Source organism: Ramlibacter sp., assembly GCF_050250995.1.
Classification (GTDB): Bacteria; Pseudomonadota; Gammaproteobacteria; order Burkholderiales; family Burkholderiaceae_C; genus Ramlibacter.
The window spans coordinates 55,331-110,272 of record NZ_JBFWNP010000002.1; the positions used below are offsets into that span (position 1 = coordinate 55,331).

54 protein-coding genes and 1 pseudogene (2 of these 55 only partly in view) are annotated in these 54,942 nt (G+C 69.3%); 16 read left to right on the forward strand and 39 right to left on the reverse strand.

The genetic code is table 11. The features are described 5' to 3' along the window. On the reverse strand, window positions 1-212 hold the start of the coding sequence (locus AB7E83_RS02110; RefSeq protein WP_428564902.1) for an MFS transporter. 946 nt of this gene lie to the left of the window's left edge; 212 of the gene's 1,158 nt are visible here — the first part of the coding sequence; its start codon is at window positions 210-212; its stop codon lies beyond the left edge, outside the window. 187 nt (window positions 213-399) lie between these two features. On the opposite strand from AB7E83_RS02110, the gene AB7E83_RS02115 reads away from it, so the two are divergent. Next, window positions 400-876 (forward strand): hypothetical protein, encoded by a 477-nt coding sequence (locus tag AB7E83_RS02115; protein WP_428564905.1) that lies wholly within the window; start codon window positions 400-402, stop codon window positions 874-876. Between the two features lie 25 nt (window positions 877-901). Further along, on the forward strand, window positions 902-1,198 hold the full coding sequence (locus tag AB7E83_RS02120) for a 2Fe-2S iron-sulfur cluster-binding protein (RefSeq protein WP_428564908.1): 297 nt from the start codon (window positions 902-904) through the stop codon (window positions 1,196-1,198). A gap of 26 nt (window positions 1,199-1,224) precedes the next feature. On the opposite strand, the gene yghU is transcribed toward AB7E83_RS02120, so the two are convergent. Continuing rightward, window positions 1,225-2,085, reverse strand: coding sequence for a glutathione-dependent disulfide-bond oxidoreductase (gene yghU, locus AB7E83_RS02125; RefSeq protein WP_428564911.1), 861 nt, complete (start codon window positions 2,083-2,085; stop codon window positions 1,225-1,227). Between the two features lie 116 nt (window positions 2,086-2,201). Between yghU and AB7E83_RS02130 the strand changes: the two genes are divergently transcribed. Then, complete coding sequence (locus tag AB7E83_RS02130; protein WP_428564914.1) at window positions 2,202-3,188, forward strand: LLM class flavin-dependent oxidoreductase; 987 nt, start codon at window positions 2,202-2,204, stop codon at window positions 3,186-3,188. A gap of 8 nt (window positions 3,189-3,196) precedes the next feature. On the opposite strand, the gene AB7E83_RS02135 is transcribed toward AB7E83_RS02130, so the two are convergent. The 7 genes from AB7E83_RS02135 to AB7E83_RS02165 all read right to left on the reverse strand — a co-directional run bounded on the left by AB7E83_RS02135 (window position 3,197) and on the right by AB7E83_RS02165 (window position 12,145). After that, the gene (locus tag AB7E83_RS02135) at window positions 3,197-5,326 is read right to left on the reverse strand and encodes a sensor histidine kinase (RefSeq protein ID WP_428564917.1); all 2,130 of its coding nucleotides are present in this window, start codon (window positions 5,324-5,326) and stop codon (window positions 3,197-3,199) included. A gap of 97 nt (window positions 5,327-5,423) precedes the next feature. Then, on the reverse strand, window positions 5,424-6,935 hold the full coding sequence (locus AB7E83_RS02140; protein WP_428564920.1) for a protein adenylyltransferase SelO: 1,512 nt from the start codon (window positions 6,933-6,935) through the stop codon (window positions 5,424-5,426). Window positions 6,936-6,987: 52 nt separating this feature from the next. Then, complete coding sequence (locus AB7E83_RS02145) at window positions 6,988-8,889, reverse strand: GAF and HD-GYP domain-containing protein (RefSeq protein WP_428564923.1); 1,902 nt, start codon at window positions 8,887-8,889, stop codon at window positions 6,988-6,990. Window positions 8,890-9,012: 123 nt separating this feature from the next. Beyond that, a complete protein-coding gene (locus AB7E83_RS02150; RefSeq protein ID WP_428564926.1) occupies window positions 9,013-9,849 on the reverse strand; it encodes a hypothetical protein in 837 nt (278 codons plus the stop codon). 75 nt (window positions 9,850-9,924) lie between these two features. Beyond that, window positions 9,925-10,632: an RES family NAD+ phosphorylase gene (locus AB7E83_RS02155; protein ID WP_428564929.1), complete on the reverse strand. Its 708-nt coding sequence runs from the start codon at window positions 10,630-10,632 to the stop codon at window positions 9,925-9,927. 13 nt (window positions 10,633-10,645) lie between these two features. After that, the gene (locus AB7E83_RS02160; protein ID WP_428564932.1) at window positions 10,646-11,026 is read right to left on the reverse strand and encodes an antitoxin Xre/MbcA/ParS toxin-binding domain-containing protein; all 381 of its coding nucleotides are present in this window, start codon (window positions 11,024-11,026) and stop codon (window positions 10,646-10,648) included. A 54-nt stretch (window positions 11,027-11,080) separates the two neighbouring features. Then, window positions 11,081-12,145 (reverse strand): MBL fold metallo-hydrolase, encoded by a 1,065-nt coding sequence (locus AB7E83_RS02165; RefSeq protein ID WP_428564935.1) that lies wholly within the window; start codon window positions 12,143-12,145, stop codon window positions 11,081-11,083. Between the two features lie 71 nt (window positions 12,146-12,216). On the opposite strand from AB7E83_RS02165, the gene AB7E83_RS02170 reads away from it, so the two are divergent. Beyond that, a complete protein-coding gene (locus AB7E83_RS02170) occupies window positions 12,217-13,257 on the forward strand; it encodes an RNA methyltransferase (RefSeq protein ID WP_428565464.1) in 1,041 nt (346 codons plus the stop codon). On the opposite strand, the gene AB7E83_RS02175 is transcribed toward AB7E83_RS02170, so the two are convergent. The 13 genes from AB7E83_RS02175 to AB7E83_RS02235 all read right to left on the reverse strand — a co-directional run bounded on the left by AB7E83_RS02175 (window position 13,139) and on the right by AB7E83_RS02235 (window position 29,562). Further along, the gene (locus tag AB7E83_RS02175; RefSeq protein WP_428564938.1) at window positions 13,139-14,563 is read right to left on the reverse strand and encodes a DUF3131 domain-containing protein; all 1,425 of its coding nucleotides are present in this window, start codon (window positions 14,561-14,563) and stop codon (window positions 13,139-13,141) included. The two genes, AB7E83_RS02170 and AB7E83_RS02175, sit on opposite strands and share 119 nt — an antisense overlap. Continuing rightward, window positions 14,557-16,002 carry a DUF3131 domain-containing protein gene (locus AB7E83_RS02180; protein WP_428565466.1) on the reverse strand — a complete coding sequence of 482 codons (1,446 nt, stop codon included), beginning with the start codon at window positions 16,000-16,002 and terminating at the stop codon, window positions 14,557-14,559. The genes AB7E83_RS02175 and AB7E83_RS02180 overlap by 7 nt, the downstream gene beginning before the upstream one ends. Further along, window positions 16,002-17,324, reverse strand: coding sequence for a DUF3131 domain-containing protein (locus tag AB7E83_RS02185; RefSeq protein ID WP_428564941.1), 1,323 nt, complete (start codon window positions 17,322-17,324; stop codon window positions 16,002-16,004). The genes AB7E83_RS02180 and AB7E83_RS02185 overlap by 1 nt, the downstream gene beginning before the upstream one ends. A 20-nt stretch (window positions 17,325-17,344) precedes the next feature. Continuing rightward, window positions 17,345-19,165 carry a glycosyltransferase gene (locus AB7E83_RS02190; protein ID WP_428564943.1) on the reverse strand — a complete coding sequence of 607 codons (1,821 nt, stop codon included), beginning with the start codon at window positions 19,163-19,165 and terminating at the stop codon, window positions 17,345-17,347. A 10-nt stretch (window positions 19,166-19,175) separates the two neighbouring features. After that, the gene (locus tag AB7E83_RS02195; RefSeq protein ID WP_428564945.1) at window positions 19,176-19,628 is read right to left on the reverse strand and encodes an ATP-binding protein; all 453 of its coding nucleotides are present in this window, start codon (window positions 19,626-19,628) and stop codon (window positions 19,176-19,178) included. Window positions 19,629-19,632: 4 nt separating this feature from the next. Beyond that, a complete protein-coding gene (locus AB7E83_RS02200) occupies window positions 19,633-19,992 on the reverse strand; it encodes an STAS domain-containing protein (RefSeq protein WP_428564948.1) in 360 nt (119 codons plus the stop codon). A 27-nt stretch (window positions 19,993-20,019) separates the two neighbouring features. Continuing rightward, window positions 20,020-20,997: a hypothetical protein gene (locus AB7E83_RS02205; RefSeq protein ID WP_428564951.1), complete on the reverse strand. Its 978-nt coding sequence runs from the start codon at window positions 20,995-20,997 to the stop codon at window positions 20,020-20,022. Then, window positions 20,994-21,983, reverse strand: a complete 990-nt coding sequence (locus AB7E83_RS02210; protein ID WP_428564954.1) for a glycoside hydrolase family 16 protein — start codon at window positions 21,981-21,983, stop codon at window positions 20,994-20,996. Before AB7E83_RS02210 ends, AB7E83_RS02205 begins: the two co-directional genes overlap by 4 nt. Then, the gene (locus tag AB7E83_RS02215) at window positions 21,980-23,173 is read right to left on the reverse strand and encodes a PP2C family protein-serine/threonine phosphatase (protein WP_428564957.1); all 1,194 of its coding nucleotides are present in this window, start codon (window positions 23,171-23,173) and stop codon (window positions 21,980-21,982) included. Before AB7E83_RS02215 ends, AB7E83_RS02210 begins: the two co-directional genes overlap by 4 nt. A gap of 4 nt (window positions 23,174-23,177) precedes the next feature. After that, window positions 23,178-23,528, reverse strand: a complete 351-nt coding sequence (locus tag AB7E83_RS02220) for an Hpt domain-containing protein (RefSeq protein ID WP_428564960.1) — start codon at window positions 23,526-23,528, stop codon at window positions 23,178-23,180. Window positions 23,529-23,691: 163 nt separating this feature from the next. Beyond that, window positions 23,692-25,077, reverse strand: a complete 1,386-nt coding sequence (locus AB7E83_RS02225; RefSeq protein WP_428564963.1) for an efflux transporter outer membrane subunit — start codon at window positions 25,075-25,077, stop codon at window positions 23,692-23,694. After that, entirely contained in the window at window positions 25,074-28,244 is a 3,171-nt protein-coding gene (locus AB7E83_RS02230) for an efflux RND transporter permease subunit (RefSeq protein WP_428564966.1), read from the reverse strand. The genes AB7E83_RS02225 and AB7E83_RS02230 overlap by 4 nt, the downstream gene beginning before the upstream one ends. Before the next feature lie 10 nt (window positions 28,245-28,254). Continuing rightward, window positions 28,255-29,562 carry an efflux RND transporter periplasmic adaptor subunit gene (locus tag AB7E83_RS02235; RefSeq protein ID WP_428564969.1) on the reverse strand — a complete coding sequence of 436 codons (1,308 nt, stop codon included), beginning with the start codon at window positions 29,560-29,562 and terminating at the stop codon, window positions 28,255-28,257. 80 nt (window positions 29,563-29,642) lie between these two features. Between AB7E83_RS02235 and AB7E83_RS02240 the strand changes: the two genes are divergently transcribed. Then, a complete protein-coding gene (locus AB7E83_RS02240; protein ID WP_428564972.1) occupies window positions 29,643-30,260 on the forward strand; it encodes a TetR family transcriptional regulator in 618 nt (205 codons plus the stop codon). A 100-nt stretch (window positions 30,261-30,360) separates the two neighbouring features. On the opposite strand, the gene AB7E83_RS02245 is transcribed toward AB7E83_RS02240, so the two are convergent. Genes AB7E83_RS02245 through AB7E83_RS02260 form a run of 4 tightly spaced genes read right to left on the reverse strand, consistent with a single transcriptional unit; the run spans window position 30,361 to window position 35,539 of the window. Continuing rightward, window positions 30,361-31,683 carry a PQQ-dependent sugar dehydrogenase gene (locus AB7E83_RS02245; protein WP_428564975.1) on the reverse strand — a complete coding sequence of 441 codons (1,323 nt, stop codon included), beginning with the start codon at window positions 31,681-31,683 and terminating at the stop codon, window positions 30,361-30,363. Between the two features lie 55 nt (window positions 31,684-31,738). Further along, on the reverse strand, window positions 31,739-34,273 hold the full coding sequence (locus tag AB7E83_RS02250) for a cbb3-type cytochrome c oxidase subunit I (protein WP_428564978.1): 2,535 nt from the start codon (window positions 34,271-34,273) through the stop codon (window positions 31,739-31,741). Between the two features lie 8 nt (window positions 34,274-34,281). Next, window positions 34,282-35,193 carry a cytochrome c oxidase subunit II gene (coxB, locus tag AB7E83_RS02255; protein ID WP_428564981.1) on the reverse strand — a complete coding sequence of 304 codons (912 nt, stop codon included), beginning with the start codon at window positions 35,191-35,193 and terminating at the stop codon, window positions 34,282-34,284. A 7-nt stretch (window positions 35,194-35,200) separates the two neighbouring features. Beyond that, on the reverse strand, window positions 35,201-35,539 hold the full coding sequence (locus tag AB7E83_RS02260; protein WP_428564983.1) for a c-type cytochrome: 339 nt from the start codon (window positions 35,537-35,539) through the stop codon (window positions 35,201-35,203). 53 nt (window positions 35,540-35,592) lie between these two features. On the opposite strand from AB7E83_RS02260, the gene AB7E83_RS02265 reads away from it, so the two are divergent. Then, complete coding sequence (locus AB7E83_RS02265) at window positions 35,593-36,456, forward strand: c-type cytochrome (protein ID WP_428564985.1); 864 nt, start codon at window positions 35,593-35,595, stop codon at window positions 36,454-36,456. A 66-nt stretch (window positions 36,457-36,522) separates the two neighbouring features. Beyond that, a complete protein-coding gene (locus AB7E83_RS02270) occupies window positions 36,523-38,970 on the forward strand; it encodes a bluetail domain-containing putative surface protein (protein WP_428564987.1) in 2,448 nt (815 codons plus the stop codon). A gap of 52 nt (window positions 38,971-39,022) precedes the next feature. On the opposite strand, the gene AB7E83_RS02275 is transcribed toward AB7E83_RS02270, so the two are convergent. From AB7E83_RS02275 to orn, 3 genes and pseudogenes are all read right to left on the reverse strand, one after another. Further along, complete coding sequence (locus AB7E83_RS02275) at window positions 39,023-39,769, reverse strand: hypothetical protein (protein WP_428564989.1); 747 nt, start codon at window positions 39,767-39,769, stop codon at window positions 39,023-39,025. Window positions 39,770-40,109: 340 nt separating this feature from the next. Beyond that, window positions 40,110-41,558 (reverse strand): annotated as a pseudogene (locus AB7E83_RS02280) (DEAD/DEAH box helicase); the annotation flags it as partial. A gap of 230 nt (window positions 41,559-41,788) precedes the next feature. Next, a complete protein-coding gene (gene orn, locus AB7E83_RS02285) occupies window positions 41,789-42,349 on the reverse strand; it encodes an oligoribonuclease (protein WP_428564991.1) in 561 nt (186 codons plus the stop codon). 34 nt (window positions 42,350-42,383) lie between these two features. Between orn and AB7E83_RS02290 the strand changes: the two genes are divergently transcribed. Genes AB7E83_RS02290 through trxC form a run of 4 tightly spaced genes read left to right on the forward strand, consistent with a single transcriptional unit; the run spans window position 42,384 to window position 45,296 of the window. Beyond that, on the forward strand, window positions 42,384-43,646 hold the full coding sequence (locus tag AB7E83_RS02290; protein ID WP_428564993.1) for a M48 family metallopeptidase: 1,263 nt from the start codon (window positions 42,384-42,386) through the stop codon (window positions 43,644-43,646). Then, entirely contained in the window at window positions 43,643-43,957 is a 315-nt protein-coding gene (locus AB7E83_RS02295; RefSeq protein WP_428564995.1) for a 4a-hydroxytetrahydrobiopterin dehydratase, read from the forward strand. The genes AB7E83_RS02290 and AB7E83_RS02295 overlap by 4 nt, the downstream gene beginning before the upstream one ends. After that, on the forward strand, window positions 43,954-44,850 hold the full coding sequence (gene rsgA / locus AB7E83_RS02300) for a ribosome small subunit-dependent GTPase A (RefSeq protein ID WP_428564997.1): 897 nt from the start codon (window positions 43,954-43,956) through the stop codon (window positions 44,848-44,850). Before AB7E83_RS02295 ends, rsgA begins: the two co-directional genes overlap by 4 nt. 11 nt (window positions 44,851-44,861) lie before the next feature. Continuing rightward, entirely contained in the window at window positions 44,862-45,296 is a 435-nt protein-coding gene (trxC, locus tag AB7E83_RS02305) for a thioredoxin TrxC (RefSeq protein WP_428564999.1), read from the forward strand. 12 nt (window positions 45,297-45,308) lie between these two features. Here the strand turns inward: trxC and AB7E83_RS02310 are convergent, their stop codons facing one another. The 6 genes from AB7E83_RS02310 to rpsP all read right to left on the reverse strand — a co-directional run bounded on the left by AB7E83_RS02310 (window position 45,309) and on the right by rpsP (window position 49,251). Next, window positions 45,309-46,271 (reverse strand): CobD/CbiB family protein, encoded by a 963-nt coding sequence (locus tag AB7E83_RS02310; RefSeq protein ID WP_428565001.1) that lies wholly within the window; start codon window positions 46,269-46,271, stop codon window positions 45,309-45,311. 52 nt (window positions 46,272-46,323) lie between these two features. After that, on the reverse strand, window positions 46,324-47,061 hold the full coding sequence (locus tag AB7E83_RS02315) for a CoA pyrophosphatase (RefSeq protein WP_428565003.1): 738 nt from the start codon (window positions 47,059-47,061) through the stop codon (window positions 46,324-46,326). Between the two features lie 75 nt (window positions 47,062-47,136). Further along, the gene (gene rplS, locus AB7E83_RS02320; RefSeq protein WP_428565005.1) at window positions 47,137-47,523 is read right to left on the reverse strand and encodes a 50S ribosomal protein L19; all 387 of its coding nucleotides are present in this window, start codon (window positions 47,521-47,523) and stop codon (window positions 47,137-47,139) included. 112 nt (window positions 47,524-47,635) lie between these two features. Further along, window positions 47,636-48,379 (reverse strand): tRNA (guanosine(37)-N1)-methyltransferase TrmD, encoded by a 744-nt coding sequence (trmD, locus tag AB7E83_RS02325; protein ID WP_428565007.1) that lies wholly within the window; start codon window positions 48,377-48,379, stop codon window positions 47,636-47,638. A 16-nt stretch (window positions 48,380-48,395) separates the two neighbouring features. Beyond that, window positions 48,396-48,959, reverse strand: coding sequence for a ribosome maturation factor RimM (gene rimM / locus AB7E83_RS02330; RefSeq protein ID WP_428565009.1), 564 nt, complete (start codon window positions 48,957-48,959; stop codon window positions 48,396-48,398). Between the two features lie 22 nt (window positions 48,960-48,981). After that, complete coding sequence (gene rpsP / locus AB7E83_RS02335; RefSeq protein ID WP_428565011.1) at window positions 48,982-49,251, reverse strand: 30S ribosomal protein S16; 270 nt, start codon at window positions 49,249-49,251, stop codon at window positions 48,982-48,984. 151 nt (window positions 49,252-49,402) lie between these two features. Between rpsP and AB7E83_RS02340 the strand changes: the two genes are divergently transcribed. Beyond that, window positions 49,403-49,933, forward strand: coding sequence for an N-acetyltransferase family protein (locus AB7E83_RS02340; protein WP_428565013.1), 531 nt, complete (start codon window positions 49,403-49,405; stop codon window positions 49,931-49,933). Then, window positions 49,930-50,382 (forward strand): hypothetical protein, encoded by a 453-nt coding sequence (locus AB7E83_RS02345; RefSeq protein WP_428565015.1) that lies wholly within the window; start codon window positions 49,930-49,932, stop codon window positions 50,380-50,382. The genes AB7E83_RS02340 and AB7E83_RS02345 overlap by 4 nt, the downstream gene beginning before the upstream one ends. Window positions 50,383-50,403: 21 nt before the next feature. Here AB7E83_RS02345 and AB7E83_RS02350 read toward each other — a convergent pair whose 3' ends face one another. The 3 genes from AB7E83_RS02350 to AB7E83_RS02360 form a co-directional block, all read right to left on the reverse strand. Then, a complete protein-coding gene (locus AB7E83_RS02350; RefSeq protein WP_428565017.1) occupies window positions 50,404-51,414 on the reverse strand; it encodes an anion permease in 1,011 nt (336 codons plus the stop codon). Then, window positions 51,415-52,062, reverse strand: coding sequence for a DUF47 domain-containing protein (locus tag AB7E83_RS02355; RefSeq protein ID WP_428565019.1), 648 nt, complete (start codon window positions 52,060-52,062; stop codon window positions 51,415-51,417). Window positions 52,063-52,124: 62 nt separating this feature from the next. Further along, window positions 52,125-52,493 carry a DMT family protein gene (locus AB7E83_RS02360; protein WP_428565021.1) on the reverse strand — a complete coding sequence of 123 codons (369 nt, stop codon included), beginning with the start codon at window positions 52,491-52,493 and terminating at the stop codon, window positions 52,125-52,127. On the opposite strand from AB7E83_RS02360, the gene AB7E83_RS02365 reads away from it, so the two are divergent. From AB7E83_RS02365 to AB7E83_RS02375, 3 genes are read left to right on the forward strand one after another with little or no spacing between them, the layout of a single operon-like run. Continuing rightward, on the forward strand, window positions 52,471-53,193 hold the full coding sequence (locus AB7E83_RS02365; protein WP_428565023.1) for an RluA family pseudouridine synthase: 723 nt from the start codon (window positions 52,471-52,473) through the stop codon (window positions 53,191-53,193). The genes AB7E83_RS02360 and AB7E83_RS02365 overlap by 23 nt on opposite strands. Continuing rightward, entirely contained in the window at window positions 53,190-53,813 is a 624-nt protein-coding gene (locus AB7E83_RS02370; RefSeq protein WP_428565025.1) for an intradiol ring-cleavage dioxygenase, read from the forward strand. The genes AB7E83_RS02365 and AB7E83_RS02370 overlap by 4 nt, the downstream gene beginning before the upstream one ends. After that, window positions 53,810-54,571, forward strand: a complete 762-nt coding sequence (locus AB7E83_RS02375; protein ID WP_428565027.1) for an SDR family NAD(P)-dependent oxidoreductase — start codon at window positions 53,810-53,812, stop codon at window positions 54,569-54,571. The genes AB7E83_RS02370 and AB7E83_RS02375 overlap by 4 nt, the downstream gene beginning before the upstream one ends. An 8-nt stretch (window positions 54,572-54,579) precedes the next feature. On the opposite strand, the gene AB7E83_RS02380 is transcribed toward AB7E83_RS02375, so the two are convergent. Next, on the reverse strand, window positions 54,580-54,942 hold the 3' end of the coding sequence (locus AB7E83_RS02380; RefSeq protein ID WP_428565029.1) for a 2OG-Fe dioxygenase family protein. Its footprint extends 372 nt past the window's final position; only the last 363 of its 735 coding nucleotides appear in the window; the start codon falls outside the window, past its right edge; the stop codon is at window positions 54,580-54,582.

Sequence of the window (54,942 nt, forward strand, 5' to 3'; positions counted from 1 at the left end):
CGGCGCTTGCCCCAGCGGTCGCCGAGCGGTCCGAACACGAGCTGCAGCAGACCGAACGCGATGGCGAACGTGTAGACGGTGAGCGCCGCGCGCCCCATGGTGACGTCGAAGTCGCGCGACAACTGCAGCAGCATCGGGTCGCAGATGCGCAGCATGGCCGAGCTGCCGGCGTAGAGGATCGCGAGCGACAGCAGGCTGCGCGCCGGTGGCATCGAGAAATTGTCGCTGGAGGTCAAAGTGCTGAGGCGTGCGCGGCGTCCGGCGCGGCTTGCAACGAAAGTACGTCCATTGTCGCGCGCCGTCCCTGCCGTCGAGGCTCGGGACGCATGAAACGTACCACCATGCGAAACTCCGGCGCGCGCGGCGACTCCAACCGGGATGAAGAAGACAGCACCTGCGATGGCCCTCGCCTCGCTCATCCTCGCCGCCTGCGCCTCGCCCCACGGCGCGGCAGGACTGCCGCCGGGCACGCCGCAGCAGGAAGTCCTGGCACGCATGGGGCCGCCCACGCGAATCGTCCCGCTGCCGGACGGCGGCAAGCGCCTGCAGTATTCGCTGCAGCCCGCCGGCCAGTACGCCTGGATGGTGGACCTCGACGCGAGCGGGCGCCTCGTGGGCACGCGGCAGGCGCTCACCGAGGCCGACTTCCACCGGATCGTGCCCGACCAGTGGACGCGCGCGGACGTCGAGCGCGAGTTCGGCCCGCCCGCGAAGGTCGACGGCGTGGCGAGCTGGAACGGCCCGGTCATGACCTACCGCTGGCGGGACGTCATGAACGCCAACATGTTCTACTACGTCTATCTCGACCCGCAAGGCGTCGTGCGGCGCGCGCACCCGGGCATGGAGTTCCGCGACCGGTTCTTCGACCGTTTCTGACGCCCCCTTCCCGCACTCCCCGACCGTGTCGCGCCATCGCATCGCCATCGAAAACACCGCCGAGCATTTCGATGCGCCCGCCGAACGCACCGTGCTCGACGCCGCGCACGAGGCCTTCGTGCCCCTGGCGAGCTCGTGCCGCACCGGCACGTGCCGCACCTGCATCCGGCGGCTGCGCAGCGGAACCGTGCGCTACGAAGTGCCCTGGCCGGGGCTGTCCCCGGACGAGAAGCAGGAAGGCTTCTTCCTGCCCTGCGTGGCGTTCGCGACCTCGGACCTCGTGATCGGGGGCGACGGCGTGAAGCCGTGGTGGGAAGGGTAGGCTTCGGTCGCGACCGAAGACCGCATTCAACCCATCTTGTCCTGCGTCTTCGTCTCGAAGTCGCTCGCGTCATGCCGCTCGCGCAGCTGGCTCGCCGGCTCGCCCTGCGTGCGGTTCACCATGCGGCCGCGCTTCACGGCCGGCCGCGCGGCGACCTCGTCGGCCCAGCGCACGACGTGCTTGTACGACACGACGTCGAGGAACTCGCCCGCGCCGTACAACACGCCCTTCGCGAGCTGCCCATACCACGGCCAGATCGCCATGTCGGCGATGGTGTAGTCGTCGCCCGCGACGAAGGCCGTATCGGCCAATCGACGGTCGAGCACGTCCATCTGCCGCTTCGCCTCCATCGCATAGCGGTCGATCGCGTATTCGATCTTCTGCGGCGCATAGGCGTAGAAGTGGCCGAAGCCGCCGCCGAGGAAGGGCGCACTGCCCATCTGCCAGAAGAGCCACGACAGGCACTCCGCGCGCGCCGCGCCCGCCTTCGGCAGGAAGGCGTCGAACTTCTCGGCGAGGTACATCAGGATCGCGCCCGACTCGAACACGCGCACGGGCTGCGCGCCGCTGCGGTCCACCAGCGCGGGGATCTTCGAGTTCGGATTGATGCCGACGAAGCCGCTGCCGAACTGTTCGCCCTCGTTGATGCGGATCAGCCAGGCGTCGTACTCCGCGCCCGCATGGCCGAGCGCGAGCAGCTCCTCGAGCATGATCGTGACTTTCACGCCGTTGGGCGTGCCGAGCGAATAGAGCTGCAGCGGATGCTTGCCGACGGGCAGCTCCTTCTCGTGCAACGCGCCGGCGACCGGGCGGTTGATGTTCGCGAAGCGGCCCTCGGTGGCCTTCTTCCAGGTCCAGACGGCGGGCGGCGTGTAAGGTTCGGTCATTCGTGGGGACTCCCGTTCGCCGCGAAACATCGATGCGGCACGCGAGGCAGTATAGGCAGGCCCGCGAATTCGCCGCGCGGCCTTGCCGCAATCCCCTTCGCCCCCATCTGCTGCCGATGCCCATTCCGCTTTCCGTGCTCGACCTCGCGCCCATCGCCGAGGGCAGCGACGCCGCCCGATCGTTTCGAAACTCCCTCTCGCTCGCGCAGCACGCCGAGCGGCTGGGCTTCCGCCGCTTCTGGCTGGCCGAACACCACGGCATGCCGGGTATCGCCAGCGCGGCGACGGCGGTGCTCATCGGGCACATCGCGGGCGGGACGAAGACGATTCGCGTCGGCGCGGGCGGCATCATGCTGCCGAACCATTCGCCGCTCGTGATCGCCGAGCAGTTCGGCACGCTCGAGGCGCTGTATCCCGGCCGCATCGACCTCGGCCTCGGCCGCGCACCGGGGTCCGACCAGGCCACGGCGCGCGCGCTGCGTCGCGATCTCTCGTCCGACCCCGACGCGTTTCCGCAGGACGTCGTCGAGCTCATGGACTTCATGTCCGACGAGCCGCGGCAGTCCGTGCGCGCCGTGCCGGGGCGCGGCGCGAAGGTGCCGGTGTGGATCCTCGGCTCCAGCCATTTCGGCGCGCAGCTCGCCGCGATGCTCGGCCTGCCCTACGCCTTCGCATCGCATTTCGCGCCGACGCAGATGATGCAGGCGATCTCGCTGTACCGCAGCCTCTTCAAGCCGTCCGCGCAACTGGACAAGCCGCACGTGATGCTCGGCTTCAACGTGTTCGCGGCGGACACCGACGAAGAGGCCGCCGTGCTCGCGACGTCGATGCAGCAGGCATTCGTGAACCTGCGCACCGGCCGACCCTCGCAGCTGAAGCCGCCTGTGCCCGGTTACCTCGAAGCCTTGCCGCAGCAGGCGCGCGCGATGCTCGACGAAGTGCTGTCGTGTACCGCGATCGGCTCGCCCGCGACGGTGCGCGAGCAGATGCGCGCGTTCGTCGAGCGCACCGGCGCGGACGAATTGATGATCACCTCGCAGATCTTCGACCACGCGGCGCGGCTGAAGTCGTACGAGATCGCGGCGCAGGCGGGCGGGCTTTAGCCAGGAAATCAGGCGGGCCGCGGCAGGTCGAGCGTGAAGGTCGCGCCGAGGTTGGGGCCCTCGCTGCGGACTTCGAGCGAGCCGCCCATCTCGCGCGCGGCGATGGCACTGCTGTGCAGGCCGAACCCGTGGCCGCCCTCCTTGGTCGTGAAGCCGTGCGAGAAGACGCGGGCCAGGTGCTCGGCGCCGATGCCGCAGCCGCTGTCCGTCACCTCGACGCGCACGCCGTCGAGCCGCTCCCGCACCTCGATCACCAGGCGCCGTTCGGCGGTCCCGCGCATCGCATGGCAGGCGTTCTCCACGAGGTTCACCAGGATCTGCATCACGCGCGCCTTGTCCACGGGGCCGATCGGCACGTCGTCATAGTCGCGATGCACCTTCACGCCGTGGCTCGCGATCGCCGTTTCCTGCATGCGCAATGCATCGTCCGCCAGGTCGCTCAGTCGCGCGGGTTCGAGAAAGCCGCTCTTGCCGGCATACGACTGCTGCATCGCCACGACGTTCTTGATGTGATCGACGCTGTCGCCCAGGCGGCCGAGCTCGTCGAGAAGCGCCTGCCGCTCTTCCTGCAGGTTCGTCGCGAGCTCGCGCACGTACTCCGGCAGCAATCGGCCCTTCTCGTCATGGGCGACGAAGTTCGAGAGGTCCGCATCGTTTTTCTGCAGAAGGGTCGCGACGTCGGCCACGCGCGTGCTGCGCGAGTTCCGCACGCGCTCGCGCAGCACGTGCGCGGACACGTTCACGCTCGTGAGCACGTTGCCGACGTTGTGCAGGACGTTGGTGGCGATCTGCGCCATGCCGGCCTGCCGCGCTTCCGAGACAAGGCGCGCCTGGACCTCCTCGAGCTGCGCCGTCGCGGTCGCGAGGTTGCGGGCCAGCGCCGTCTGCTCCTCCGCATGGCGGACCGCCTGCTCCTTCAGCCGCTTCTCCGTGTTGATGCGGTCGGCCAGCGCGAACGAAAGCACGAGCATCTCGACGGCGGTGCCGATGCGAACCGGCAGCAGCGGGTCGTCCGAGATCGGCGGGAGGATGCCCAACGCGATGCCGATGAACTGCAGCGCGCCGATCATCAGAATGGCCCAGGCGAGGAGCAGCAGCCGTCCGCCCGGATAGCCCCGCACCGCGCTCGTGATGAACACCGCGAGCAGCACGGGGATTCCGCCGACCAGCAAGACGCTGGCAAGAACCAGGAGCGGCAGGTACCACCCCATCGGCACCAGGCAGAAGCACAGGAACCAGCCCCCCACGATCAGACGCAGGACGCGGTCCCAGCGCGGCTGCCGTTGCGGCGTATTCAGGAAGCGGCGCACGAAGAGGAGGAGCATCGCCGGCGAAATGGCCAGCAGCCCGGTCAGGGCCATCGAGTTCCAGCCGGGGCGATCCGGCCAGAGGTATTCGAACGGCAACCCCGCGGCGACGCACTGGGCGAGCGCGAAGGTGGAGACATAGCAGACGTAGTAGAGGTAGGCCGGATCGCGCAGGGCGAAAAACAGGAACAGGTTGTAGATGGCCAGGCCGATCATCAACCCGAGGAAAAGACTGATCTGGCCGAAGGCGGAGATGTCGCTGCGCGCAAGGGCATCGCGCTGCGTCAGGGATGCGGTCAGCACGAGCGCCCGCACGGACTGCAGCCGCACGTACAGCGTGACCGGACGGCCCGGCTCGAGCCGAAGCGCGACGCGGTTGTTCAAGGTGGGCACGTCGCGCTCGGCCAACCGCACCAGGCCCCCCGTGCGCGCGTGCCGCACCGTCGCGCCATCCGCGACGAACACGTCGACGTGGTCGAGCGTGCGCCGGAATTCGAGGAACCAGTCCGCTGGCGCACCGGACTGCGGCCGCAGGGTGATGCGCAGCCACAGGGCCGAATCCGTCACGCCGAAATTCTCACGGGAGACGGGCGCGAAGGCGCCCGCGCGGCCCGAGAGCACGTCCTCGATGCCGAAGCGCCGCTCTCGATCCTCCAACTGCTCGAACTCGGAAAAAAGGGTGTAGCGCTCCTCCGAGCCGAGCTGCATCTCGCCCGCATGCGCTTGCGCTTGCGCTTGCGCGGCGAGCAGCGTGAGCGCCAACGCGAGCAGTCGCATCCAGGCGGCAACGCCGTGCAGCGCGATCTTCGAAGCGAACAGCTGGGGGCGCATTCCGACTCTCCGTCCAGCTCATCCTGCCACAGACGAGCAACCGCGTGCATCCCCCCGATTCCGGCAGGCCGGGATCGGCCCCGGGAAGTCGACACCCTCAGGTGCCGCAGAACGTCCGGTAGTTCGCCGTCACGGCAGCGGCCGCGGGCCGCGCGTAAGCCTCGTTGCCGGCCGACTCCGTGAACGGATCGCGCAGCGCCGCCATCAGGCGCTCGAACGGCCCGAGGTCGTCGCCCGTCGAGGCGGCGGCCAGCGCCTCTTCCACCCGGTGGTTGCGCGCGATGATCCACGGGCTCGCAAGACGCATACGCCGCGCGCGCGTTTCGTCCGCGATGCCATCGGCTGCGCAACGCACACGCCAACGCGCGAGCCACTCGCTGGGGGCCTGCGGATCGGGAAAGAGCGCCTGCAGAAACACCTCTTTCCCCTCGGCCGCGTCGGCGAGCCGCCGCCAGCCGAGCGTGAAGTCCACGGCGTGCTTGTGCAGCAGCTCGAGCCAGTCGTTCGCGAGCGCGGCATCGTCTGCGTCATGCGCAGCCGATGCCTGCAGACCCAGCTTGGCACGCTGGCCTTCGAGCAGCGCCGCCGGATACAGGCCTGCGAACGACTGGATCACCGCCGTCGCTTCCGCGACCACGTCGTCGGCCGCCGACTCGCCCCGATCCTCGACCACCAGGGGCAGCAGCGCCTCGGCCAGCCGCGCCAGGTTCCACTGCGCGATCCCCGGCTGGTTGCGATAGGCGTAGCGCCCGCCGTGGTCGATGGAGCTGAACACGGCCTCGGGGTCGTATGCCTCCATGAAGGCGCAGGGCCCGTAGTCGATGGTCTCGCCCGAGATCGTCATGTTGTCGGTGTTCATCACGCCATGGATGAAGCCGGCGTTCATCCACTTCGCGATGAGCGAAGCCTGGCGCTGCGTGACCCGCGCGAGGAGCGAGAGATACCGCTCGGGCGTGCCCACGAGGTCCGGGTCGTGCCGCGCGATCGCATACTCGGCCAGCTGGCGCAGCTTGTCGTGCTCGCCGCGCGACGCGAAGTACTGGAAGGTGCCCACGCGCAGGTGGCTCGCCGCGACGCGCGTGAGCACCGCGCCCGGCAGGAGCGTCTCGCGCGCGACCTCGTCGCCGGTGGCGGCCACCGCGAGCGCCCGCGTCGTCGGGATCCCCAGGCCATGCATCGCCTCGCCGATGATCGCCTCGCGCAGCATCGGGCCGACCGCGGCCCGGCCGTCGCCGCCGCGCGAGAACGGCGTGCGTCCCGATCCCTTGAACGCGATGTCGCGCCGTTCGCCGTCGCGGTCCAGAACCTCGCCGAGCAGCAGCGCGCGGCCATCGCCGAGCTGCGGCGAGAAGCCGCCGAACTGGTGGCCGGCATAGGCCTGCGCGATCGGCTCCGCGCCCTCGGGCAGCACGTTGCCCGCGAACAGCGAAGCGCCCGCCGCGCCCGACAGCGCATCGGCGTCGAGGCCCAGCGTCCCGGCCAGTTCGCGGTTCAGGTAGAGCAGGCGCGGCGCGGCGGCGGCCGCCGGCTTCCAGGGCACGGCAAGTGCCGAGAGCTCGCGCGCATAGGTGTTGTCGAAGCGGAAGGCCGGGGCCGGGAGGCTGTGCATCGCATCCATTCTGACGAATTGCCGATGCCCCTGCACACCTCCCATGCATGCGCTAGACGCGCGCGTCCACCTCGTCCATGAGCGGCACGGCGGCAGGCGACAGGGCCGCGACATAGGCCGGCCGCGGCATCGCGACCGTGTCGTCGTTCGAGGTGGACTTGGAGGTGGCTGCGGGCGGCGACTCCACCAGCCCGTCGAGCAACATGCCCTCGTCGACCTCGTCGATCTGGTCCGGGTTGAGTTGCTGCCGGGCATACGCCTTGTACGTGCCCGACTGCACGAACAGCCGGAACAGTTCGGCGTCGATGTGCCGGTCCTTCACCATGAAGCGCATGATGCGCAGCGCGTCCGACACCTTCTTCGGCGGCTTGTACGGCCGGTCCGCCGCGGTGAGCGCCTCGAAGATGTCGGCGATGGCCATCACGCGCGCGGGGATCGACATCTCCTCGCCCTTGAGGCCGCGCGGATAGCCGGTGCCGTCGATCTTCTCGTGGTGGCCGCCCGCGTACTCGGGCACGCGCCGCAGGTGGCGCGGCCACGGCAGCGACTCGAGCATGACGATCGTCTGCGCCATGTGCTCGTTGATGCGGTAGCGGTCTTCTTCGGTGAGCGTGCCGCGGCTGATCGACAGGTTGTAGAGCTCGCCCAGGTTCGCCTCGCGCTCCGGCGCCTTCATCTTGAAGCCCCACGGATTGCCCTCGGCCGACAGGCGCAGGCCCTCGCGCTGGCTGATGTGGTCGTAGCGGTCCTCCAGCAGGAATTCGTCGACGGGCAGCGGCCGTTCGGGGCTTGCGTCGCGCCGCTTCTTCTCGGCGTACGAGATGCCGATGCGGTTGGACAGCGTGCGCTGCCAGGTGCGTTGCGCGATGCGATGCAGCCGCTCGATCTTCTCCGGCGCCATGAATTCGCCGCCGACGTTGCATTCGCCGACGAAGGCGAATTCCTCGTCGAGCGTCGCGCATTGCGCTTCGTACGCCTCGCGCAGCGCGTTGGCATCGCCGCCCGCGACGATGCCCTGGAGCATCGCGATTTCGGCGTCGCGCTTGAGCACTTCGAAACGCATGCGGACTTCGTGGATGCGGTCGTAGATGCATTCGAGCTTCGTCGCCTTGTCGACGATGTGCTCCGGCGTGATGACCTTGCCGCAGTCGTGCAGCCAGCAGGCGACGCGCAGCTCGTACCACTCGTCCTCCGTGAGGTCGAAACCGGCGAACGGTCCGTCGTTCGCCTCGCACGCGGCCTTCACGAGCATCTCGGTCAGCATGGGCACGCGCTGGCAGTGTCCGCCGGTGTAGGGCGACTTCGTGTCGATGGCCGCGGCGATGACGCCGATGAAGGCATCGAGCAGCTGCTTGAGCTCGTCAATCAGCAGTCGGTTGTCGATGGACACGGCCGCCTGCGAGGCGAGCGCGCTCACCATCGGCACGACCGCTTCGTCGAACGCCACGACATGGCCGTCGGCGTCCTTCGCGTTGATCAACTGCAGCACGCCGATGACGAGGCCCGTGTGGTTCTTCAGCGGCACGGTCAGGAAGGACTGCGAGCGGTAGCCCAGGCGGCGGTCGAATTCCTCGGTGCCCGAGAAATCGAGCGTGTCGTTCGGCGCGTAGGCGTCGGCGATATTCACGACGTCGCCGGTGATCGCGCAGTACGACGCGACGTTGTGCATGTTGGGCCGGCCGTCGGGCGCGATCAGCTGCACCGCGGGCAGGCTGCACTCCACGCCGGTGGTGCCGCCCATCGCGATGCCCAGCGAGTCGTTGCGCACGATCTGGAACTGCAGCTCCTTGCCCTTGTGCTTCAGGTACAGCGTGCCCGCATCGGCGTTGGCGATGCGCTTCGCCTCGACGAGAATCCGCTCGCGCAGCCGCGCCGGATCCTTCTCGGCCGACAGCGCGATGCCGATCTCGATCAATTCGCGGTACGCGTCCGTGGTGCTTTGCTGCTGCTCCATGGCATCTCCCTGACCCGAGTCTCCAAGCGTACTCCCGGTTGCACATGCCGTGGTGCGGGCGAGCTCCCTACGGTCGAGCACGAACGGACAAAGCCGCCGGAATCTTTCACCTTGGCGACAGGCTCAACCGCTTCGTCGCGTCCACTGGATGGCGCCCGCGGGCACTTCCCCGGCGGCGGCCTGCCGCTGCACGGCGCCGTTCGACCACACGACGTAGCGCTGGCGGCCGCCGGGCTCGCCCTGCCGGCCGGCCCATTCGATGGTGCCGAGCGCCTGCGGCTTCGCGGGCGTCGCGCGCGGTATCTCCGTCTTCGCGACGGCGGCGCTCGCAAGACGCGCGCCCCCTGAAGGCAGTTGCGCAGGCAGTTGCGCGAGCCGCGGGCCGCCAAGCTGTTCGTTGAGACGGTCGGCCTTCAGCGCGCCCACGCGCATGTTGCGGATATGGCGCAGCGTCTCCACGGGCAATTCGCTGGTATTGAGCCCGTTCCATAGCGCACGGCCGCGCGTCGAGAGGTTGTAGTAGATCGAGACGCCTTCGCGCAGCCGGGCCGCGCGTTGATCGGGCGGCAGGCGCAGGCGGTCCACCTTCTCTGCGCTCCATGCGGCCGCCTCGCGCAGCAGGCGCGCCGCGGCATGCACGGACTCCACCGTGTCGTCGGGGTTGCGCAGTCCGACGGCCTTCGCGGTCGCGGGCTCGAACTGCGCCACGCCGCGGCTCACGACGCCGTTCTTCCCGAGACCGTCGCGCGCCACCCAGCTGCTCTCGGCGTGGATGACGCCGTAGAGGTCGCGGAAATCGAGGCCGACGTGCTGCAGGCCGGCACGCTCGGCGGCCGTACGCGACAGCATCAGGCGCGCATCGGGCGCGAGGACGGCCTGCGCATGCGCAGTCGTGACCGCACCGAAAAGACAGGCGATCGAGAAAAGGTGTCGAAGAGGTGGGCGTAGGAGAGTCGGCATGAACGATGTCAGACCGCTCCTACACCCAGGGTTCCAGCTCGGCCATGCCCCGGGCCGTGAATCTTTCGCGGTTCTTCAATCCGATTGCGCGACCATGTCGAATTGATGAGACTCGTCGTCGTGGGAAAGCAGGACGCGGGTACACGTCGTCTTGCAGGCCCAGGTCTGCTGGACGACCGGCCTCGTGACGCTCAGCGACGCGGGTTGGAATACGACTTCGCAGTGGCCGCCCGGCGCCCGCGCCGATTCGTAGCGGATCGCGTCGATGGCCGGCTGGACCCGCCGCACTTCAACGGCGAGCCGGTGGCAGTGCGAATAATCCTCGGGGTGCCGCCAGACCGCGCGATGCGCCGCCCAGGGCGCGCGCATCAGGTCCAGCTCGACCCCCACGAATCGCGCCTGGAAGAAGGTGAGTTCGGTGATCAGCTGGCCATCGCGCAGGCCGTCCGAATCCATGAGGAATCGCCAGCGCCAGTACGCCGTCTCGGCCGCGACGGTGGCCGTCTCCTCGGCGCCGTACCACGCGCCGAGCTCGAACGGCCGGCGAAAGCGCGACGGCCAGGGCGAGGCGTAGCGAAAGGGTGTGGAAACGAGGTAGTGAGCGCCCTGCGAACCGGGCGACATGGGCGGCTTGCTGGCGTCGAGCAACTCCTCGAGCACGCCCTGCTCGTCGAGGTCGTCGACGAGCCGCATGGTGGCGACGCGGTGCTGCGCCTCGACCCCGCGCCACAGCGTGCGCTGCCGCGGCGCGGCCTCGCGCAGCCACGACTCCTCCCAGAGCATCGGCGTCCGCGGATCAGATCGGCGCGCGCGCCGCGTCGAGGTAGCCCACGACACGGACGAGGCCTTCGACCCGCTGGACGGCTTCGCGCGGGGTTTCGTTGAAGGCGCGATTGAAGCCGGTCATCCAGGCGCGGCGCTGCTTCTCGTCGTTGCCGACCAGCGCGTCGAGCGAGCGATACACGCGCACCAGCAGCGCGGCCATCTCGGCCGGCTTGGTGCCGACTTCGAGCGATTTCTCCCCGCTCGCGAACCGCGAGATCTGCGACTCGCTCAGGCCGACCACGCGCGCCAGTGCCGCATGGCTCAAGCCCAGCAGCTCCGAGGCACGCAAGGCGGCCTTGGTAAGCACCGGCCCGGGCGCGGGCGACTGCACTTGCTTCGGGATCGACATCATGAGGCGAATCCTCCTGTGGAAAGTATATCGCAGCAATTCAATCTACAGCAAGATTCAGCTTGCGCGATACCAAGCCACGCCGTGCTCGTCGAGGCTGCGCGTCGCCTCGCCCCGGCCGATGAGGTAGTTGAGGCAGGCCGTCGACTCCCCGGTGGCCATGCCCAGCAGCGGCGCGTCGGTGGCATCGATGGGGCGTGCGAACAGCGCGCCGAAGACGTCGATCACGCGCTTCGGGCCGGTCTTCAGCGTGCGGCGCAGGCGCTCGAACGCCTTGTCCTGGCCGCGGCCGAGCGCCTCGAGCCGCGCATGCAGGCCGTGGAAGGCGTCGTTGTGCGCGGGCAGCACGAGCACGTCGTCGGGGACTTCGGCCTTGACCTTGGCGAGCGAGGCATACCACTCGGACATGGGGTCGGCCTCGGGCTCGCTCGCATGCACCGACACGTTGGACGAGATGCGCGGCAGCACCTGGTCGCCGGAGATCAGCAGCTTGAGCGCGGGGCAGTAGAAGCACGCATGCTCCGGCGAATGGCCCCAGCCGGCGACGACGCGCCAGGTGTTCCCGCCGAGGACGAATTCGTCGCCGTCCCGGATGCGGCGAAAACTGTCGGGCATGGCATGGATCATCTTGCCGAAGCCGCCGAAGCGGCTGCGGTAGGCGTCGATGGCCAGCGGCGACCAGCCGGCGCGGCGATAGAAGTTGATGCCGTCCGCGGGCGCTTCGCGGCCGGTGTCCGCCACGGCCGAACGGCAGGACAGATATTCGAGCCGGGTCATCGACAAGGGAACGTTCGCGCGGCGCGTGAACCAGCCCGCGAGACCGACGTGGTCGGGGTGCATGTGCGTGACGTAAACGCCTTTCAGCGGCCGCGCCATCGGCCCCTCGGTCAGCAGCGGAATCCAGCCCGAGAGACTCTCGTCCGTGTTCATGCCGGTGTCCACCAGGACCCAGCCGTCGCCATCGTCGATGGCCCACACGTTGATGTGATCGAGCTTGAAGGGCAGCGGCAGGCGGATCCAGCGCACGCCGGGGGCGACCTCGATCCAGGCGCCGGGCTCGGGCGCGGTGAAGGGGTACGTGAGCGCGGGCGCGGTCGGTTCGGTGGCGGTCTCGTCGGTCATCGGTCGATTTTGCCAGCGCGGGCGAGCGGCCCCGATTGCCGCATACTTCGGCTCCCGTGAACGCCGCCGTCATCCACCTCGACCAGCTTCGCCAGCGCCTGCGCGCGAATGGCGCGGGGCCGTCGCACGAGTACCGCGTGCTGCGCCTGTGGTCGCAGGCGCAGCCGCAATCGGCCGGCAAGCGGCGGCTGGAGGATTTCCTGCCGGCCGCATTGCGCGCCGCGCTTCCCGAGGTCGAGGCCGAACTCGCGTCGATCGCGCGGTTGCGCTCCATCCATCCCGGCGCGGACGGTTCGGAGCGGCTGCTCGTCGAGCTCGCGGACGGGCAGACGGTCGAGAGCGTGCTGCTGCCGCGCGAAGGTCTGTGCATCTCGTCGCAGGTCGGCTGCGCCGTGGGTTGCGTCTTCTGCATGACGGGGCGCGAAGGCCTGGTGCGGCAGCTCGGCAGTGCCGAGATGGTGGCGCAGGTCGCGCTGGCGCGGGCGCGCCGAGACGTGCGCAAGGTGGTCTTCATGGGCATGGGCGAGCCCGCGCACAACCTCGATGCCGTACTCGAAGCCGTCGACCTGCTCGGCACCGCGGGGAACATCGGACACAAGAACATCGTGTTTTCCACCGTGGGCGATCCGCGCGTGTTCGAGCGGCTGCCGCTCGGTCGCGTGAAGCCGGCGCTCGCGCTGTCGCTGCACACGACGAAAGCGGAGCTGCGCCGCGAACTGCTGCCCCGCGCGCCGCGCATGACGCCGCAGGAACTGGTGGAGGCCGGCGAGACGTATGCGCGTGCGACGGGTTATCCGATCCAGTACCAGTGGACCCTGCTGGAAGGCGTGAACGACGGCGCCGACGAGATGGATGGCATCGTGCGTTTGCTGGCCGGCAGGTACGCGGTCCTCAACCTGATTCCGTTCAATGCCGTGGAGGGCACGGACTTCCGCCGGCCGGACTGGGAGCGATGCGTCGCGATGGCGCGCGAACTGCACCGGCGGGGCGTGCTCACGAAGCTGAGGCGCTCGGCCGGGCAGGATGTGGATGCGGGGTGCGGGCAGCTGCGGGCGAGGCAGGCGGGGTGCACGCCGGACGCTCCTTCGGATGGCAGCGGCCGAGGCGGTTGAACGGATCGGACGTCACCGTCTCGAAGTGCCCGGGCTTGTCCTTCGCCGGATCGAAAAGCACCCCCTTCGCCTTGAACAGCAGGGCCTCCAGCACGGCGGCGTTGGTCGACAGCGTGATGTTGTCCTGCGGCGCGCCACCGGCCTCGAAGCGGCCCTCGTACCAGCCGCGGTCCGGGTCGTAGAGGTACTGCACCGAGCGCATCAGCTCGCGCGTGTAGTCCGTGGGCCAAAGCGCCGCCATCGCGAACGCGGCGCGCGTGTTGACGATGGCGAGCTTGTCGTATTCGCGGCCATCATGGCCGATGGTGTTCCACGCATAGCCCGCCGCGAACACGGCGTCGAGCACCACGTAAGGCGCGTCGCGCACCTGGTGGTCGCTACGCGCGGTGAACTGCTTCTCGCGCCGCCAGCGCTCCTCCTGCACGTGATAGACGCTGTCGGCCAGCGCGCGCAGCGGCGACGCCGCGCCCAGCTCCATCGCGGCGAAGGCATAGGGCATGGTCAGCACCGGCGTCTGCGAGCCGCTCGTGCGCGCATCGCGCGCGTCGTAGCGGATCGGCGTGCCGTGGATGTTGACGGCCTCGGTGGGCGGCACGGCCAGGGTGCGCCGCATGTCGAAGCCCCACGCCGCGTAACCGGCCGCCGCGAGCTGCTCGTAGCCGAGCCGGCCCTCCGCGTAGCGGCTGAGCGAAGCGCCCGTGCGCGAGGTGCCCGTGAGCACGCCGCAATCGTCGATGACCTCGCAGAAACTCCAGCGCAGCACCGCCTTGTCGGCGTACTCCGCGAACCGGGGGTGCCGCTGGCGCACGATGCGCAGCCACAGCAGCAGCCGCCCGATGTCGAGCGCCGACCAGCCGATGTCGGCCGGGCGGCCGTCGAAGCCGACCATCTTGCCGCTGGCGGCGCTGTACGCCTTGTTGGGGACCTGCCCGCCCGAGAGCTCCATCGTGCCGATGAAGCCCAGGAGACGCGAGAGGCGCTGGTCGAATTCGCGCGCGTCGATCACGCCGAGCTCGTGCGCGGCCACGACGGCCGCGAGCGCATCGCCCGCATTCCACGCGGTGAAGACCGCCATGCGATCGGCGCCCGCGACGAGGCCGCTGTCGTAGTCGGTGTTGTTCTCGACGTAGCGCCAGGCCGTGCGCGCCCACTGCAGCTCGGGCGAAATCGTGCGCGGCCCGGAGGGCGCCGCATCGGCGGCCGCGGCGCCGCGTCCGGACGCGGAGCGCACCAGGGCACCGCAGCCGGCCAGCGTGGCGGCGGCCGCGGCGGCGGCGGCGAGGCGAAGACTCGTGCGCCTCAGCATCCGGGCGCTCCCGTCGTTGCAGTGGCAGCGGGCGTGCCCGAGCCCGGGCCCGTACCCGCAAGCCGCCGGCAGCGCTCCCACAGCGTCTCGCGCGGGGGGCCCCAGCGAAGCAGCTTGCCCTGGGCCTTGTACAACAGCGCCGCCAGCATGATCCCGTTGTTGTTCGCCGTGAACGCGCGGATCGGTCCCTTGCCGTTCTCGAGCACGCCCTCGAGGAAGCCCTTGTTCGGATCCGACTGGTCGGCGATGGCGGCGAACAGCCTGTCCGTGTACTCGGAGCGCCACAGCACCCACATGCCCAGCGCCGCCTTCAGCGAGATGGCCGCGAACTGCGGCACGTACTTGCCGTCCTCGGTGATCGTGTTCCACGGGTAGCCGTCGGTGAACACCGTGTCGTAGACGAACCAGGGCTCCTGCGAGAGCTGGTGTTCCGAGCGCGCGGTGAGGATTCCCGTGGCGCGGAAGCGATTTTCCTGCGCCTGGTACACGCGGTGCGCGTACTCGGCCATCCACGGGTGCGAGAAGCGGTCGTCGCCAGCGTCGCGGTCCAGCGCGAGGTCCCAGTTGAACTCGATGCCGTCGAGCACGTAGCTTTCGGTCACCACGTAGTTGTGCTGCGAATACTTGCGCGGATCGCGCGCGTCGTAGGGCACCTCGACGCAGTAGATGGGCACCGTGGCCTGCGGATCGGCCCGGGCGGCCAGCGTGGTATCGACGCCCCAGAGCTCGAAGCCCTTGGCCGCGTACTCCTCGTAGCCCAGGCGCCCTTCCTGCACGTACTGCGTCTTGCCGGCCTTGTCGACGAGCGCGCCGAACATCATGCCGCCCTTGTCCACCACGTTCTGCAGCTTCCAGCGCAGCACGAACCGGTCGATGGCATCGGCATGCGCCGGATAGCGCTCCTTCACGATCTTCAGCCACACCAGCAGCCGCCCGAGGTCCAGCGCCGAGAAGCCGATCTCGCCCGGCTTGTTGCCGTAGTCGGTGGGCTGCAGCGTCTGCGTGTTGTAGACCTTGTTGGGCAGTTCGCCGCGGAAGAAGACGAGCTTGCCCAGCGCCCCGATGGCGCGCGCGAGCCGTGCATCGGCATCGGCGGCGGGGATGATGTCCAGTTCGCGCGCCGCGACGATGCCCGCGAGGTACGACGCCGTGTCCCACATCGTCGAGGACGGATAACCGTCCACCGCGTTCGCGAGACCCGATGGCTGCGTGTTGTTCTCGAAGTACTTCCAGGCCGTGCGCGCCATGGCGAGCTCGCGGTCGGTGAGCGGCGCGCGGCGCTGCGGATACTTCGCGGCGGGAATGTCGCCGGGCTTGCAGTCGGCGGCGCCCAGCGATTGCGCGACGGGCGGCCGCGCCGCGTTCGTTTGCGCAGGCTGCGACTGCGCGCCGCACGCGAGCGCGACGACAGCGAGCAGCGCCCCCAGGAGTTGGCGCATCACGGCGTCGCCTCCCGCCAGGACAGGAGCCGGCCGCGCGCGATGTACGCGAGGCTTTCCAGCACGACCGCGTTGGTGTTCGCCGTCAGCGACTTGTTGGTCGCCCGGCCCTCTTCGTACAGCCCGGCATACCAGCCGCGCGCGGGGTCGTGGAGCCCGGCCACGGCCTCGACCAGCTGCGTGGTGTACGGCGTGCGGTACAGCGCATGCCAGCCGAACGCGGACTTCACGGAGAGGCTGCGCAGCGCCGAGGCGTCTTCGCCCTTCTCGGTGAGCGCCACCCAGTCGCGGCCGCCCGAATGCGCCGTGTTGTAGACGAACCAGGGCGCGCGGTCCACGTTGTCCTCGCCCACGGCGGTCAACACGCCGCTCTTGCGGTGCCGCGCCTCCTGCGCCCGGTAGAGCCGCCACGCGCATTCGCGCAGCGACCGGCCGAAGCCGAGTTCCATGCCGGCCAGTACGTAAGGGTCGCTCGTGATGAAGGTGCGCGCGCCCTCCTTCTCGCTGCGGTTGTCGGCGCAGATCTTCACGCCGCCGACGTCCACCAGCCGCAGGTAGGTCAGCGGATCGGCCGCGCGGTCGGCGTCCACGCCCATGAGCGCGAGCGTGCGCGCCGCGTATTGCTCGTAGCCCCCCCGCCCCTCCTGCACCGACTGCGCCGCAGCCCCCGGCCGCACCTCCATGCCGAGCAGCAGGCCGTCGCGCGCGAGCTGCTTCGTGTCCCAGCGCGCGATGACGGCGCGTGCCGCGGCCGTGTGCTGCGGATGCCGCCACACGATCACGTTCAGCGGAACGATGAGCCGGCCGAGGTCGATGGCCGACCAGCCGATGCCCTGCGGCGCCGGCTTGTTGTCGTAGTCGGTCATCGCGAGCGTGGCGACGTCGTAGGCCTTGTTGGGCAGCGCGTTGGCGTAAAGCGGGATCCGCGCGAGCGATTGCAGCGCGAGCGACAGGCGCGCGTCGAACGCGACCGCATCGACCAGCGCCAGATCGCGCGCGGCCAGCAGCGCCATGAGCGACGAGGCGGCATCCCACATCGTCGTGGAGCCGAAGTTGTCCACCGAATTGACGAGGCCCGTCTGCGCGTTCGCGTTCTTCTCGAAGTACGCCCAGGCGATGCGTGCCCACTGCCGCTCCCTTTCGGTCAGCGCGCGCGGCGCGGGCTCGGCCGGCAGGTCCGGGCTCGCGGCGAGAACCGGACCCGAGGCGATCAGCTGCTTGCCGCTGTTGCGCTCGATCCACCACACGGCGGCGAAGGCGCAGACGATCGCGAGAATCCACACGATCGAGCTGCGCGCGCGCACCAGGTTGCTTTCTTCCATGGTCGTTGTCCCGTCCTCTCTCATGCCGCGGCAGGCGCGGCCGCGTCCTCGTCATCCGGCTGCCACAGCGACGCCCGCACGAGCGGCAGCATCGCGAAGACGTTGTTCAGTCCCCAGGCCACGTTCACGATCAGATTGGGCAGCTCGGCCTCGTTGCCCTGCACGAACACGCGCCAGGCCGCGTAGGCGAGCCCCCCGAGCGTCAGCGCGATCACGGCGATCTGCGGCCTGACGAGATGCAGGAAGGTGCCCTCCTGCCGCTCCTTGGGCGTGACGTGGAACTTGATCTTCTCGCCGCGCAGCACCGTCCAGAGCGCCCGGAAATTCACCGAGAAGAACGAAAGGTAGGAGGCCTTCCCGTCCCAGCTGCGCTGTCCCCAGGTGCCGACCATGAAAGCGAGCTCGGTCGCGATGATGAAGGGCAGCGCGTGCAGGTAGAACGCGCTGGAGTACGACGCCAGCGGGGCGATTCCGGTGAACAGGTAAATGATCGGCGCCGCGAGGAAGATCACGTTCCACAGGCAGCCGAAGTACGACCAGAAAGTGGTCAGGTACATCATGCGCTGCGCCGTGGTCATGTGGCCGCGCCACAGCGGGTTGTCGTGCAGCGCGATGTCGAGCGTGCCGCCCGCGTACTTGAAGCGCTGGATCAGCCACGTGAGCAGGTCCTGCGGCGAGAGCATCTTGGACTCGACGCCCGGATGCAGCACCGACTTCCAGCGGCGCGCGCCGTCGTTGTGCAGCACGATGGAGGTGTAGATGTCCTCCGACACGTGGAACTTGTAGGGCGTGAGTTCCGTCTCGAGCGCGACCTGCGTGCGCATGGCGTCGCCGAAATCGGCGCGCAGCGTGGAGTCCGGGATCTCCTGCGCATAGCGGCGCACTTCCTCGTCCACCGCGAAGCCGAAGTTGCGCAGGGCCGCCTGCATCACCGCTTCGCGCCGATGCACCGAGCCCGCGCCGCAGCAAAACGACGCATGGCACCAGTTGCGCCGGCGCAGGATCACGTCGTAGAACACCTGCGGGTCGTTCACGAACGGGTCCTGGCCGATGCGCACGGGTCCGATCAGTTTCTCCACGCCCTTCCCGAGCCAGCGGCCGGGCGCGCCGAGCCCGCGCTGCAGCCACTGCGGCAGCCGCTTGCCCTCGGGGATGTCGTAGAACCACTGCGGCGTCTGCACCCACGCGACGTCGGGGTCGCGGAAATAGCCGAGGGTGTTCTCGAGGAAGGTCGGGAACAGCCGCGTGTCCGCGTCGCAGATGACGATGAAGTCGCCGCTCGTTTGCTCCATCGCATTCCGCAGGTTGCCGGCCTTGAAGCCGACGTTGTTGGTTCGCGAGATGTAGAGCACACCCTCCTCGTCGGCGACCTGCCTCATCGTCGCGCGGCGGCCGTCGTCGAGCACGTGGATGCGCAGGTCGAGCGGATGCGGATAGCGCACGCGCTTCGCGTCGCGGATGGAGATGCGGACGAGCTCTTCTTCCTCGTTGTAGGTGGTGATGAATACGTCCACCGCGAGCGGCCGCGCGGGCGCCTCCGGCTCGTCGACGCACTCGTCGAACGTGGCCGGCGCGGGCTTTTGCGGCGTGTCGCGCGTGAACCAGAGGTTGAAGGCGAAGAGCGCCAGGCCGATGTAGGCGAGCGTCTCCGCCACCGCCAGCGGGATCGCGAACCACAGCGCGTCGAAGTTGAGCGAATCGGTCCAGCGCCAGCGGATGTAGTTGGCCCCGAGCACGAGGCACACGATCGCGAGGAACTGCCACAGCAGCTCGCGCGCCGGCGAATGCGGCATCGGCGGCGGCGGGCGGCGATGTTCGAACTTCTCGAAATAGAAACTCAAGGCGATCCCTTCACGCCCTCAGGCGCTTCACCAGCCGCAGGCGGTTCACGCCCGCCACCCGGCTGTAGGCGACGTCGTCGAACGCCATCTTGATCAGGGCGAGGCCCATGCCGCCCTCGGGCAGCGACTGCAGGTCCGCCGCGTCGAATTCGAACACCGCCGGGCTGGCCGCCTCCAGCGCCGACGCGTCCATCGCCGCGCCTTCGTCCCGCAGTTCGATCTCGAGCGCCTCGTCGCACTCGTCCCAGGAGAGCGCGACCCCGGCCCCGGCGGGCCGCCCGGCATAGGCGTGCTTCACGATGTTGGTCATGGCCTCGGCCACCGCGATCTCGATGGCATGGCAGGCGTCCGGCGCGAGCCGGCCGGGCATCAGCGCACGCAGCTCGGCCGCGACCCGCGTCACTTCGGCAAGCTCCGCCCGCAGGCGGAACTCCGCATGGCCCGGACGCGCGCCGGCGCTCATTCGTTCATCCGCCCAGCCGGGCGACGGCTTCGTCCCGGGAACCGAGCAGCGCGAACACCTTGTCCATGCGCGTGAGCTTGAAGAGGCTCTGAACCGCCCCCTTGGCGTTGCAGATCGCCACCGCGCCGCCGCCGAGGGCCTTGAGGATGGACACCATGGCGCCGAGGCCGCTCGAGTCGACGAAGTCCACGTCCTCCAGGTCGAGCACGAGCTTGCGGCCGGCACCTTCTCCGGGCGTGCTCTCCTCCAGCGCCGCCATCACCGCCGCGCGGAACGCCGGCGCGACGGCGGCGTCGAGCCGCCTGAGGGTCGGCCGTACCACCGTGACGCCGCCTGCGCGGCTGGCCTTCAACATCTCGTCCATGGGTATCTCCGTCGGTCCATCATTCTTTCACCATGCCGCCGTCCACGACAGGGTCACGCTGCCGCCGCGCAGGCCGCCCTCGCCCCGCGCCGCCTCGCGTCCGGGAAAGCGGTTGCCCGAGTAGTTGGCGTACTGCATCAGCCAGGCGCCCCGCGCGGTGGCCTTCTCCCAGCCGAGCGCCCAGTTGTAGTCGGGGTCCCAGGGCTGCTGCTGCTCGCCGCGCGGATACAGGAAGGCCGTGGCCTGCGCGAACACGCCGCCCGCAAGGGTGTAGCGGCAGCCGAGCGACAGCGCGAACTTGTTGTGGCGCAGTTCGGCCGATTCGGCCGTGGCGTAGCGCGGCGTGAGGTGGCCGCCTACGGTACACAGCACGGCGTCGCCGTTCCCGGCCAGGAAGAAATCCTCCAGGGCCTGCGAGAGAAGGAAGCGCTGCACGAGCGACCACTGCCCCTGCGGGAAATTGAAGCGGCCGCCCTCGATGCGCGTGCCGGTGAAATTGGCATAGGTGAGGCCCCAGCCCCCGGGGCTCAGGTCTTCGTAGCCGAATCCGTAGGTGAAGTCGGGGTTCCAGGGCTGCTGGCGCTCGGCGCGCAGATAGCGCAGCAGGGTGAGCTCGACGAACACGCCCGGAAAGCGCTGCGGCTGCCAGCGGCCCGAGAGCTGGAAGGTCGGCGAGACCGCGCGCGACCCCTGCGTTCCCTGCCCCGCCGCGATCTCGACACGGCGCAGGGGGATGTCCACGGACGCGCGGAGGACGAGCGGCGCCGCGCCGCGGCCATCGGCCAGGGGATCGCCCGGCTGGTTCGGCCCCTTGGGCGCGAACACGGGATCGACGCGCGCGGGCGGCTCGTAGAAGGTGCCGCCGCGCTGCGGCGCGGGCGGCTCGAGCGGGATCTCGGCGGCGATGGCGGGGTTCGCCGATGCGATGGCCGCGAGCGTGACGATCGCAGCGAGCACGCCGATACGCGCGGTGGCGTCGGCGAACGCATCGGCGTTTCGCTTCACCGGCTCCACCTGCGGCGCTGGCGTTCGTCGCCCTGGGGCAGCTCGCGCGTCCGCTCGCCGGGGTTCGGGGCTTCGCCCGGGACCGGACTCGCGGCCGGCGCCCCGGTGGCGGGCGAGAGTTCGTCGTCGCGCGCCGGGGCGCCCGCCGCACCCGCCGCACCCGCTGCGCCTCCCGCATCGGCGGGCGCATCGCGGTCCCAGCGCCACACGCGCACCGACGCGATCTCGAAGCGCGCCGGCAGCTTCGTGTCGTCGATCGCGCCGCCCCAGCTGCCGCCGAGCGCGAGGTTGATGCGCAGCCGCATCGGCATGCGCAGCGGATCGAGCCCGCCCGTCTTCGCCTGCTCGGGGTCGAACGCGAAGAGCGGCTGGCCGTCGAGCAGGATGCGGATGCGGTCGGGCGTCCATTCGAGCGTGTGCGTGCGCCAGCTGCCTTCGAAGCCCTTCACCACGCGACTGGCGTTGAAGTGCTTGCGCGTGCGCGCCTCGCGGCCGAAATGCACGGCGGCGAAGGACGTGTCCGGGTGCTTGCCCACCGACTCGTGCAGGTCGATCTCGCCGTACTGCGTGCCGCTTTCGTGAACCAGCCAGATCGCGGGCCACACGCCCGCGCCGCCCGGCGACCTGGCGACCACCTCGACCTTGCCGAAGTGCAGCGGACGGCGCGACACGATGGCACCCGAGGTGTAGCGCGCGGCCCGTCCCCGCGTGCGGAACGCCGAGGAGCCGGGAACGTGGAATTCGTTGCGCACCTCCTCGCGCCTGGCCTCGATCACCAGGGCGCCGTTGCGCACGGCGACGTTGGCGTCCGTGTAGTACTGGCTTTCGCGGTTGCGGTACATGCCGCGCTCGAGCTCCCAGTACGACGCGTCGAGCGCCGTGCGGTTCGCGAACACCTCCTCGTGCTCGAGCACCCAGCCGGCATCGGCCGCGGCCGATGCCAGGACGCACAGTGCGACGGCGGCCTGACTGCGCGCGCGGCTCAACGCATCTCCAGCGCGAGAAAGGTGATGTCGTCGGTGAACGAGGTGCTGCCGCGCCAGTCGACCAGGGACTGCCGGATGGCCGCGCCCGTCTCCTGGAGCGTGCTCGCCCGGCCCTGTGCGAGCAGCGCCTCGAAGCGCTCGAAGGTGTACGGTGCGTCGGACTCGTCGCGGCAGTCCGTGATGCCATCCGAGTAAAGCACGATGCGGGAGCCGGGCTCGAGCGGCACGACCCGGGCCTCGAAGTCCGGCTCGGGCACGATCCCGATGGGCAGGCCGCCCTCGCCCACCGGCACGAACGGCTCGCCCGGCCGCGCCGACCAGAGCGGCGCCGGGTGGCCCGCCTGCACGAGCGCGGCCCGCCGCTCGACCGTGTCGACAAGCCCGTAGGCCATCGTGAGGTAAAGGCTCGATTCCTGCATCTGCAGGAAGCGGCGGTTGTAGTCGGTCACGGCGAGCAGCGCGGCCTCTTCGAGCGAGCCGCCCTTGCGCAGCACCTGGGCATTGGCGTGCTGCGTCGCCGCGCCGAGCTGGTGCTGCGTGTTCACCGCCATCATGGCGGCGGCCACGCCATGGCCCGACACATCGGCGAGGTAGAAGCAGTGGTAGCGCTCGTCGAGCGAGTAGTAGTCGAACGTGTCGCCGCCGACGTAGCTCGACGCCTCGAAGATCCATTCGAAACTCAGGCCCGCAAGCTCGCGCTCGCGCGGCAGCTGGCTCAGTTGCAGCGCGCGGGCGAGGTCGAGCTCGCGTTCGAGCTGCGCATAGGCGTCCGCGAGCTTGCGGTTGCGCTGCAGCAGCGTCGCTTCGAGCTCGATCACGCGCTCGGCGGCGCGCAGGCGCGCGCCGAGCTCCGGCAGCCGGATCGGCTTGGGCAGGAAGTCGTCGACGCCCGCCTCCATCGCGGCCACGAGCGAGGCCTCGTTGCCCATCGAGGTGAGCATGATGCAGTAGCGGTAGCCCGCGCCGGGCATCTCGCGCAGGCGCCGCGCGAGGCCGAGGCCGTCGAGGACCGGCATGTCGAGGTCGGTGAGGACGAGGTTCGCGTCCGCCTGCGCCAGCAGCTCGAGCGCTGCGCGGCCGTCGGACGCCGTTCGCACCTGGTAGCCGCGGCGGCGCAGGAAGGCGGACAGCAGCGCGACGATCATCGCGTCGTCGTCGACCACCAGCGCCTGGACGGATTTCGGGTCCATGACTTCAGTCCGGGCCGCCGAGCGCGGCGATGGCCCGGGCCACGCCGGCGAGGTCCGCACCGGTGCGCGGCGCAAGGTCCTGCAGCGCGACGCAGCTCAACTCGGCTGACTTGGCCTGCTGGCCAAGCGCCTCGAAGCCGAAGGTGCCCGCCGAGCCGGCGAGCTTGTGCAGCAGGCGGGTGAGGTCCGTGAGCGCGGTGCCATCCTCGGGGTGCGCGAGGCACTCGGCGAGTTGCGTGCGAATGGCGTCGAGCTTCCCGGGCAACTGCGCGGCGTAGTCGCGGCGGAAGCCCGCGAGCGCGTCGTCGAAATCGTCGAATTCGTCGGAAGGTGCGGCGTTGGAAGGGGGCGGCATGCCACGTCGCTCAATTCGCCGCGGCGAAGCGAGCGGCCGGGACGGCGGGAACGGAATCGGCGGCTCGTGATCGACGGGACATCGGTGGCGGCGGAAAATTCGACTCGGCCGCATCGTAGTCGAATCCGCCCCCGCCGGGGCGGCCGCAGCCTTCCGAAGTAGCCTATTCGCGCCAGCCGCCGCCGAGTGCGCGGAAAAGTTGCACCTGGTTCTGCAGCCGTGCGAGCCGCGCCTGCACCAGCGACTGCTGCGCCGCGAACAGCGAACGCTGCGCATCCAGCAGGTCGAGGTAGCTTGCCACGCCGCCCTCGTAGCGCAGCTGCGCCAGGCGCAGGCGCGCCGCTTCGGCCTCCACGACGTTGCCCTGCGCGCGCAGCTGGTCGGCCCAGGTGGCGCGGCCGGCCAGGCCATCGGCCACCTCGCGGAACGCGGACTGGACGGCGCGTTCGTACTGCGCGATGGCGATGTCGCGCGCGACGCGTGCCGACGCGAGGTTCGCTTCGTTGCGGCCCGCATCGAAGATCGGCGCGAGCAACTGCGGCGCGACGCTCAGCGCCCAGTTGCCGCCATTGAACAGGCCCGAGAGCTCGCCGCTGGCCGTGCCGATGCCGGCGGTGAGCGAAATGCGCGGGAAGAACGCCGCGCGCGCCGCGCCGATGTTGGCGTTGGCCGCGAGCAGCACCTGCTCGGCCTGTCGCACGTCGGGCCGGCGCGCCAGCACGTCGGAAGGGAGCCCCGCCGGCACGTCGGGCAACTGCACCGTGGCGGTGGTGATGCCGACGCGATAGGCGGGCGGCACGGCCTCGCCGAGCAGCAGGCCCAGCAGGTTGAGGTCGGTCGCGCGCTGGCGCTCGAGTTGCGCCAGCGTCGCGCGCGCGCTTTCGGTGAGCGACTGCGCCTGCCGGAAATCGATCTCCGACGATGCGCCGCCCTCGAAGCGCAGGCGCGTGAGGCGCAGCGACTCCTCGCGCGTCGCGAGCGTCTGCCGCGTGAGCGCCAGCAGTTCCTCGTCGGCCGCCAGGGCGAGCCAGGTGTTCGCGACGCTCGCCACCAGCGTCATCTGCGCGGCCTTGCGGCCTTCCTCGGTGCCGAGGAACTGCGCGAGCGCGGATTCGCTCAGGCTGGCGATGCGGCCGAAGAAGTCGATCTCCCAGGCGCTGAAGCCGAGGCCGACGCTGTAGCTCGTGGCCGTGTTGCCGCTCGCCGTGGGCACCCGCGAGCCGCTCGCCGTGACGCCCACCGTGGGCAGGCGGTCCGCGCGGCGGATGTCGTACTGCGCGCGCGCCTGCTCGATGTTGAGCACGGCGATGCGCAGGTCGCGGTTGTTGCGCAGCGCAGTGTCCACCAGCGTGCGCAGGCGCTCGTCGGCGAAGAACGCGCGCCAGCCGAGTTCGGCCGTGGTGGCGGCCGGCGCATCCGGGTTGTACGGGAACGCCTGCGGAACGGGCGCGGCGGGGCGCTCGTACGCGGGGATCATGCTGCCGCAGCCGGCGAGCACGGACGCGGCGAGCACCGCCGACAGCGGCTTGAGGAACATCGTCGAATTCATACCTGGTCTCCCGCCGTGGCGCCCGGGGGCAACTCACGATCGAACTCGTGCGCATGCAGCTTGCGCTGGCGCTCGCTGTCCTTGAAGAGCCCGCGCACGAGCACGAAGAATACGGGCACGAAGAACACCGCGAGCGCGGTGCCGGTGAGCATGCCGCCGAGCACGCCGGTGCCGATGGCACGCTGGCTCGCCGAGCCGGCGCCGCTCGCGAGCACGAGCGGCAGCACGCCGAGGCCGAACGCCATCGAGGTCATGATGATCGGGCGGAAGCGCAGCCGCACAGCCTCCAGCGCCGAATCGACGACCGACTTGCCCTGCGCCTGCAGGTCCTTCGCGAACTCGATGATCAGGATGGCGTTCTTCGCCGACAGGCCGATGATCGTGATCAGGCCCACCTGGAAATACACGTCGTTGGCGTAGCCGCGCAGGAGCGTCGCGAGCAGCACGCCGAGCACGCCCAGCGGCACGACCAGGATCACCGCGAACGGGATCGACCAGCTCTCGTACAGCGCCGCGAGGCACAGGAACACCGCGAGGATGGCGAAGCCGTAGAGGATGAGCGCCTGCGCGCCGGCGAGCTTTTCTTCGCGCGACTGACCCGTCCATTCGTAGCCGAAGCCCTGCGGGAGCTGCGCGGCGAGACGTTCCATCTCCTTCATCGCCGCGCCGGTGCTGTAGCCGGGCGCGGGCGCGCCGGAGATGCGGATCGCCGGATAGCCGTTGTAGCGGATCGTCTGCATCGCGCCGTTGACCCACTTCGTCGACGCGAAGGCCGAGAGCGGCACGGGCCGGCCCTGCGCGTTGATCGCGTTCAGGCGCAGCAGGTCCTCGGGCTGCATGCGCGCGGGCGCATCGGCCTGCACCACGACGCGCTGCAGGCGGCCCCGGTTCGGGAAGTCGTTGACGTAGCTGGAGCCGAGCGATGTCGACAGGATCGAGTTGATCGCATCGAAGGACACGCCCAGCGCGTTCGCCTTCTCGCGATCGATCTCGAGCTGCAACTGAGGCGCGTCTTCCAGGCCATCGGGCCGCACCTGCGCCAGGATCTTGCTTTGCGCCGCGGCGCCGAGCAGCTGGTTGCGCGCCGCGATGAGCGCATCGCGGCCTGCCGCGCCGCGGTCCTGCAGGCGGAAGGTGAAGCCGGAGGCAACCCCCAGCTCGGGAATCGGCGGCGGGCTCAGCGGGAAGATGAACGCGTCGCGAATGCCCGAGAGCGCGCCGAACGCGCGGCCCGCGAGCGCCTGGGCCGACTGGCCCGCTTCCTTGCGCTGGTCCCAGTCCTTGAGCGTGACGAAGGCAAGGCCCGCGTTCTGCCCCTGGCCCGAGAACGAGAACCCGAGCACCGCCACCATGCTCTGCACCTCGGGCTGCTTGAGCACCCAGCCCTCGACCTGTTCCATGACGCCGCGCGTGCGCTCGGCCGTGGCGCCGGGGGGCAACTGCACGTTCACGAGCATGTTGCCCTGGTCCTCGGCGGGCAGGAAGGAGGTCGGCAGCCGCATGTAGATGAAGGCCGCGACGCCGCCGATGAGCGCATAGAGGATGAGCATGCGCGGCGCGCGGCGCAGGATGCGCTTGACCACGCCCTCGTAGCCGTGCGCCGTGCGGTTGAAGAAGCGGTTGAAGGCGCCGAAGAAGCCGCGCTTTTCCTCGTGGTGGCCGGCCGGGATCTGCTTGAGCAGCGTCGCGCACAGCGCGGGCGTGAGCGACAGCGCCATGAACGCCGAGAAACCGATGGACGCGACCATGACGGTGGCGAACTGCCGGTAGATGTTGCCGGTGGAGCCCGCGAAGAACGCGAGCGGCACGAACACCGACACCAGCACCACGGTCACGCCGACGATGGCGCCCTGGATCTGGCTCATGGCCTTGCGCGTCGCTTCGCGCGGCTCCAGCCCTTCGTGGCTCATGATCCGCTCGACGTTCTCGACGACCACGATCGCGTCGTCCACCACGATGCCGATCACCAGCACCATGCCGAACATGGTGAGCACGTTGATCGAGAAGCCGAAGGCGAGCAGCGTCGCGAAGGTGCCGAGCAGCGCCACCGGAACGACCAGCGTGGGGATGATCGTGTAGCGCCAGTTCTGCAGGAACAGGAACATCACGAGAAACACGAGCGCGACCGCCTCGACCAGCGTCTCGACCACCTGGCCGATGGAGATGCGCACGAAGCGCGAGCTGTCGTACGGGATGGACCAGGTCATGCCGCGCGGGAAGAACGCCGAGAGCTCGCCCATGCGCTTGCGGATCGCATCGGCCGTCTCGAGCGCGTTGCCGCTCGGCGCGAGCTGAACGCCGATGCCGGTGGAGGGCTTGCCGTTCAGGCGCGCGGTGGTCGAGAAGTTCTGCGCATTGAGCTCCACGCGCGCGACGTCCTTCACGCGCACGGTCGAGCCGTCGGCATTGGCGCGCAGCACGACGTTGCGGAACTCCTCGACGCTGGAGAGCTGGCCGTTCACGACGACGGTGGCCGCGATGCCCTGGCCCGCGATGTTCGGCAGCTCGCCGATGGAGCCCGAGGACACCTGCGCGTTCTGCGAACGGATCGCGGCCGTCACTTCGGCCGCCGACAGGTTGAACGACACGAGCTTCTGCGGATCGATCCAGATGCGCATCGCCTGCTCGGTGCCGAACAGCTGCGCCTGGCCGACGCCCGGAATGCGCTGCAGCTCGGGCAGCACGCTGCGCGAGGCGTAGTCGCCGAGCTCGACGGGCGTCCACGCAGGGTCGTCCGAAGAGAGGATGGTGAACAGCAGGAAGTTGGAACGCGACTTGTCGACGCGAACGCCCTGCTGCGTGACCGCGGCGGGCAGGCGCGGCGTGGCGCGCGAGAGCCGGTTCTGCACGTCGACCTGCGCGAGGTCGGCGTTGGTGCCCGGCTCGAAGCTGAGCGTGATCTGCCCGCTGCCGTTGGCCTGCGTCACCGACTCCATGTAGATGAGGCCGGGCGAGCCGTTCATCTCCTGCTCGATCACGCTGATCACGCTCTCTTCGAGCGTGCGAGCGGAGGCGCCGGGATAGGCCGCCGACACCACGATGGACGGCGGCGCCACGGGCGGATACTGCGCGATGGGCAGCTGCGTGATCGCGACACTGCCCAGCACGATGATGAACAGCGCGATCACCCACGCGAAGATGGGCCGGTCGATGAAGAATTTCGCCATCGAGCGGTCCTCAGCGGGAGGCCGCGGCGCTCGCCGCGCGCGCGGGCGCGGTGACGCTTGCACCCGATGCCGAAGCCGACGCCGCGCGTGCTGCCGGCGCCACCGAGGCCATGCCGGTGCCGCCGGGCGCCGCGCCCGAAGATCCCCCGGCGACCCACGGCACAGGCTTCACCGGCGCATTGGGCCGCAGCTTCTGGAAGCCGTCGACCATCACCTGCTCGCCGGGCTTCAGCCCTTCGAGCACGATCCAGCTGCCGTTGCGCGAACCGCCGATCTTGACCGTGCGGGGGGCAACCTTGCCGGCCGCATCGACCACCATCACCGTGTCGCCCTGATTGGAGCGCGTCACCGCCTGCTGAGGCAGAAGCATCGCATTCGACGCCGTCGCCTGCTCCAGCCGCACGCGCACGAACATGCCTGGCAGCAGCAGCCCGCCCGGATTCGGCACCTCGGCGCGGATCGTGACCTGGCCCGTCGCGGGGTCGACGCTCAGGTCCGCGAAAAGCAGCCGGCCCGCCTGCGGATGTTCGCTGCCGTCCTCGAGCACGACCTTGACTTGCGCGCCGTCGGCGCCCGCGCGCTTCAGCTGCCCCGCCGCGAGGGCGCGGCGCAGCTTGAGCACGTCGCCCACGTTCTGCGTGAAGTTCACGTAGAGCGGATTGATCTGCTGAATGACCGCGAGCGGCGTCGCCTCGCCCTGCCCCACCAGCGCGCCCTCGGTCACGAGCGAGCGGCCGATGCGGCCCGAAATCGGTGCGGTGACCTGCGCATAGCCCAGGTTGATCTCGGACGTGCGCACACCGGCCCGCGCCGCGGCCACGTCGGCTTCGGCCTGCTTCTGCGCGGCGACCGCGTTCGCGTAGTCCTGCTTGCTGATCGCATTGGCTTCGGCCAGCGGCTTGTAGCGCTCGGCGAGCGCGGTGGCCTGGCCGAGATTTGCCTGCGCTCGGGCGAGCGACGCCTGCGCGCTCTGGTTCGCCGCGGCGAGCGTCTGCGGGTCGATGCGGTAGAGCACCTGGCCCGCGCGCACGTCGCTGCCCTCCTGGAACGTTCTTTGCAGCACGATGCCGGCGGCGCGTGCGCGCACCTGCGCGATGCGCGAGGGTTCCAGCCGGCCGGGGAGCTCGGTCACGAGGCCGACGTCGCCGGCGCTGACGGTGACCACGCCCACCTCGGGCGGCGGGGGCGCGGCGCCGCCGCCTGCCGCGCCGCCTCCAGCCGGTGCGCCGCCGGCGCCCTGGCCGCAGGCGGCAAGGAAGGCGGTGGCGGCGAGGAGCGAAAGGAGGAGTCGATGCGAGTGCTTCTTGTGGACAGCCATGCGTACCTTGCGTGTGCCATGCCGGGTCATCCCGGAAAGACAGCGAGTATACATACGAGCCTGAATGTATACTCGCCGCCATGGTCCGCCGTACGAAGGAAGAAGCGCTCGCCACCCGCAACGGCTTGCTGGATGCGGCGGAGCGCGTGTTCCTCGACAAGGGCGTGGCCGGCACCTCGCTCAACGACATCGCCCAGGCCGCGGGCACGACGCGCGGCGCGATCTACTGGCATTTCCGCGACAAGGCGGATCTGTTCAACGCGATGATGGACCGCGTGGTGATGCCGCTCGAATGCGCCATGTCGGGCATCGATTCCCGTTCGGGCGACGACCCCCTGCCCGCGCTCAAGTCCGCGTTGCGCGAAGCGTTCCGCAAGACCGTTCACGATCCCCAGACGCGCCGCGTGTTCGAGGTCGCCACGCACAAGGTGGAGTATGTCGACTCGCTATGCGCGGTCCGTGCGCGGCACCTTCGCGTGCGGCACGAATGGGGCGCCCGGCTCGCGAAGGTGCTGCGTGCCAGCGCTTCGGTACGGGGCCTGCGCCTGTCGGTACCCCTGACCGTCGCCGTGCAGGGGCTGCAGTCGCTGATCGATGGCTTGATCCAGAACTGGCTGCTCGATCCGGGCGCGTTCGATCTGGAAGTGAATGGGGGGAAGGCGGTGGACTGCTATTTGCGCGGGTTGGGGCTGGCGTAACAGCACGCACGGCACCGCGAAATGCTCCGGGAGACCGTGAGTCTTCGAGGCCGCTCGAGAACCCACTTTGCGACCTCGAAGGAGGCGAAGCCGCCTCTCTTCAGCGCTGCGCCGCCACCCGCCAGATCACGTTGCCCACATCGTCCGCCACCAGCAGCGCGCCCTTGCCGTCGAGCGCGACGCCCACCGGCCGGCCGTAAGCACGTCCGCGCTTGTCGAGGAACCCCGATAGGAATTCGACCGGCGGCCCCGACGGCTTGCCGCTTGCGAACGGAATGAACACCACGTTGTAGCCGGTGAGGTCCTTGCGGTTCCACGAGCCGTGCTGGCCGACGAAGGCGCCGCTTGCGAAGTTCGCGGGCATGCGCGAATCGGAGAACGCGAGGCCGAGCGGCGCGACGTGCGCGCCGAGGCCATAGTCGGGCGCGATGGCTTTGGCCACCATCTCGGGGTTGGGCGGCTTGACGCGCGCGTCGACGTTCTGGCCCCAGTACGCCCACGGCCAGCCGTAGAACGCGCCGTCCTTCACCGAGGTCAGGTAGTCGGGCACGAGATCGTTGCCGAGTTCGTCGCGCTCGTTCACCACGGTCCACAAGGCCTTCGACTGCGGCTCCCAGCCGAGGCCGTTCGGGTTGCGCAAGCCGGTGGCAAAAAGGCGCTTGCTGCCGGTGGCGCGGTCGACCTCCCAGATGGCGGCGCGCCCCTCTTCGGAGGCCATGCCGTTGTCGCCGATGTTGCTGTTGGAGCCGACGGTCGCGTAGAGCTTGCTGCCGTCGGCGTTTGCAATGATGTTCTTGGTCCAGTGATGGTTCGCGCCGGCCGGCAGGTCGGTCACCTTCGTCGGCGCGTCCGTCACCTGGGTCTGCCCGGCCTGGTAAGGCACCTTCACGATCGCATCGGCGTTGGCGACGAACAATTCGCCCCCGACCAGCGCCATGCCGAAAGGCGACGTGAGGCCGGTCATGAAGGGCGTCTTCACTTCCGCGATGCCGTCGCCATCGGCGTCGCGCAACAGCGTGATGCGGTCCGCGCTCGGCACGCCCGCGCCGGCGCGCTTCATCACCGCGCCCATCGCCTTGCCGCGCAAGCCTTCGGCGTGGACGTTCTTCGCGCCTTCCTGCGGCTTGGGCTTGTTGCTCTCCGCGACCAGCACGTCGCCATTGGGCAGCACGTAGACCCAGCGCGGATGATCGAGCCCGCTCGCGAGCGCGGTCACGGTGAAGCCCGGCGCCGGCTTCGGCATCGTGCCCTGCGGCCAGCCCTTCGCGGGCGCGATGTTGACGGTGGGAACGATGCCGCTCTTCTCCGGCTTGGGCAAGGCGGGACTGGGCCCGACCCCGGGCAGGTTGGACTGCGCGAGCACCGGAAGGACGGCGGCCGCGAAGACAAGCGGGGCGCGCGCGGCAAGGATGGCGAATTTCATGCGGCCAGTGTCGACCCGCGCCGCGGCCTCGCCCTGTAGGCGAACGCCGACAGCTTCAGCTCATCCACGAGGGAAGGAATCGCACGAGGCCCATGGCCGCGAGCGTCTGGACGGTGACGAGGTGCCACATCAGCGCCGTGTTGTCGAGCGTCGCGCGCGCGTCGGCGCGCAGGTGTCCCGACACGATGCGCGCGAACAGGTAGACGCCCAGGGCGAACAGGACCGCCACGTGCAGGAGTTGCCAGCCCTGCAAGGCGGCGAGCGTCGCGCTCCATGCGTCGGTGGCCGGGTGCGGGACGGAGGCGCGGAACAGGGCGAAGTCATGGGCGAGCGCGCCGAGCGAAGTGCATAGCGCGAAGACGACCGCGCCCGCCAACATGAAGGGATTCGCGTGCCCAAGTGCTCGTGTGGCGAACACCATCGCAAGCGACCCCGCCATCAGCCCCAGGCTCGCGACGAGCCCGCCGCCCGGCAAGGACGCGCCCGGCGGCGGACACACGTCGAGCGCCATCGATACGTGGAGGTGCGCGAAGGCGAGCGACGCGAAGATCGACGTATCGACGAGCATCAGCAACACGGTCGCCCACCAGGAATGCGAAGCCGTGCCGTGCGCCACGGTGGGAAGGAAGACGCCCTCGCCCACCTCCGCCGACGGCGCGGGCGGCGGGCGGTCGCTGCCCCAGAGCCACGCGACCATGGCCGCGATGGACACCGCGCCGCACACCGCGGCCGACACGAACCACGACACGGTGAGCAGCAGGAAGAATCCCGCGGTCCCCGCCGCCGCAATGAAGGGCAGCCAGCCATCGCCCGGCAGCCGCAGCAGGTGGCGCAACTCGGCCCGCACCGGGCTGGTCACGAGCGTCTCTCGTCCTCCGAACACCGTGCGCGGCAGCCAGTGCCGTCCCGCCTCGACCTCGGCCGCGAGCGTGGGCCGATCCCACAGCGGCTCGCGCGACGCGATCTGCGGAATGCTGCGCGCGCCGTAGTCGCCCTGGGGCAACCACTCGAGCGAATCGGCATTCCACGGATCGCCGTGGTCGCGCTTGCCGCGCAGCAGCGTGCGGACCAGGTCGAACAGGCACAGCGCCACGCCCGCGGCGAACACGAACGCGCCCGCCGTCGACATCGCGTTCCACACCGTCCAGCCCAGCGCCGCGTCATAGGTCGCCACGCGCCTCGGCATGCCCAGCAGCCCCGCGATGTGCATGGGAAAGAACGCGAGGTTGAAGCCGGCGAACATGAGGCCGAAGACCCAGCGCCCGAGACGCTCCGACATGCGATGTCCGTTGAAGACCGGCGCCCAGTAGTACAGCCCCGCGAACAGCGGGAACACCATGCCGCCGATCAGCACGTAGTGCAGGTGCGCGACGATGAAATACGTGTCGTGGACCTGCCAGTCGAACGGCGACACGGCGACCATCACGCCGGTGAGCCCGCCCAGCACGAAGATGAAGTGGAAGCCGAGCAGGAAGAACGACGGCGCCAGCATTCGCACGCGCCCCTGCCGCATCGTCGCGAGCCAGGCGAACACCTGCACCGCGCTCGGAATCGCGACCGCGAAGCTCGCCGCGGACGTCACGTGCAGCGCGAGCGGACCGAGCCCCGCGGTGAACATGTGATGCATCCACAGCAGGAAGCTGATCGCACCCACGGCGCCGAGCGCCCAGACGATGGCGCGATAGCCGACGAGGGACGACCGCGCCATCACCGGCGTCATCATCGACACCATGCCGGCTGCCGGCAGGAAGATGATGTAGACCTCGGGGTGGCCGAAGAACCAGAAGAGGTGCTGCCACAGCAGCGGATCGCCGCCGCGCGCGGGGATGAAGAACGGCCAGTCGAACGCGCGCTCGAGCTCCAGCAGGATGGTGCCCGCGATGATCGCCGGGAAGGCGAACAGCACCATGAGCGACGCGACGAGCATCGCCCACGCGAACACCGGCATCCGCATGAGCGTCATGCCCGGCGCGCGCGTGAAAAGGATCCCGATCGCGAGCTCGATGGCGCCCGCGATGGCCGAGATTTCGATGAAGCCGATGCCCAGCAGCCACCAGTCCGCGCCGATGCCCGGCGAATGCGCCTTGCCCGTGAGGGGCGGGTACATGAACCAGCCGCCGTCGGGCGACGCGCCGAAGAAGATCGTGCAGAAGAACGCGAGGCCCCCGATGGCGTACGCCCAGTATGCGTAGGCCGACAGGCGCGGGAACGGCAGGTCCCGGGCGCCGATCATGTTCGGCAGCAGCCACACCGCCACCGCCTCGACCACCGGCACCGCGAAGAGGAACATCATCACCGTGCCGTGCATGGTGAAGAGCTGGTTGTACGTGGCCTCGCTCACGAGCGTGTTGCCGGGCAGCGCAAGCTGCGCGCGCATGAGCAGCGCGAGGATGCCGGCGAGGACGAAGAAGACGAGCGCGGTCGCGAGGTAGAGCGGCCCGATGTGCGAGTTGTTGACGGCCGAAGGCAGGCGCCAGCCCTTCGGCGGGGCCCACGCGCGCTGCAGGGCTTCGAGTTCGCCGGCGGGGCGCGGCAGCGAGTTGGGCAGCGCCGTGGCGGCCGCTGCGTCCCGGGTCGGGGGCTCGTGCATGGATTCGCTCATTGCAACGACCCCAGCCACGCGGCAATGGCCTCCAGCGTCGCGTCGTCGAGCCGGTCGTACGAGGGCATCCGCGCGCCGGGCTTCACCTGCTGCACGTGGGCGATCCAGCGGCGGCGCGCTTCGGGCGTGTTCGGCAGCGTCCCCGCAGCGATGTGCGACCGGCTTCCCACATGCGTGAGGTCCGGGCCGAACCGGCTCTCGGCCGTCTGCCCGCGCACCGCGTGGCAGGCATCGCAGCGCTGCTGCAAGAACGCATCCCGGCCTCGCGCGAGCATCGGCGCGCCGGGCGCGCTCGCGGGCTTCGCCTGCGCGCTCAGCCATGCGTCGAACGATGCCGGATCGAGCGCCACCACATGCATCGCCATGCGCGCATGCTGCTCGCCGCAGAACTCCGCGCACTGGCCGCGATAGGCGCCGGCACGGCGCGCCGTGAACAGCAGGTGCTGCAAGCGACCGGGCACCATGTCCATCTTGCCGGCGAGTTCTGGCACCCAGAAGCTGTGGATGACGTCGCGGCTTTCCAGCGCGACGTAGACCGGCTTGCCGACCGGCACGCGCAACTCGTTCGCGGCGATGACGTCCGCGCCCGTCGCCGGATCGCGATAGCGCACCTCCCACCACCACATGTGTCCCGTCACATGCACGACCAGCGCACCCGGCGGCGGCACGGGCTTCCACTGCGGCCCGTGGCCGAGCTGCCATGCGTAGAGCGCGGCGAGCACGACGACGGGAAAGATCACGCCACCGCCGAGCAGCCACAGCCGCGTACGCACCTTGCCGCCGTCTCGCAGCGAGTACGCCAGCAACGCCATCACGCCCGAAAGGATCAGGAACGCGCCGACGACCAGCACCCAGGAGATGTCCGCGATGGCGCGGGCGGCGTCGCTGGCCGGCGCAAAGACATTCATGCGGCGTTCATTCGAGCTGCGCGAGGTAGGCCGCCATCGCTCGCGCCTCCGCGGACGGCACACCCATCGACGGCATCGTCGCGCCCGCGATCACCGACTGCGGCGACACGATCCACTGCGCAAGCGTGGCGGGGCGGTTCGCGACGCGGCCCGCGATGTAGCTGCGGTGCTTCCAGCCGCTCAGGTCCTGCGCGACCGTGCCGCGCGCCGACGCGACGCCGGGAATCGTGTGGCATGCGCCGCACCGATACTGAGAGAGCAGGCGGCGTCCGCGCTCCACCTCGTCCGTGCGCGCATGCGCGCTGGCTCCGAGCAAGGCGATGCCGAAAAACAGAAGACGAAGCATCGGCCGATTCTGGCCTCGGCGCGCGTGTCCGTGGGCCAGAATCGCGAGACCCCATGCGAAAGCGCTCCATCCTCGTCGTCGCTCTTGTCACCACGGTCGCGCTGGGCGTGCTCGGCGCATGCGCCGCGGCGGTCGTCCTCTATGCCGGTCTCTACGACGTGGCCTCGACGCGGCAGCACTGGCAGGTCACGCACTCGCTGCTCGAATTCGCGATGCACAAGTCGGTGAAGCTGCGCGCGCGCGACATCCCCGAGCCCCCGTTGACCGACGAGCAGGCGATCGCGCGCGGCGCGAGCTGCTTCCGCGCGAAATGCGAGCAGTGCCACGGCGCGCCCGGCGTGTCGGCGGCCGATTTCGGCAAGAGCATGCAGCCGCTTCCCGGGCCGCTCGTGGACGCGCGGCGACACTGGCGGCCGCGCGAGCTGTACTGGCTCACGCGCTACGGCATCAAGATGAGCGGCATGCCCGCGTGGGAATACCGGCTCACCGATGCCGAGCTGTGGGACGTGGTGGCCTTCCTGCAGCGCTTGCCCGACGTGGATGCCGCCGGGTATGCGGCGTATGCGAAGCCGGCGCCGGGAAATGCCTGCGGACGCGGCGAGTCCACGCCCGTGGCCTCCCCCGCCGTCGACGCCGTCCGGGGCCGGCAGGCGCTGCACCAGTACGGCTGCAATGCCTGCCACATCATCCCGGGCGTGATCGGCTCCTACCCTCATGTCGGGCCTCCGCTCGGCGGCATGGGCAGCCGCAAGCTGATCGCGGGCACGCTCGCGAATTCGCCGGAGAACCTCGCGCGCTGGATCGTGGAGACGCAGCGCGTCAAGCCCGGAACGGCGATGCCGCAGCTGAATGTCGCGCCGCAGGATGCGCGGGACATGGCGGCGTACCTCGGCACGTTGCGCGCCAACATCGACTGACGCGGGCTCCGGGTTCCGCGCTCGCGGCCCGCTCCATGTTTTCGGCGACATGGGCGAAACTACGGCATGCCCTCCCAGATCTTCGGTGCGCCGGCCGCTGCGGTTCAGCTTTACATGGCACTCCAGGGCACCGCGCCTGCGCCTGCGATCTACGCCAATCACGTGAACGCGCTGACGTTCCTCGGTCCGACGGCGTTCGCCATCAGCGCGGCGGGGCGGCTCTCGTCCGGCGACACCGGACTCGCGCGCCTCGTGCTGGGCAACATCGGCATTTCCGCCTCCACCCTCGCGCCGGCGGACTACGACGCGCTCGAGGCGGTGCTCGCGCGCTCGTTCGCCGACCATCCGGCCGCGCGCGGCCTGGTGATCCTGAACCTGGTGAACATCCTCTCGGGACTCGAAGGCCACGCCATGTATGGGGCGGTCGCGGAGTCGTTCAACCAGAAGGTCGCGAGCGCATACGTGCAGGCCAGCACCACCGCCGACCAGCCGCCGCAGGCCAGCGTCGCCGTCTCCACGGGCCTCGGCGGCGCGGGCGGGGCCGGCACGAGCCTGCGGCTGTCGGTGCAGGCCGGCGACGTGGTGAACGGCACCGCGGGGAACGACGCCCTCAACGGCAACCTGTTCTTCAACGCGCCGTCGGGCACCTTCCTCCAGACGTTGAACAACGGGGACGCGCTCGACGGACGCGGCGGCGTCGACACCCTCGCCGTGGCTTTCAACAACAGCGCACCGCAATCCATCCGGCCGGCTTTGCTGAAGAGCATCGAGCATCTTCGGGTCGAAGGCAACGGCAGCGCGAACACCGTGATCGACATGAGCAACGCGAGCGGCCTTCAGACGCTGAGCGTGAGCAACGGACGCACGCCGGGCGCGGCCGTCGTCCTGGCCGGCCTGCCCGAGCCGCTGCGGTCGGTGGACCTTCGTGACGAACTCGGCGGCGTCATCGTTCGCGGCACGGCTGCGGACGACGCATCCTTCGGGTCGCTGACCCTGACGGTCCAGCATGTGGGCGCCGACCATGCGCCGGCGACCGTCGCATTCCCCGGCTATGCGGACCTGGAAGTGACGAGCGGCGGCGGCGCTCAGAACTTCATCGCGCTGGCGGACTCGGCGCGGACGGCCTCCTATTCGCCGGGCGCCACGATCTGGGTCGACGGCGACACCCGCATCGCGATCTTCGCGCGCTACTCATCCAACCCGGTGAACGTCGACGCCACGGAACTGACCGACGGCGCGTCGCTCTCGTTGTTCGCCGACACCGATGCGAACGCCGTCGAGGCATGGGGCTCGGAGAACGACGACAGCTTCGCGTTCGGCGCCTTCTACGACGGCCGCGACGCGGTGGACGGCGGCGACGGCATCGACACCCTGTCGGTGTCGCAGGCCGCCGCCGCCGGGCTGACCGCGAATCAGGCGAACCTCGCCGGGATCGAGGTGCTGGCGTTCAGCGATGCGGTGGCTTCGGCCACGTATCGGCCCCGCCTGTTCGGCGGCGCGGACACGCTCGTGCTCCAGGCCGCCTCTTCCGCGGACTACGAGGTCGTGTTCGCCACCGGATTCGCGGCGCTTACGCTGCAAGCGGCGAACACGGGCGTAGCCACGCTCGTATGCGCGGGCTCCGCGACGGACGATTTTCTTCTGGTCGCTTCTTCCGGCCATGCCGCGGGCGGCGACCTCCTCCACGGCGACGTCGTCACCGATGGCTTCGAGGCGGTCTCTCTCGTGAACGAACAGCAAGACGGCGGGACCAGCACGTTCGGCGCGATCTTCATGGCGGATCGCGCCGGGTTCGAGGCGCTGTACTTCGAAGGCTCGGGGGCCTTCGTCGTCGGCGCGATCACCGCGGACGGGATCGACGCGACCGAGCTCACCGCTTCGCTGCGGATGACCGCGGCGTCGGCCGTGGCGAGCGCCGACGCAGAGACCCTCGAGATCCTCGGCGGCACGGGCGCCGACGTGCTGTGGGGCAGCGACGGCGCGGACGACATTTCGGGCGGCGAAGGCGACGACACGATCCTCTTCGGTTCGTCTCTCGCCGAAGCGCAGGAGGACATCGCCACCGGCGGCGAAGGCGCCGACCGGTTTCAATTCATGGGGACCTCGCTCGCCGGCCTTCTGCGGCAATCCTCGGGCACCTCGCAGGTCGTGTGGATCACGGACTTCGAAGCCGGCGTCGACAAGATCGTGCTGTCCATCGACGGCGCGGCCTCGGCCGGCTCGACGATTTCGCTGGGCGCGCTGTCGCTCGCCAAGGCCGATTCGCTGGCCGCGGTGTACGCCGGCATATCCGGCGTCACCGGGTCGACGACTTCGCTGGCGGGCGGCGCGACCACCACCGCATTCGCGGGCGCCGTGGTCACGGTGGACGCCGGACGCTTCGCGGGAACGTACCTCTACGTCAACGACGACGTCGGCGGCGCAGGCGTGGCCGCTTCGGCCGACGACGACATGCTGGTCGACATCACAGGCATCGCCGGCTCGCTGCAGGTGTCGGACTTCCTGTTCGCCTGAAGGAAGCGCGCCCCGGAGGGCGCATTCGACTTCGTCGCGCTATCGGAGGAACTCAGAGGAACGTGGTTCGAAGGTTGCTCGCGCCAGCCTCGTCCGTCGTCGTTTCCGAGACGCGGCGCGCGCTGCCCGAACTCGTGATGCGGTACACGGTCGTCGTCGTCGCGACCGGCGTGCCGTCGGCCCGCGCATCGGCGACGCGCAACACCAGGAGCGCGGCCTCGCCCGACGTGTCGGACTCGAGCGTCCAGGTCGCCTCGGTCGTGCCGGTTGTCGTGCGGCGCGATGCATCGCTGTAGCGCTTGGCGGAGTAGACGACGCCGCTGCTGCCAACCTTTGCTTCGCCGGGAAGGCCCGCGTAGCTCACGACCTCGATGAATTCCTGCTGAGGCGCAGGTCCGACGCGGCCGAGAAGGCGCAGGCCCTGGCGGGAGTAGAAGTCCTGCGCCGTGCTTTCGACGTTGACCTGGCGGTTGCCGACCTCCAGCGTCATGCGAACGGGGGTCACCTTGCGCAACGCGCCGCCCTGCCCGGCGAACTCGGCCACCGTTTCGAGCATGCTCTGCTCGTACTGGCCCTTGCCCTGCACCGGAACGCCGTTGCTCGTGCCTTCGACGGTGAAGGCGAGCGTGCTGTTGTCGGTGACGCTGCTGTTGTAGGCCGCCTCGACGTTGAACGACGGGCGCTCCTGCTGATTGTCCTGGGCGGCCACGCGCGCCAGGCTGCCGGCCCCGCCTCCGCAAGCGCCGAGGCAAGCCGAGATGCAGATGCCAAATGCAATGAGCGCGCTGCGACCGATCATTCGAAATTTCTCCCTGTGCCGACTTCGCCGACTTCGTTGTATTGAAGCCAGAGCGTAGGGTGCGCCGAGCGGCGAGTGCGTCGGCCCGAGGCGGAAGCGAAGCGGCCCGTCCTCCCTACGTGCGCGTAGGAGGCTTTTGCGACCGGGTTAGCGCTTGTAAGAAGTGCTGCGCGGGGATCGATTCAAGCCTTGGTCGTTGCCGCTTGTCACATGACCCGCAAAAAGACAACGGGGCGTGAGACGGCTTTCGCCGCGTTCACGCCCCGAAGGATTGATGCGCCATGCAGGCGCATCGATGCTCAGGATTTCACCGGAAGCCCGCGTTGCTGCGCTTGGCGGGCTTGCCGCCGAAGCCGGGGTGCTTGCCGAAGCCCTGGCCGTCGCGGCGATGCTGCGGCCGGCCGCCGGGCTTGCCGGCGAACTCGCGGCGGGCGGGCGCGGGACGCGCCTTCGGCTCGAGGCCGGGGATCGTCTCGGCCTTCATCGGCTGGCGGTTGTAGGCCTCGATGTCGCCGATCTTGCGGCGGTCGCGGATTTCCGCGAACGTGACGGCGAGACCATCGCGGCCCGCGCGGCCGGTGCGGCCGATGCGGTGCGTGTAGTCCTCGGCCTTCATCGGCAACCCGAAGTTGAACACGTGCGTGATCGTCGGCACGTCGATGCCGCGCGCCGCGACGTCGGTCGCCACCAGGAACTGCACCTGGCCCTGGCGCAGGGCCATCAGGCGGCGATTGCGCAGGCCCTGGGGCAGGTCGCCGTGCAGCGACACGGCAGCGAAGCCAGACTGCTGCAGGTCGTTGGCGAGGCCGTCGCATTCGACCTTGGTGCTCGCGAACACGATGGCCTGGTCGATGTTGGTGTCGCGCAGCCAGTGGTCGAGCAGCTGGCGCTTGTGGTGGGCGTTGTCGGCCCAGAACAGCACCTGCTGGATGTTGGCGTGCTTTTCCTGCGGCGAGTCGATCTGCACGCGCTGCGGGTTGCGCATGACGCGCTGCGCGAGCTGCTGGATGCGCGGCGCGAACGTGGCGCTGAACATCATCGTCTGGCCGCGCTGGCCGGTGAGCTGGTGGACTTCGGCCAGGTCCTCGGCGAAGCCGAGGTCGAGCATGCGGTCGGCTTCGTCGACCACGAGGAACTGCACGCGGTCGAGCTTGATCTGCATCGAACGCTGCAGGTCGAGCAGGCGGCCCGGCGTAGCAACCACGAGGTCGGCGTTCTGCAGGCGTTGCAGCTGCATCTGGTAGGGCATGCCGCCGACGACGCTGGCGATGCGCAGGCCCCGGCAATGCTTCACCAGCTCGATGGCGTCGTGCGCCACCTGTTGGGCCAGCTCGCGCGTGGGGCACAGGATGAGCGCGCCGGGCGTCGCGGCCTGGAACTGGCGCGGGTTCATCGGATTGCGGCGCGGGCCGGAGGCGGCGGGCTTCGCGGCCTGCTGCGCCAGCAGCGTGTGCAGCACCGGCAGCAGGAAGGCGGCGGTCTTGCCGCTGCCCGTCTGGCTCGAGACCATCAGGTCGTTATACGTGGCGGCGCTCTCGGCGCCGGCGGCGGCGTCCTGGCGCATGGCCAGGCCGATGCACTTCTCCTGCACCTTGGTGGGCTGGGTGAAGCCCAGGTCGGCCACGGCGGCGAGCAGTTCGCGGGCCAGGCCCAGCTTCTCGAAACCGTTTTCAACGGCCTCTGCGGGGGCGACGGTCGCGATCTCCGTGGCGGGAGCGGACGTGTCGAAGGTGTCCGTGTGGACGATATCCAGGTTCGCGGCTGCGCCGCTGTCGAAAGTGTCGGTCATGAGTGTATTCACGCAGCGCTTCGCGAAGGCGAGGCGCCGTCATTGGATGGTCTGAAATACATCAACCAATTCAACGACTGCGGACCGGGTGGCCCGCGGCTCATTCAGCGAGCCGGTGTGAGAAAGGTCAGATGCGCGATTGAAAAAGCCGCGGTGACCGCAGCTCTGGACGAATTATCGCAGATTGCGCGCCATCGTGCTCGGCCGCGCTCGCCGGCCGGGCGGCCCGGTCAGGCAATCTTCAGGAAATGCTCGCGGTAGTGCGCGAGTTCGTCGATGGATTCGTGGACGTCGGCCAGCGCGGTATGCAGCTGACGCTTCTTGAACGACGAGAACGCATCGGGCTTCCAGCGGCGCGCAAGCTCCTTGAGCGTGCTGACGTCGAGGTTGCGGTAATGGAAGTACGCCTCCAGCTTCGGCATGTACTTCACGAGGAACCGGCGGTCCTGCCCGATCGTGCTGCCGCACATGGGGCTCGCCTGCTTCGGCACGTACCGCGAAATGAAATCGATGAGCTGTTGCTCGGCCTGCGCCTCGGTGGTGGTCGAGGCGCGCACCTTGTCGGTGAGGCCGCTCTTGCCGTGCGTGCCCTTGTTCCACGAATCCATGAGATCGAGTTGCGCGTCGCTCTGGTGGATGACGAACACCGGGCCTTCGACGCGGGGCTCGAGGTTCGGCCCGGTCACGATGACCGCGATCTCGATCAGCCGGTCGCGCTCGGGGTCGAGCCCAGTCATTTCGCAATCGATCCAGACGAGATTGAGGTCGTGCTTGGCAAGAATGTCGGGCATCCCCGCATTGTCTCCGATGGCCTACCATTCGCGCATGACTCCTTCCTCGACGCTCACCCTCGCCTTCGCCGCGTTCCTGCTGGCGAGCCTGGCCGTGCGCTTCTGGCTCGCGACGCGGCAGATCCGCCACGTGGCGACGCACCGCGACGCGGTGCCCACGCCGTTCGCCGAGCGCATCACGCTCCATGCCCACCAGAAGGCGGCCGACTACACCGTGGCGAAGTCGCGCCTCGGCCTGCTCGAAATGGCTTTCTCCGGCGCCGTACTCCTCGGGTGGACGCTGCTCGGCGGGCTCGACGCGCTCAACCAGGCGCTGGCCTCCTGGCTCGGCACGGGCATGGCGCAGCAGCTCGCCCTGCTCGCCTGCTTCGCGCTCGTCGGCGGCCTGCTCGACCTGCCCTTCTCGCTCTACGGCACCTTCGTGGTCGAGGAGCGCTTCGGCTTCAACAAGATGACCTGGAAGCTCTGGCTGGCCGACGGCATCAAGGGCGTGCTCCTCGGCACGGCCATCGGCCTGCCCATCGCCTGGCTCATCCTCTGGCTGATGGGCGCGGCCGGGTCGATGTGGTGGCTGTGGGCCTGGGCCGTGTGGATGGGGTTCAACCTGCTGCTGCTCGTGATCTATCCGACCTTCATCGCGCCGATCTTCAACAAGTTCCAGCCGCTGGAGGACGAGTCGCTGAAGGCGCGCGTCACGGCGCTGATGCAGCGCTGCGGCTTCGCGGCCAAGGGCCTGTTCGTCATGGACGGCAGCAAGCGCAGCGCGCACGCCAATGCCTACTTCACCGGCTTCGGCGCCTCCAAGCGCGTGGTCTTCTACGACACGCTGCTCGCCAAGCTCTCGGCCGACGAGGTGGATGCCGTGCTCGCGCACGAACTTGGCCACTTCAAGCACAAGCACATCGTCAAGCGCATCGTGACGATGTTCGCGATGAGCCTGGCGGGCTTCGCGCTGCTCGGCTGGCTCGCGTCCAGGACGTGGTTCTACACCGGGCTCGGGGTGCAGCCGAACCTGCAGGGGCCCAACGACGCACTCGCGCTGCTCCTCTTCCTGCTGGCCGTGCCGGTCTTCACGTTCTTCATTTCACCCGTCATGGCACGCTTCTCGCGCAAGCACGAGTTCGAGGCCGATGCGTTCGCGGCGTCACAGACGAATGGCCGCGATCTCGGCACGGCGCTGCTCAAGCTGCACGAGGACAACGCGTCGACGCTCACGCCCGACCCGGTCTACGTGAAGTTCTACTACTCGCATCCGCCGGCATCGGAGCGTTTGCAGCGCCTGGGGGCGGCCGCATGACCGCGACCCAGCGGCCCCGCGCGCTCACCGCGACCGAGATCGTGACGCGCCTGTCGAACGACGCGCCGGGCTGGAAGCTGAGCGGCGACGGCGACGAGACCGGCATCGAGAAATCGTACGCCTTCGCGAACTACCACGAGACGATGGCGTTCGTGAACGCGGTGGCCTTCATCGCGCACGGCATGGACCACCACCCGGACCTCTCCGTTCACTACAACCGCTGCGTGGTGCGCTATCGCACGCACGATGCCAAGGGCATCACCGAACTCGACTTCGAGGCGGCTGCACGCGTGGAAGCCTTGCTCGCATGAACCGCGGTCGAGTGGTCGCGAGCCACGGTCGGCATGCGCTGGTGGAGCCCGAGGACGGACCGCGCCTCATCTGCCACCCGCGCGGCAAGAAGAGCCAGGTGGTCGTCGGCGACGTCGTGCAGTGGCAGCCCACCGGCGACGAGGGCAGCATCGAGAAGGTGGAGCCGCGGCGCAACCTCTTCTACCGCCGCGACGAGATCCGGACCAAGAGCTTCGCGGCGAACCTCGACCTCGTGCTCGTGCTGGTCGCGGCGGAGCCGGAGTTTTCCGAAAGCCAGCTGGCCCGCGCGCTGATCGCCGCGGAAGCCGAGCGCATTCCCCCGCTGATCGCGCTGAACAAGAGCGACCTCGTCGAGCCGTTCGAACGCGCCTGGCGCCGGCTGCTGCCGTATCAGAACGCGCACTACGGCATCCTGCCGCTGTCGCTGCGCCTGTCCAAGGACGTCGACCGCGAGCATCTGATGAAGCATCTGCACGGCAAGACGACGCTGGTGCTCGGCCCGTCGGGCGCGGGCAAGAGCACGCTCATCAACCTGCTGGTGCCCGGCGCGCAGGCGCAGACGGGCGAGATCTCGCAGGCGCTCAACTCGGGCAAGCACACGACGACCAGCACCACCTGGTACTGGGTCGACAAGGCATCGAACACCGCGTTGATCGACTCGCCGGGGTTCCAGGAGTTCGGCCTGCATCACATCGAGCCGACGCAACTCGCATCGCTGATGCCGGACTTGAAAGAACACGTTCCCGGCTGCAAGTTCTACAACTGCACCCACCTGCACGAGCCCGGTTGCGCGGTCATGGCCGCCATCGGCGAGGGGCCCCACCATGTGAGCCCGTCGCGGCACCGGATCTATTCGGAGTTGTTCGCCGAGTTGTCGACGACACGCTACTAGGAGCCTGGAACATGAGCGAGAACCTGCATGTCGTCTGCCCGCATTGCCAGACGACCAACCGCGTGAAGACCGCCGACCTCGGCAAGGCGCCCGATTGCGGGCAGTGCCACCAGGTCCTGTTCACCGGCAAGCCCGTGGCGATGAACGAAGCCGCCTTCGACAAGCACCTCGCGCGCAGCGAAGTGCCGATGCTGGTGGACTTCTGGGCGCCGTGGTGCGGCCCGTGCCGGATGATGGCGCCCGCCTTCGAGCAGGCCGCCCAGCAGCTCGAGCCGAACGTGCGGCTGGTGAAGGTGAACACCGACGAGGAGCAAGGCCTCGGCGCGCGCTATGCGATCCGGAGCATTCCGACCCTGGCGTTGTTCAAGGATGGCAAGGAAGTCGCGCGGCAGCCGGGGGCGATGGGTCTGGGCGACATCGTGCGCTGGGCGAAGTCCCGGCTCTGACGAGGAACGGCGTCAGCCCAGCAATCTCGCCAGCGTCAGCAAGGCCAGCAGGGCCAGCCACAGCACCACCGAGCGCCACACCAGCCCCACGATGCTGCGAAGGTGCCCCGGCTGCGCCTCGCGGCCCTGCGTGCTGATCGTGTCCGGCGAGGGCTCCGGCCCCGCCGCGCGGAATTTCAGGGCTTCGCCGCCGAGCCGGACATTCACCGCGCCGGACGTCGCCGCGAGAATCACGCCGTCGTTGTCGTTCGGAAAGCGCTGGGCGAAATTGCGCCAGCTGTCGATGGCTTCCTCGAAGCTGCCCACGACGGCGAAAGCGATGGCCGTCATGCGCGCCGGCAGCCAGTCGGCCGCCCACCATGCACGCGCGGCGGCCGACTGCAGCGCCTCGCTCGCCGGCTGCACCTGCATGCGGCTGCGGTACTGCCAGTAGCGCGCCACGAATTCGCTCATGCGGTAGAACACCGCGCCGGCCGGCCCCAGCCCGAAAGCCGCGAGCACCGAGAACCAGGCCAGCACGCCGAACACGTGCCGATGCGCGGCCAGCACCGAGTATTCGATGACGTGGCGCACGATCTCGCTGCGGGGCAGCTCGCTCGCATCGACCTGCTGCCACTGCGCGAGCAACTGGCGGGCCTGCGCCTCGTCGCCGGCATCGAGCGCGTCGCGGATCGTGGTGAAGTGATGGCTGAACTGGCGAAAGCCCAGGGTGATGTAGAGCACGGCCACGCTCCACAGCACGGCGAAGGGCCAGCCGACGGTGAGCGTGAGGAGCCAGTGGATGCCGAGCGCCGCCGCCGACGGGCCGATGACCGCCAGGCTCCAGGCCACCCAGCCGTGGTGCGGCTTGCCGGCGTCGAAATTGCGGCTCACCCAGCGCGCCCAGGCGCGCAGCGTCGCGTGGATCGCGTTGCCCCGCGCGAGAGGCCGCGCCTGTTCGATCAGCAGCGCGAACAGGATGGCGAAGAACGACATGCCGGAATGATAACGGCGCGTGTCGCCGTGTCGCCGTCTCGAAGCCGCTGCGTCAGGCGGAGAGGAAGCGGTAGAAGTTGCGCAGCATCGCCGCCGTGGCGCCCCAGATGAAGCGCTCGGTCCCGGCGTCGTCGTAGGGCATCGAGAGCCACTCGCGCCGCGCGTTCGCCCACTCGACGGCATGGCGGCGGTGGTTCGCGGGGTTCATGAGGAAGTCGAGCGGCACTTCGAAGGCGTCGGCCACCTCGTACTCGTTCAGCGTGAGCTTGTAGTCCGGCGCCACGAGCGCGAAGACCGGCGTGACGATGAAGCCCGTGCCGGTGAGATAGACCGGCATCTCGCCGATCACTTCGGCCGCCCCGCGGTCGAGGCCGATTTCCTCGGTCGCTTCGCGCAGCGCGGTGTCGGCGAAGTCGACGTCGGTGTCGTCGCGCCGGCCGCCCGGAAAAGCGATCTGTCCCGAGTGGTTCGACAGGTGCGAGGTGCGCTCCGTCAGCAGCACCATGGGCCGCTCGCGCTGCACGATCGGCACCAGCACGGCCGCGAGCGCGGGCGGACGGTCGACGAATCGCTTCTCCCGGTAGATCTCGGGCTCGTAGGCGCGCGGGTTCGCGAAGCGCTCGCGCAGCGCGGGGCCGGCCAGGATGTGCGGCGCAATCGGCGGCAGGTGCGAATCGACCGCGATGACGGGCACGGCTTTCGGGTCGAAGTTGGGCAGCTTCGACAGCGGCGTGTCGCCGGGCGTGTCGGCGGGGATCTCGACGGGGATGGACGGATCGATCGGTGGCATGGGTCTCTCGAGAATGAAAAAACCGCCGCAGGCGCGAGGCCGGCGGCGGCTTTTTGCCGTGAGGCGACGGGCGCCTTAAGCGGCGGGCGTCGCGGCCGGCTTGTTGCGATGCGCCAGCTTTTCCTTGATGCGCGCCGACTTGCCCGAGCGCTCGCGCAGGAAGTACAGCTTGGCACGGCGGACGTCGCCGCGGCGCTTCACTTCGATGCCGGCGATCAGCGGGCTGTAGGTCTGGAAGGTCCGCTCGACGCCTTCGCCGCTGGAGATCTTGCGCACGGTGAAGCCGCTGTTGAGGCCCCGGTTGCGCTTGGCGATCACGACGCCTTCGTAGGCCTGCACGCGCTTGCGGGTGCCTTCGACGACGTTCACGCTGACGATCACGGTGTCGCCGGGGGCGAACTCGGGGATCTTCTTGCCCAGGCGGGCGATTTCCTCTTGCTCGAGGGTCTGGATCAGGTTCATGGTTTCCTCATCGATCGTGCGCGGCGCTGTTGATTGGAATGGCCCCCGAAAAAAACTTCAAGGAGCCTGTGCGCGGGCAGAGGATCGCAACAAAGCCAATGATTATAACCACTTAGCGAGGCTTCGCCAGGAAGGCCTCGTCGGCCTTCGTCAACCTGCCGGCCGCACGGGCCGCGGCGATGAGTTCGGGGCGCCGCGCGGCCGTGATCTCCAGCCGCCGCTCGCGCCGCCAGCGCTCGATCCGCGCGTGGTGGCCGCTCAGCAGTTCGGCGGGCGCGCTCTCGCCGCGCCACGCTTCGGGCCGGGTGTAGTGCGGGCAATCCAGCAGGCCGTCGAGCGCGGGGTTGAAGCTGTCTTCCTGGTGGCTGCCCGCGTCGTTCAGCACGCCGGGCTGCAGGCGCGCCACCGCATCGAGCAGGGCCATCGCCGCAATTTCGCCGCCCGACAGCACGAAGTCGCCCAGGCTCAGCTGGACGTCGACGTGGCGGTCGACGAAGCGCTGGTCGATGCCCTCGTAGCGGCCGCACAGGAGCACGGCGCCCTCGCTCGCGGACCACTTCTGCACGCACGGGTGGTCGATCCGGTCGCCGACCGGCGAGAACAGCACGACCGGCAACGCGGGCGCTTCGGCGCGAATCGCTTCGAGGCAGCGCGCGAGCGGCTCCGCCATCATCACCATGCCGGGCCCGCCGCCGAACGGTCGGTCGTCGACGCGCCGGTAATTCCCTTCCGCGAAATCGCGAAGGTTCCAGAGTTTCACCGCGACCTGTCCCGATTCGTAGGCGCGCCGGGTCACGCCCGCTTCGAGGAAGGGCGTGAAGAGTTCGGGAAAAAGCGTGACGACGTCGAATCGCATCGGAGCCCCCGCGCCCTCAATAGTCGGGCTGCCAGTCGACCGTGATGCGCCGCGCGGCGAGGTCGACGTCGTCGACGAACGCGGAGACGAAGGGGATCATTCGCTCGGCCGGCTTGCCGGCTTCCTCGTATTCCAGCACGAGCACGGTCTGCGGCCCGGTCGACATCAGGTCCTTGACCGTGCCGAGGGCCACGCCTTCGCGGTTGACCACGGCGAGGCCCAGCAGGTCGACCCAGTAGTACTCGTCCTTGTCGGCGGTCGGGAAGCTCGAACGCGCGACGAACACGCGCGCGCCCTTCAGCATCTCGGCGTCCGTGCGGCCCTCGACGTCGTGCGCGCGGGCGACGACGGCGTCGGAGTGTTCCTTCGCCTCGGCGATGCGCAGCAGCACCGTGCCCGAGAAGGTCTTTGCACCTCGTTCGGACGGTTGAAGAAACCAGCGTCTGGAAGAAAAAAGCGCCTGGGGATCGGCGCTGTGGGGAAGGACCTTGAACCAGCCCTTGATCCCCCACGCATCGGCGATGCGCGCTACCTCGATCGCGTCCGCGGGTAACTCCACGGACTCGAAATCGAGCGGCATCCCGAGCGAAGTCGAAGAATTATTACGCTGCCGCGGCCGCCGCGGGGGCCTTGCCGGCGGCTTGCTTCAGCAGGCGCTCGACGGTGGGCGAGGCCTGCGCGCCGACGCTGCGCCAGTGGGTGAGGCGGTCCTGGGCGATGCGCAGGCCCTCCTCGCCTTCCTTGGCGATCGGGTTGTAGAAACCCAGGCGCTCGATGAAGCGGCCATCGCGGCGAACGCGCTTGTCGGCCACGACGATGTTGAAGAACGGGCGATGCTTGGAACCGCCGCGGGAGAGTCGAATGACGACCATGGATAATCCTTGGGTGGGAGAGAGGCCTTCGCGAATATGCGAGAGGCCGATCCGTTGATTTCCCGGCGTGTGAGACACGCGACACGGCCACCCGGCCGGCGCCACGCTGGAAAGCCCGCGATTATAACCTTCTTCGCGAATTGCACCCGACATGCGCTCGATCCGACCCAGCACCGACGCGGATGTGGCCGCCATCGCGGCCATCTACGCGCACCATGTCCTGAACGGCACGGGCACGTTCGAGACGACGCCGCCCACCGAGGCCGACATGGCGTCGCGTCGCGCCGACGTGCTCGCGCGCGGCCTGCCCTACATCGTCGCCGAGGAAGACGGCCGCCTGCTGGGCTTCGCCTATTGCCAATGGTTCAAGCCGCGGCCGGCCTATCGCTTCTCGGCGGAAGACTCGATCTACCTGCACCCCGATGCGGCCGGTCGCGGGCTGGGCAGGCAGTTGCTCGGCGAACTGGTGAAGCAGGCCGAAGCGGCGGGCGTGCGCAAGCTCATCGCCGTCATCGGCGACTCGGCCAATGCGGGCTCGATCGGCGTGCATCGCGCGCTCGGCTTCGCCCCCGTCGGCGTGTTCAAGTCCTGCGGCTGGAAGTTCGGCCAGTGGCTCGACGTGGTGCTCATGGAGCGCTTCGTCGGCGAAGGCGACGCCACCGCCCCGGAGGTCACGGCATGAAATACCGGAAGAGCAAGACCCTCGCGGCCTGGCTCGCGTTCATCGGCGGCCCGCTCGGGCTGCACCGCTTCTACCTGCACGGCCTCGGCGACCTGTGGGGCTGGATGCTGCCCGTGCCGACCGCCCTGGGCCTGTACGGCATCGAGCGCGTGCTGACGTTCGGGCAGGACGACCAGGCTTCGTGGTGGCTCATTCCGCTGCTGGGCTTCACCATCGCGGGTTGCTGCCTCACGGCGATCTTCTACGGCCTGATGCCGCGCGAGACCTGGAACGCGCGCTTCAACCCGGAGGCGGGCGACGTCGACGCCGGCGGCACGCGCTGGCTCACGGTTGGCGCGATCGTGTTCTCGCTGCTGTTCGGCGCGACGATCCTGATGGCGAGCATCGCGTACAGCTTCCAGCACTACTTCGAGTACCAGGTCGAGGAAGGCCGGAAGATCAGCCAGTAGCGTCCCGGGTATCCGGGGCGCTCAGAAGATCTGCAGGCTGATCCAGTACGAGATCGCGGCGACGAACGCGCTGGCCGGGATCGTGAAGATCCACGCCCACACGATGTTGCCCGCGACGCCCCAGCGCACCGCGCTCGCGCGCTGCGTGGAGCCCACGCCGACGATGGCGCCCGTGATCGTGTGCGTGGTCGACACCGGAATGCCCAGCGCCGTGGCGAGGAACAGCGTCATCGCCCCGCCCGTCTCGGCGCAGAAGCCGCCCACGGGCCTGAGCTTCGTGATCTTCTGGCCCATCGTCTTCACGATGCGCCAGCCGCCGAACATCGTGCCGATGCCGATGGCCGCGTAGCACGCGATCACCACCCAGTACGGCGGCGAGTCCGCGCCCGCGGACACGTAGCCGGTGGCGATGAGCAGCATCCAGATGATGCCGATGGTCTTCTGCGCGTCGTTGCCGCCGTGGCCCAGGCTGTAGGCGCCGGCCGAGACCAGCTGCGCCCTGCGGAACCAGCGGTCGACGCGTGCTGGCGTGGTGCGTCGGAAGACGTTCGCCACGAGCACCATCATCAGCGAGCCGAGAAGGAAGCCGAGCACCGGCGACACGAAGATGAAGATGACCGTCTTCAGCACTCCGCCGGCGATGAGCGCGCCCGCGCCCGACTTCGCGATGGTCGCGCCGACGATGCCGCCGATCAGTGCGTGCGACGAGCTGCTGGGGATGCCGTACCACCAGGTGATGACGTTCCAGGTGATCGCGCCGACGAGCGCGCCGAAGACGACGTGCGTGTCCACGATGCCGGGCTCGACGATGCCCTTGCCCACCGTCGTCGCCACGCTCAGGTGGAAGATGAAGATGGCGACGAAGTTGAAGAACGCCGCGAACACCACGGCCTGCGCCGGCTTGAGCACGCCGGTCGAGACCACGGTCGCGATGGAGTTCGCCGCATCGTGGAAGCCGTTCATGAAGTCGAACAGCAGCGCGATGGCCACGAGCATGACCACGACCCAAAGGGCCACTTGAGTCACTTGCATCTAGGAATGCTCGATGATGATGCCTTCGACGACGTTGGCGACGTCCTCGCACTTGTCGGTGATGGTCTCCAGCAATTCGTAGATCGCCTTGAGCTTGATCACCTCCAGGACGTCGGGCTGCTCGCGAAAGAGCTTGCTCATCGCCGAGCGCATCACGCGGTCGGCGTCGGACTCGAGGCGGTCGATCTCCTCGCAGGTCTTCAGCGCGGCCTCGGCGGTGCTCGGGTCGGCGAGGCGGCCGAGCATGCCCACGGCCTCCTTCACTCGCTCGCAACACTTCACCGACAGGTCGGTCAGGCGCGTGATCTCCTCCGTCATCGCCCGCACGTCGTACAGCGCCATCGTCTCCGCCGAATCCTGGATCAGGTCGGCCACGTCGTCCATCGTGTTGATCAGCGTGTGGATCTGGTCGCGGTCGAGCGGCGTGATGAAGGTCTTGTGGATCAGCCGGTTGACCTCGTGGGTCACCTTGTCCGCGGCGCGCTCGGCGTTGTCGACGTCGCGGTTGTACTGCTCGCGCAGGTGCGGGTCGTTGTAGTTCGCGACGAGGTGGGAGAACGCACGCGCCGCCTCCACGATGCGCTCGGCATGCTGGTTGAAGAGCTCGAAGAAATTGCCTTCGCGCGGCAGCAGTTTTCCAAACAGCACGGGCGCTCCTGGGAGTTCGGGTTTTCGGGGATTGCGGCGAGTGTACCTGCCGCATCCCCCCTTCAATTGCGGAATATGAAATACACCGCGCCGACCATGCAGAGCCCCGCCCACAGGTAATCGAGCTTCAGCGGCTCCTTCAGGTAGAACAAGGCGAAGGGAACGAACACGGCGAGCGTGATCACTTCCTGCATGATCTTGAGCTGCGCCACCGAGTAGCCGGCCTGCTGGAAGCCGATGCGGTTGGCCGGCACCTGAAGCAGGTATTCGGCGAGGGCGATGCCCCAGCTCACGAGCGCGGCGACGTACCAGGGCGCGGTCGCGAGGTTCTTGAGGTGGCCGTACCAGGCCATCGTCATGAAGACATTGGAGGCGGCGAGCAGCAGGATGGTCTGCAGGGAAAACGGAATGGATGAAGACAGCGCGGTCATTTGCGGATTATCCGAAGGACTCGTGTACGTGGACGAGCACCTGATCGTGCTCGACAAGCCCGCCGGCCTGCTGGCCGTGCCCGGTCGCGGCGAGGACAAGCAGGATTGCCTCTCGACGCGGGCACAGCGGCTGTGGCCGGATGCGCGCGTGGTGCATCGGCTGGACATGGCGACGTCCGGACTCTTCGCGATGGCGCGCGGGCTGGCGATGCAGCGGGCCTTGTCGCGGGCGTTCGAACATCGCGAAGTGTCCAAGCGCTATGTCGCCGTGGTCGCCGGCGCGATGGCCGGCGATGCGTGGCAGACCATCGCGCTGCCGCTTGCCGCCGACTGGCCCAACCGGCCGCGTCAGAAGGTGGACCTGCACCAGGGAAAGCCGAGCGAGACGCGGTGGCGCGCGGCCCCTGGAGAGGCCGATACGAACATGCTTCCCGGATCGCCGCAAGTCGCAGCGCACGGGTCCGCCGCCACCTTCGCGACCACCCGCATCGAGCTCGAGCCGGTCACCGGCCGCACGCACCAGCTGCGCGTGCATCTGCAGGCCATCGGCCATCCCATCGTCGGCGACGCCCTCTATGCGCCGACCGAGGTCGCCGCGCTGTCGCCCCGGCTGCTGCTGCATGCAAGCGCCCTCGCCTTCGCACACCCCGCCACCGGCGAGCCCATCGAATTCGAAAGCCGGGTACCCTTCCGGTCATGACCCCGCCCCTTCTTTCCCGCCGTCGCGCGGCCGCCGCGCTGGTCGCCCTGCCCGCCTGCTGGACCGGCGCGCGCGCGCAGCCGGCCGCGCCCCGCATGCTCACGCCGCGGCAGACCGAGGGCCCGTTCTATCCCGTCGAACTGCCGAAGGACAGCGATGCCGACCTGCTGCGCAATGGCAGCGCGGTCTACGCGCGCGGCCAGGCGTCGTGGATCGATGGCGTCGTGAGCGATCCGTCGGGGCGCCCCGTGCGTGGCGCCACCGTCGAGATCTGGCAGTGCGACGAAGCCGGGCGCTATCACCATCCCGGCGACGGCGGCCGGGCCGATCCGTCGTTCCAGGGGTTCGGACGCGTCGTCGTCGGCGCGGACGGGCGCTACCGCTTCCGCACGATCCGCCCCGTGGCGTACTCGGGCCGCACGCCGCACATCCATTTCAAGGTGAAGCTGGCGCAGCGCGAGTTGCTCACCACGCAGATGTACGTGCAGGGCGACCCGGGCAACGAGCGCGATTTCCTGTGGCGCAACCTCGCTCCGGACGCGCGCGCCGCGCTCACCGTGGCATTCCGCAGCGGGGCCGGCGGCCTTGCCGCGCACTTTCCCATCATCGTCAACGCATGAAACTCACCGAACACCTCACCCTCCTCACCGGCGCCTCGCGCGGCATGGGCCTCGCCATGGCCGAACAGCTCATCGATGCCGGCCACTCGCTCGTGTGCATCTCGCGCAAGACGAACGACGCGCTCGCCGCGCGTGCGGCGGCCGCCGGCGTGCCGCTGGAGCAGTGGCCGCAGGACCTCGGGCGCGCCGAGGCGGCGGCTTCGCGTCTCGGCGGCTGGCTCGCGACGCTCGATGCGAGCGGACTGAAGTCCGTCACGCTGATCAACAACGCGGGGTTCATCCCGCGCATCGCGCCCATCGGCGACATTCCCGCCGCGGAGATCGCCGAAGGAATGCGCGTGGACCTCGAGGCGCCGATGCTGCTGACGGCCGCCTTCCTGCACGCCACGTCGTCGTGGAACGCGGCTCGCAAGGTGCTGAACATCTCGTCGGGCCTCGGCCGCCGGGCGATGGCGTCGCAGGCCGTGTACTGCGCGGCCAAGGCCGGCATGGATCACTTCACGCGCTGCGTCGCGCTGGAGGAAGCGCAGCGCCCGAACGGCGCGAAGGTCTGCTCGCTCGCGCCCGGTGTGATCGACACCGACATGCAGGTTCAGCTGCGCGGGGCGGACCCGGCGAGCTTCCCGGACATCGGCAACTTCATCGGCATGAAGGAAAGCGGCGCGCTGGCATCGCCGGAAGAGGCGGCGAGGCGCATTCTCGCGGTGCTGGCGCGCCCGGATTTCGGGACGAATCCGGTGGCGGATGTGCGGGATTGATCAGGAGCTCAAGCCCCCTGAAACCCACCCGCCCGATACGTCAACACCAGCGTATCGCGGTGCCCGCGTTCACCCACCGGCTGGATCGGCGTCGTCTCGTGGATCACGCGCTCGTCGTCGAGCAGCAGCACGCTCCACGGCTCGGTGAGCGTGAAGCGTTGCCCGGCTGGACCATCGGCCTGGAAGACGCGCGTCTCGCCGCCCTTGATGTCCTCGCGGCCGACGAGGAAAACGGCGACCAGGTCCACGCCATCGCGATGCGCGCCCTCGGGCGTCGGACGACCGATGCCGCCTTCGGTGTCGATGCGGAACTGGTGCGCCTCGACGTACCAGGGCTGCGTGCCCTTCAGCCGCGACGTCACGTGCCCCAG

Excerpts from the sequence above, each read along its gene's own strand:
- AB7E83_RS02115 (WP_428564905.1), top strand. The coding sequence starts at position 400 with ATGGCCCTCGCCTCGCTCATCCTCGCCGCCTGCGCCTCGCCCCACGGC.
- yghU (WP_428564911.1), bottom strand. The coding sequence starts at position 2,085 with ATGACCGAACCTTACACGCCGCCCGCCGTCTGGACCTGGAAGAAGGCC.
- AB7E83_RS02130 (WP_428564914.1), top strand. The coding sequence starts at position 2,202 with ATGCCCATTCCGCTTTCCGTGCTCGACCTCGCGCCCATCGCCGAGGGC.
- AB7E83_RS02135 (WP_428564917.1), bottom strand. The coding sequence starts at position 5,326 with ATGCGCCCCCAGCTGTTCGCTTCGAAGATCGCGCTGCACGGCGTTGCC.
- AB7E83_RS02140 (WP_428564920.1), bottom strand. The coding sequence starts at position 6,935 with ATGCACAGCCTCCCGGCCCCGGCCTTCCGCTTCGACAACACCTATGCG.
- AB7E83_RS02145 (WP_428564923.1), bottom strand. The coding sequence starts at position 8,889 with ATGGAGCAGCAGCAAAGCACCACGGACGCGTACCGCGAATTGATCGAG.
- AB7E83_RS02150 (WP_428564926.1), bottom strand. The coding sequence starts at position 9,849 with ATGCCGACTCTCCTACGCCCACCTCTTCGACACCTTTTCTCGATCGCC.
- AB7E83_RS02155 (WP_428564929.1), bottom strand. The coding sequence starts at position 10,632 with ATGCTCTGGGAGGAGTCGTGGCTGCGCGAGGCCGCGCCGCGGCAGCGC.
- AB7E83_RS02160 (WP_428564932.1), bottom strand. The coding sequence starts at position 11,026 with ATGATGTCGATCCCGAAGCAAGTGCAGTCGCCCGCGCCCGGGCCGGTG.
- AB7E83_RS02165 (WP_428564935.1), bottom strand. The coding sequence starts at position 12,145 with ATGACCGACGAGACCGCCACCGAACCGACCGCGCCCGCGCTCACGTAC.
- AB7E83_RS02175 (WP_428564938.1), bottom strand. The coding sequence starts at position 14,563 with ATGCTGAGGCGCACGAGTCTTCGCCTCGCCGCCGCCGCCGCGGCCGCC.
- AB7E83_RS02180 (WP_428565466.1), bottom strand. The coding sequence starts at position 16,002 with ATGCGCCAACTCCTGGGGGCGCTGCTCGCTGTCGTCGCGCTCGCGTGC.
- AB7E83_RS02185 (WP_428564941.1), bottom strand. The coding sequence starts at position 17,324 with ATGGAAGAAAGCAACCTGGTGCGCGCGCGCAGCTCGATCGTGTGGATT.
- AB7E83_RS02195 (WP_428564945.1), bottom strand. The coding sequence starts at position 19,628 with ATGAGCGCCGGCGCGCGTCCGGGCCATGCGGAGTTCCGCCTGCGGGCG.
- AB7E83_RS02200 (WP_428564948.1), bottom strand. The coding sequence starts at position 19,992 with ATGGACGAGATGTTGAAGGCCAGCCGCGCAGGCGGCGTCACGGTGGTA.
- AB7E83_RS02215 (WP_428564957.1), bottom strand. The coding sequence starts at position 23,173 with ATGGACCCGAAATCCGTCCAGGCGCTGGTGGTCGACGACGACGCGATG.
- AB7E83_RS02220 (WP_428564960.1), bottom strand. The coding sequence starts at position 23,528 with ATGCCGCCCCCTTCCAACGCCGCACCTTCCGACGAATTCGACGATTTC.
- AB7E83_RS02225 (WP_428564963.1), bottom strand. The coding sequence starts at position 25,077 with ATGAATTCGACGATGTTCCTCAAGCCGCTGTCGGCGGTGCTCGCCGCG.
- AB7E83_RS02230 (WP_428564966.1), bottom strand. The coding sequence starts at position 28,244 with ATGGCGAAATTCTTCATCGACCGGCCCATCTTCGCGTGGGTGATCGCG.
- AB7E83_RS02235 (WP_428564969.1), bottom strand. The coding sequence starts at position 29,562 with ATGGCTGTCCACAAGAAGCACTCGCATCGACTCCTCCTTTCGCTCCTC.
- AB7E83_RS02240 (WP_428564972.1), top strand. The coding sequence starts at position 29,643 with ATGGTCCGCCGTACGAAGGAAGAAGCGCTCGCCACCCGCAACGGCTTG.
- AB7E83_RS02245 (WP_428564975.1), bottom strand. The coding sequence starts at position 31,683 with ATGAAATTCGCCATCCTTGCCGCGCGCGCCCCGCTTGTCTTCGCGGCC.
- AB7E83_RS02250 (WP_428564978.1), bottom strand. The coding sequence starts at position 34,273 with ATGCACGAGCCCCCGACCCGGGACGCAGCGGCCGCCACGGCGCTGCCC.
- coxB (WP_428564981.1), bottom strand. The coding sequence starts at position 35,193 with ATGAATGTCTTTGCGCCGGCCAGCGACGCCGCCCGCGCCATCGCGGAC.
- AB7E83_RS02260 (WP_428564983.1), bottom strand. The coding sequence starts at position 35,539 with ATGCTTCGTCTTCTGTTTTTCGGCATCGCCTTGCTCGGAGCCAGCGCG.
- AB7E83_RS02265 (WP_428564985.1), top strand. The coding sequence starts at position 35,593 with ATGCGAAAGCGCTCCATCCTCGTCGTCGCTCTTGTCACCACGGTCGCG.
- AB7E83_RS02270 (WP_428564987.1), top strand. The coding sequence starts at position 36,523 with ATGCCCTCCCAGATCTTCGGTGCGCCGGCCGCTGCGGTTCAGCTTTAC.
- AB7E83_RS02275 (WP_428564989.1), bottom strand. The coding sequence starts at position 39,769 with ATGATCGGTCGCAGCGCGCTCATTGCATTTGGCATCTGCATCTCGGCT.
- orn (WP_428564991.1), bottom strand. The coding sequence starts at position 42,349 with ATGCCCGACATTCTTGCCAAGCACGACCTCAATCTCGTCTGGATCGAT.
- AB7E83_RS02290 (WP_428564993.1), top strand. The coding sequence starts at position 42,384 with ATGACTCCTTCCTCGACGCTCACCCTCGCCTTCGCCGCGTTCCTGCTG.
- AB7E83_RS02295 (WP_428564995.1), top strand. The coding sequence starts at position 43,643 with ATGACCGCGACCCAGCGGCCCCGCGCGCTCACCGCGACCGAGATCGTG.
- rsgA (WP_428564997.1), top strand. The coding sequence starts at position 43,954 with ATGAACCGCGGTCGAGTGGTCGCGAGCCACGGTCGGCATGCGCTGGTG.
- trxC (WP_428564999.1), top strand. The coding sequence starts at position 44,862 with ATGAGCGAGAACCTGCATGTCGTCTGCCCGCATTGCCAGACGACCAAC.
- AB7E83_RS02310 (WP_428565001.1), bottom strand. The coding sequence starts at position 46,271 with ATGTCGTTCTTCGCCATCCTGTTCGCGCTGCTGATCGAACAGGCGCGG.
- AB7E83_RS02315 (WP_428565003.1), bottom strand. The coding sequence starts at position 47,061 with ATGCCACCGATCGATCCGTCCATCCCCGTCGAGATCCCCGCCGACACG.
- rplS (WP_428565005.1), bottom strand. The coding sequence starts at position 47,523 with ATGAACCTGATCCAGACCCTCGAGCAAGAGGAAATCGCCCGCCTGGGC.
- trmD (WP_428565007.1), bottom strand. The coding sequence starts at position 48,379 with ATGCGATTCGACGTCGTCACGCTTTTTCCCGAACTCTTCACGCCCTTC.
- rimM (WP_428565009.1), bottom strand. The coding sequence starts at position 48,959 with ATGCCGCTCGATTTCGAGTCCGTGGAGTTACCCGCGGACGCGATCGAG.
- rpsP (WP_428565011.1), bottom strand. The coding sequence starts at position 49,251 with ATGGTCGTCATTCGACTCTCCCGCGGCGGTTCCAAGCATCGCCCGTTC.
- AB7E83_RS02340 (WP_428565013.1), top strand. The coding sequence starts at position 49,403 with ATGCGCTCGATCCGACCCAGCACCGACGCGGATGTGGCCGCCATCGCG.
- AB7E83_RS02345 (WP_428565015.1), top strand. The coding sequence starts at position 49,930 with ATGAAATACCGGAAGAGCAAGACCCTCGCGGCCTGGCTCGCGTTCATC.
- AB7E83_RS02350 (WP_428565017.1), bottom strand. The coding sequence starts at position 51,414 with ATGCAAGTGACTCAAGTGGCCCTTTGGGTCGTGGTCATGCTCGTGGCC.
- AB7E83_RS02365 (WP_428565023.1), top strand. The coding sequence starts at position 52,471 with ATGGATGAAGACAGCGCGGTCATTTGCGGATTATCCGAAGGACTCGTG.
- AB7E83_RS02360 (WP_428565021.1), bottom strand. The coding sequence starts at position 52,493 with ATGACCGCGCTGTCTTCATCCATTCCGTTTTCCCTGCAGACCATCCTG.
- AB7E83_RS02370 (WP_428565025.1), top strand. The coding sequence starts at position 53,190 with ATGACCCCGCCCCTTCTTTCCCGCCGTCGCGCGGCCGCCGCGCTGGTC.
- AB7E83_RS02375 (WP_428565027.1), top strand. The coding sequence starts at position 53,810 with ATGAAACTCACCGAACACCTCACCCTCCTCACCGGCGCCTCGCGCGGC.